Here is a 57,671-nt window from a genome sequence, read left to right as displayed (position 1 = left end):
TGACCGAGCCCCGAGGATCTAAACGGATCCAAGCGGAAGGGCCCCGCACACCTCGTCCAGGTGTGCGGGGCCCTTCCGTGTGCCTTCGCAGTCGTGGCGCTCCTCAGCCGTGGTGCTTCTAGTCGTGCCAGGCTCCGAGGTCCTCCAGGAGGCCCTGGAGCGTCTCGAAGAGGGCGGGCGGGGCGGCGACGGTCAGCTCGCCCGACAGGGCGTCTCCGGGGCGGCCACCGGTCAGCGCGCCCGCTTCCCGTGCGACGAGGTCGCCCGCCGCGTAGTCCCAGGGGTTGAGTCCCCGCTCGTAGTACGCGTCGAGGCGGCCCACCGCGACGTCGCACAGGTCGATGGCCGCCGACCCGCCGCGCCGGATGTCCCGCACCTTGGGGATCAGGTGGCGCGCCACCTCGGCCTGCTGGGCGCGGCGCTCGGCGACGTAGCCGAAGCCGGTGCCGATCAGGGCCTGGTCGAAGGAGGGGGCGGGGCGCACGCGCGCGGGGAGGTCGTTGATGTGGGCGCCCTGTCCGAGGACCGCGCGGTACGTCTCCCCGCGCATCGGGGCGTGCACGACCCCGACGAGCGTCTCGCCGTCCTTGCGGGCGGCGATGGACACGGACCAGTCGGGGCGTCCGTAGAGGTAGTTCACGGTGCCGTCGATGGGGTCGACGACCCACTGGACGCCGCTGCTGCCCTCGGAGCTCGCGCCCTCCTCGCCGAGCACGCCGTCGGCCGGCCTGCGCTCGGCGAGGAAGTCGGTGATCAGCTTCTCGGAGGCGATGTCCATCTCGGTTACGACGTCGACGGCGCTGGACTTGGTGGCGGCGACGCCCAGGTCGTCGGGGCGTCCGTCGCGCAGGAAGGTCCCTGCGCGACGCGCGGCCTCCAGGGCGACGGCGAGGAGTTCTGCCTTGAGGTCGGTCGGGTCGGTCACATCGGTCACGGCGGGTCCTTACGCGTACGGGCTGTCGGCGCCCGCGGCCGCGGGCTTCGGGGCGCGGGCGGGGCAGCAGCCCACCGGGCACAGGTCGTGGCTCGCGCCGAGGGAGCCCAGGGCGCAGGGGGCCACGGGCGTGCCGCTCTCGGCCGCGGCCCGCTCCAGGACCAGTTCCCTGATCGCCGCGGCGAATCGCGGGTCGGCCCCGACGGTCGCCGAGCGGCGCACCGGAAGGCCGAGCTCCGCCGCCTTGGCCTCGGCCTCGGTGTCGAGGTCGTACAGGACCTCCATGTGGTCCGACACGAAGCCGATGGGGACCATGACGACCGCGGGGACCCCGGCGCCGTGCCGCTCCTCCAAGTGGTCGCAGATGTCGGGCTCGAGCCACGGGATGTGCGGGGCGCCGCTGCGGGACTGGTAGACGAGCTGCCAGGGGTGCTCGACGCCGGTCTCGTCGTGGACGACGTCGGCGATGAGGCGGGCCACGTCCAGGTGCTGCTTGACGTACGCACCGCCGTCGCCGTGGTCGTCGACGGGGCCCGAGGTGTCCGCCGCCGCGTCCGGGATCGAGTGCGTGGTGAAGGCGAGGTGCGCGCCCTCCCGCACGTCGTCGGGGAGGTCGGCGAGGGACTTCAGGACGCCGTCGATCATGGGGCGCACGAAGCCGGGGTGGTTGAAGTAGTGCCGGAGCTTGTCGATCTTCGGCGGCTCCAGGCCCTCGGCCTCCAGGGCGGCGAGGGAGTCGGCGAGGTTCTCGCGGTACTGCCGACAGCCCGAGTACGAGGCGTACGCACTGGTGGCGAGGACAAGGATGCGGCGGCGGCCGTCGGTGACCATCTCGCGCAGGGTGTCGGTCAGATAGGGCGCCCAGTTGCGGTTGCCCCAGTAGACCGGCAGGTCGAGGCCGTGCTCCGCGAAGTCCTTGCGCAGGGCGTCGAGCAGAGCGCGGTTCTGGTCGTTGATGGGGCTGACCCCGCCGAACAGGAAGTAGTGCTGCCCCACCTCCTTGAGCCGCTCCTTGGGGATGCCGCGCCCGCGCGTCACGTTCTCCAGGAACGGGACGACGTCGTCCGGGCCTTCTGGGCCGCCGAAGGAGAGCAACAGCAGGGCGTCGTACGGAGTGGGATCCAGCGCATCGGACATGTATCCGATCCTGCCACCCGCCACTGACAGGCGGAAAACGGCCTCCGCCGTACGGAAAAATCCCGGTGCGCCGGGACTCCCCGGAGCCGTAAGCTGTATCGACCATCTTCATGCCTTACCGGGGCCCGTCCTTTCGGGAGCCGCCCCGGCGTTTCAGCGGAGTCCCACGTGCCAAGCCCCTACCGCGCCATATTCGCCGCCCCCGGCACCAAGGCCTTCTCCACCGCCGGGTTCCTCGGCCGCATGCCGCTGTCGATGATGGGCATCGGCATCGTGACCATGGTGTCCCAGCTGACCGGCAGGTACGGCCTCGCGGGCGCGCTGTCGGCGACCGTGGCGCTGTCCGCCGCCGCGATCGGGCCGCAGATCTCCCGGCTCGTCGACCGGTACGGCCAGCGCCGGGTGCTCCGACCCGCGACGCTGGTGTCCCTGACCGCGGTCTCGGGGCTGTTGCTCTGCGCGAAGTTCGAGGCGCCCGACTGGACGCTGTTCGTCTTCGCCGCGCTGGTCGGCTGCGTGCCGAGCGTGGGCTCGATGATCCGGGCGCGCTGGGCCGTGCTCTACCACGGCACCCCGCAGATCCACACCGCGTACTCCTTCGAGTCGGTGGTGGACGAGGTCTGTTTCATCTTCGGTCCGATCGTCTCGATCGGGCTCTCCACGGTGTGGTTCCCCGAGGCCGGACCGCTGCTCGCGGGCGCCTTCCTCGCCGTCGGCGTCTTCTGGCTGACGGCCCAGCAGGCCACCGAGCCGGTGCCGCACCCGCGCGAACACCACACCAGGGAGTCGGCGCTCCGCAGCGGGGGCCTCCAGGTGCTCGTCGCCACCTTCGTCGCGACCGGCGCGATCTTCGGGTCGATCGACGTGGTGACCGTGGCGTACGCGGAGGACCAGGGCCACAAGTCCATGGCGAGCCTGGTCCTCGCCGTCTATGCGCTCGGTTCCTGTCTGGCAGGCGCGGCCTTCGGGCTCGTGCACTTCAAGGGGGCGCCCGCCCCCAGGTGGCTGCTGGGCGTCTGTGCGATGGCCGTGAGTATGATCCCGCTTCAACTGGTCGGGAACCTTCTGTTTCTGGCCGTGGCGTTGTTCGTGGCGGGCCTCTCCATCGCACCGACGATGATCACGACGATGGCCCTCGTCGAGCAGCACGTACCACGCGCGAAACTGACCGAGGGCATGACGTGGGTGAGCACGGGGCTCGCGGTCGGCGTCGCGCTCGGCTCCTCCGCGGCCGGCTGGGTCATCGACGCCGCGGGATCGGGGGCCGGGTACGGGGTACCGGGGATCTCCGGGGCCGTCGCGGCCGCGGTCGGATTCCTGGGGTATCGCCGGCTGAAGCAGCCGGTTCCGCAACGGGGAGGGACCCATGAGCACGGGCACGGGCAGCGGGAAGAACACAGCGACGTGGCGTAACTGGGCGGGCAACGTCACCGCACGACCGGCCCGGGAGGTCACCCCCGCCTCGGTCGACGAACTGGCGGCCGCGCTGCGCCGGGCCAAGGACGACGGCCTCAAGGCGAAGCCCGTCGGCACGGGCCACTCCTTCACGGCGGCCGCCTCGACCGACGGCCTCCTCATCCGCCCCGACCTGCTCACCGGCATCCGCGGGATCGACCGCGCGGCGGGCACGGTCACCGTGGAGGCAGGCACCCCGCTGAAGCGCCTGAACGCGGCGCTCGCCCGTGAGGGCCTGTCGCTCACGAACATGGGCGACATCATGGAGCAGACCGTCTCCGGAGCCGTCAGCACCGGCACGCACGGCACGGGCCGCGATTCGGCCTCGATAGCCGCCCAGATCGCGGGCCTCGAACTGGTCACCGCGGACGGCACGGTCCTGACCTGCTCGGCCGACGAGAACCCGGACGTCTTCGCCGCCGCGCGCGTCGGACTCGGCGCGCTCGGCGTGATCACCGCGATCACCTTCGCCGTGGAGCCGATCTTCTTCCTCACCGCCCGCGAGGAGCCGATGGCCTTCGACAAGGTCACCGCGGACTTCGACGCGCTCGTCACCGAGAACGAGCACTTCGAGTTCTACTGGTTCCCGCACACCGGCAGCTGCAACACCAAGCGCAACAACCGCAGTCCGGGCCCCGCGGCCCCGCCCGGCAGGGTCAGCGCCTTCGTCGAGGACGAGCTGCTCTCCAACGGCCTCTTCCAGGTGGTCAATTCCCTGGGCCGGGCCGTCCCCGCCGCCATCCCCGGCATCGCCAAGATCTCCAGCAAGGCGCTCTCCGCGCGGACGTACACGGACATCCCCTACAAGGTCTTCACCAGCCCGCGCCGGGTGCGCTTCATGGAGATGGAGTACGCCGTTCCGCGCGACGCCCTCGTGGCGACCCTGCGCGAGCTGAAGTCGATGGTGGACCGCTCGCGGCTGCGGATCAGCTTCCCCGTGGAGGTCCGTACGGCGCCCGCCGACGACATCACGCTCTCCACTGCGTCGGGCAGGGAGACCGCGTACATCGCCGTCCACATGTACCGGGGCACGCCGTACCAGGCATACTTCACGGCCGCCGAGCGGATCTTCACCGCGCACGAGGGGCGGCCGCACTGGGGCAAGGTGCACACGCGCGACGCGGAGTACTTCTCCAAGGAGTACCCCCGCTTCGGCGAGTTCACCGCCCTGCGCGACCGCCTCGACCCGGACCGGCTCTTCGGCAACCACTACCTGCGGCGGGTCCTCGGCGCCTGACCTTCCCCGGCGCCGATCCACCTCTACGGAGTGGGCGTTCCACCCTGCTGGGGGTCGGAGCCGGTGCCCGATCCCTTCGACGGCGTGGGCGTGGGGGTCGGGGTGGGCGTGGGCGTCGGGTCCGTCTTGGAACCGTCGTCTCCGGAGTCGGAGCCGTCGCCGTCGTCCTTGTCCTTGTCCTTGTCCGGATCGGTGCCGTTGTCCTTGCCCGTGTCGTCCTTGGAACCGGAGTCGTTGCCGTTGCCCGTGCCGTTGCCCGAGGTGCCGGTCCCGTCCGGGTCCTGCGTAGCGTTGTCGCCACCCTCCTTGGAGCCGTCACCCGAGCCCGACGTGCCGTCGTCCGAAGGCTGTCCGGAGGGCTCGTCGACGGGCGTGGACTCCTTCTTCGGAGAGGAGTTGCGCCCGGAGACTCCGTTGCTGATCGTGGTGCCCTCGCCGCCGCTCAGGTCCTTGCCGGAGACCAGCTCGTACGTGGTGATGCCCGCCATGGAGACACCGAAGACGACGGCCGCGGCGATCAACGGCCGCTTCCAGCTGCGGATCTGCGTGCGGTGTGTGGTGCCCTCGGTGAACTCGTCCGGCGGGAGCGCGGGTTCGAAGGCGGTCGTCGGCGCCGGCACCTGGGCCGGGCCCGTGGTGCGGAGCACGCGCGTGGCGTCGTCGCGCGGCAGCGCCTGGGTGGGGTCGACCGCCCCGAGGAGTTGCGTCCGCTCGGCACCGGCATCGACGCCGGCACCGGCCGCCACGGAGGGCAGCATCGTCGTGGCGTCCGCGTCCCCCGCGGGGTGCGGCACCGTCGTGGGGTCCGTTCCCGCCGCAGGCAACACCGTTGTGGGGTCCGCTGCGGGATCCGCGTCCGCGGCCGTGGGCAACAGCGAGGTCGCCTCGGCGTCGGGGGCGGCCGCCTGTGGCCTCCCCCACGTCGTGGTCACCGGCCCGGTCGCGCCAACGGCTCCCGTGTAGGCGGAGGTTCTGAACGTCTCGGGCACCTGCACCGCGGCCGTCACGGGTACCTGCCGCGCCTTCGGCTTGGCCTGCACCGTGACGTCACGTATCTGCTCGCCCGTGCGCTTGAAGAAGTGCTGGAAAACGGTGCCGCCACAGGTCGCGATCGCGCTCACGACACCGGCGCCGAGGATCGTTCCGTAGACACCGATGTTCGAGGCGAGCTTCGCCGCCACGACCGCGGCGATGGCGCTCCCCGCCACCTGCGGCACGCTCAGATCGAGGCGCCGCTTGCCCTCCGGCTCCTCCTGGTCCTTCGACTCCTTGCCGGAATCCGGCTTTTCACGCATCTCCGACCCTTGCCTGCCTTTCGCGACCGACTACACGAGACAGGGACGTATGGGCGAAGTGATTAGTTCCGTTTCTGCTGTTTCCGTGAAGTGCGCCACCCGGGCGCGGACAGCGCGAGGCAGGGGCGGCCGCCAACTCCCGTCCTCCCCGAGAAGTTCGGCGGCGCGGCGGTCCACCCGCGTGGCCCGAATGGAGTACTGTTGCGAGCCCTGGGTCCGGTCTCCCGCCAGGGTGCCCGGGGCCTTCCAGGACCGCCGGGTGGGGGGCTCGCTGCACAGGGTGACGAACGTCGTCACTTAGCGTTGCGAAAAGGTAACCGTGCCATAACGGCGATCCAGGGCCCCTGCCCGACACGCCGGGCAACTCGGCAAGGTTGTGGCAGGCTGCACCCGGGCAGGCCACACTCGACTAGCGGAAGCAGCGACGCACGTGACGTCGGCAGGCACCACCCGGGAGGTCCCCATGCCCGAACTGCGTGTCGTGGCCGTCAGCAACGACGGCACACGGCTGGTGCTGAAGGCTGCGGACAGCACGGAGTACACGCTTCCGATCGACGAGCGGCTGCGTGCGGCCGTCCGCGGCGACAGGCCCCGACTCGGACAGATCGAAATCGAGGTGGAGAGCCACCTCCGCCCCCGTGACATCCAGGCGCGTATACGTGCCGGTGCAAGCGCGGAAGAAGTGGCCCAGCTCGCGGGCATCCCCGTCGATCGCGTCCGCCGTTTCGAAGGCCCCGTGCTCGCCGAGCGCGCCTTCATGGCGGAGCGTGCCAGGAAGACCCCCGTCCGCCGTCCCGGCGAGAACACCGGACCCCAGCTCGGCGAGGCCGTGCAGGAGCGGCTGCTGCTGCGGGGCGCCGACAAGGAAACCGTCCAGTGGGACTCCTGGCGCCGTGACGACGGCACCTGGGAAGTCCTGCTCGTCTACCGCGTCGCGACCGAGCCGCACTCCGCGTGCTGGACGTACGACCCGCCCCGGCGGCTCGTCCAGGCCGTGGACGAGGAAGCGCGTTCGCTGATCGGCGAGACGGACGACATCGCCGCGCCCGAGCCCAGCTTCCCGTTCGTGCCGCGCATCGCACGGCTCCCCCGGGACCGCCCGGTGGACCGGCCGCTCGACCGCGCCCTGGACCGTCAGCTGGACCGCCCGAGCATCCCCGTGCCTCCCGCCGACCCTCCGGAGGAGGGCATCGGAGCGGGCGCCGCGGTCGCCGAGCAGGAGCGCGACTCCCTGACCAGCCTCCTGGAGGCGGTGCCCAGCTTCCGCGGCGACATGGTGGTGCCCGAGCGCCCATCTGCCGCCACCGCGGAGCTGCCGCCGGCCGTCACGGAGGAGCCCGAGCAGGAGCCGGACGCCGAGGAGTCCCCGGCGGCGGCCGGTGCGGGCGCCGCCTATGCGGATGTGCTCATGCCGCGCTCGGTGGCGAGCCACCGCGACCGCCTCGTCGGCTCCACGGACCGCCAGGCGGAGGCCGACGGCGTACGGCCGGGCCGACGCGCGGCGGTCCCCAGCTGGGACGAGATCGTCTTCGGCACCCGCCGCAAGAAGCAGGAGTAGCAGGCAGTCGCCAGACGGCGGGACCCGCACCCCCTGGGTGCGGGTCCCGTTCGCGTTCTACTGCGGGTCCGCGCCCGTGGCCACGGGACGCGCGGAGTCGGCCGACCACTCCGACCACGAGCCGACGTACAGCGCTGCGGGAATTCCCGCCACGGCGAGGGCGAGCACCTCGTGGGCGCCGGAGACGCCCGAGCCGCAGTAGACGCCGATCTCCGCGGTGTCGGCCGCGCCCAGCCCCTTGAAGCGGTCGGCCAGCTCGGCGGCGGGCCTGAAGCGGCCGTCCGAAGCGACGTTCTCCGTAGTAGGCGCCGAGACCGCGCCCGGGATGTGTCCGGCCACGCTGTCGATCGGCTCGATCTCGCCGCGGTAGCGCTCTGCCGCGCGGGCGTCCAGAAGCAGGCCGGAGCGGGCCAGGGCCGCGGCGGAGTCCGCGTCCAGCAGGTCCTTGCTGTTCGGGGCCGGTGCGAAGGAGCCCTCGACGGGGGCCGTGCCCGCCCCCTGCTCCAGCGGCCCGGCCCACAGTCCGATGCCGCCGTCAAGGACACGAACGGACGCATGCCCCGTCCAGCGGAGCATCCACCACAGACGTGCCGCCGCCCAGTTCTGGCCACCGTCGTACACGACGACGTCCCGGTCCTGCGAGACCCCGGCCGCCCTCATCACGGCACCAAAGCGACCCACGTCGGGCAGGGGATGGCGCCCTCCGGCACCGGCGGGACCGGCCAGGTCAGCGTCCAGATCGACGAAGACGGCCGTCGGAATGTGCCCTTCCTCGTACGCGGAGCGCAGGGAGCCCTCGTGGTGCCAGCGGACGTCGAGCACGACCGGCGGGTTCTCGCCCGCCAGCTCGCTCGCGAGTTCGGATGCGGAGATGATGGCATTCATGGCCCCATCCTTGCGTACGGGGTAGTCGAGCCGCCAAGGTCCGGCTACCCTGCTCCGCCGGAACCGCCCGACCACGGGGCGTACGGAACCATGCACGCCCTGTTCGATGGATCGACACTGCCCAGCAATCGCACGTTCACGGATGAGTAGCCAGAAATCGGGCATCTTCCGCGGGAAGCAGGCCACTGCGGCGCGGCCGGGGCGCGCGGTGCGGCGGGCGGTGCGAGCATCTGCACGGGCCGGAGAGTCCGCGCGGCTATCGCACGCGCATTCGAATGAAAAACCGAGCGGCCGACACGAAGGCCGAGGAGAGGGTGACGATGACCGAGGCGCGGGCGAATGGGGCCTCCCCCGAACAGAGCTCGTCTGGACAGAGCTCGCCGGACCCCTTCGGGAAAGTGCGGCAGGACGGCGGGGAGGTCGGTCGGTACAAGCCCGGTACGCCCTGCTGGGTGAGCCTGATGACGCACGACCTGCCCGCGACCCAGGAGTTCTACGGGTCACTCTTCGGGTGGGAGTTCAGTCCGGGTCCGGAGCAACTCGGCCCGTACGTGCGGGCCCTGCTCGACGGACACGAGGTGGCGGGCATCGGCCGGCTGCCCACCGACCGCCATCTGCCCATCGCCTGGACGACCTACCTGGCGACGGACGACGCGGACGCGACGGCGGAGGCGGTGCGCCACTGCGGCGGCACGGTCGGAGTCGGCCCGCTCGACGCGGGGGAGGCCGGGCGGCTGGCCATCGCGTCGGACCCGATGGGCGCCGTGTTCGGCCTCTGGCAGGCGGCGGCCCATCTGGGCACCGAGGTCGCGGGCAGGCCCGGCACGGCGACCTGGAACGAACTGGTGACACTGGAGACGAGCAGTGTCGTCAAGTTCTACGAAAACGTCTTCGAGTGCACCGTGGAAGCCGTCGTCTCGGCGGACTTCGACTACGTGACGCTGCACGTGGACGGCCGTCCTGTCGCCTCCGTGCACGGTCTGGGGCAGGCGCTGCCGCGCGACCGCGGGCCGCACTGGATGACGCACTTCGAAGTCGCCGACGTGGACGAGGCGGTGGAGCGGGTCGTCGAGCTCGGCGGCCATGTGGTCAAGCCCGCCTGGGAGGGCTCCTACGGGCGGATGGCTACGGTCGCGGACCCGGAGGGCGCGGTCTTCACCGTCGTACGTTCACGGGCGGACGCCTGAGTCAGGCGCGGGCGGCGATCGTGTCGACCGGCAGCACGTCGGGCGACAGGGCACCCGCGCGCGCGGTCGCCGCCGTCGTCCTGCGCCGGTGATGGCGACGGCACAGCACTTCGTAACCCACCTCGTCCGGCGACTGGTTGACGTCCCCGACCACCACCTGAGCACCCTCGACGACCATCTCGCCGCCTATGGTGCGGGCGTTGTGCGTGGCGCGGGCGCCGCACCAGCACAGGGCCTCGACCTGGAGCACCTCGACGCGGTCGGCGAGCTCGACCAGGCGCTGCGAGCCCGGGAAGAGCTTGGAGCGGAAGTCCGTGGTGATGCCGAAGGCGAAGACGTCCAGGCCCAGGTCGTCGACGACCCTGGCGAGCTGGTCGATCTGGTCCGGGGCCAGGAACTGCGCCTCGTCCGCGATCACGTAGTCCGCGCGGCCGCCCTGCGTCAGGTGGTCGACGAGGTGGGCGTAGAAGTCGAAGTCGTCCGCCGCCTCGATCGCGTCGGTCACCAGGCCGAGCCGGGAGGAGAGCTTGCCCTCGCCCGCGCGGTCGTCCCGCGTGAAGATCATCCCCTGGAGTCCGCGGGCGGAGCGGTTGTGCTCGATCTGCAGAGCCAGCGTGCTCTTTCCGCAGTCCATCGTTCCGGAGAAGAACACCAGCTCGGGCATGGGGAGTTGAGAACCTTTCGGGGCGGGTGGGGAGGCGGGCGGGCGGCGCCCGGTCAGGAGCGTACTTCGAGGAGCGGGACGAGCTGCTCGACGGGGGTCATCGAGCCGTGCATGCCGACGAGGGCGGACTCCTTGGGCTCACGCTCCGAGGCGATGATCGCCACGTCGTCGTGGGCCGCGGCGACGACGTCGCCGATGCGCTCGTACACACGTTGATCAATGTGTGGACCGAACCAGCCCGCAGCGATCGCCTCGTCGCGTCCCGCAACCCAGAACTGCTCGCCGAGCACCTCGCGCCACACCGTCAGGACGTCGTTCGCGGCGCCCGGCACCGCGTAGACGTGACGGGCGCGGCCCTCGCCGCCGAGCGTGGCCACACCGGCGCGCAGCTCCCAGTCCTCGTCGAAGTCGATGCGGGACGCGTCGTCGAAGGGGATGTCGATCATGCCGTGGTCCGCGGTGACGTACAGGGCGCTGCGCGGCGGGAGCTGCTCGGCGAGGCGCTGGACGAGCCGGTCCACGTACATCAGCTGGCCCCGCCAGGCGTCGGAGTCGACACCGAACCGGTGCCCCTTGCCGTCCACTTCCGCGTAGTACGTATAGACCAGCGAACGGTCCCCGGCAGCCAGTTGCTTGGCGGCGAGGTCCATGCGGTCCTCTCCGGAGAGCCTGCCCCGGAAGGTGCCGCCGCTCAGGGCGACCTTGGTGAGCGGGGTGTGCTCGAAGGTCGGCGACGAGACCTGTGCGGTGTGCACGCCCGCTTCGTGGGCGCGCTGGAAGACGGTGGGGTACGGCTGCCAGGCGTGCGGGTCGGTCCACGGGTTCCAGCGGAGCTGGTTCATCAGCTCGCCGGTGGCCGGATTGCGGACCGCGTACCCGGGCAGGCCGTGCGAGCCGGGCGGCAGGCCCGTGCCGACCGAGGCGAGCGAGGTCGCGGTGGTGGCGGGGAAGCCCGCGGTGACGGGCCGTCCCGTGCCGCCGCGCGAGCTCTGCAGCAGCGAGGCCATGAAGGGCGCCTCTGCCTGGTGCGCCTTGAGCTGCTCCCAGCCGAGGCCGTCGATCAGGAAGACGCAGTTCCGGTCGGCCGGAGCGAGCTCGGGGATGGCGGGCGCGAAGCCGTCGACGCCCTGGTGGGCGACGAGCGTGGGCAGCAGGTCGGCCAGCGAGCCCGTGCCGTACGCGGGCACGGGAGCGGTGTCGAGGGCGAGCGGTTGTACGTCGTCCCAGGAAGGAAGCGCCATCAGCGGGCGTTGTCCGCGGTCGCCTCGGACAGGGCCTGGGCGAAGGCGAGGGTCTGCCGCACGGTGTCGGGGCCGTCGCCCGCCTCGCTGACGCGCAGGCTCAGGTCGTCGGCGGTCGAGCTGCCCGTGTACCCGTGGTCCGCCTCGCAGTTGGGGTCGCCGCAGGCCGCGGGCTCCAGGTCGATGCGCGACACGGCGCCCCAGCCGATGGTCAGGACGACCTCGCGGGGCGGTGTCCCGGGAACGTACTTCTCGGGGTTGGCGACGACGCGGCTGACCACGACCGAGGAGATGCGGCCGATCTTGACGGACTCCGTGGAGGTCGTCGCGTACGGCGTCGGGGACGTGCTGTCCGCCGCCTGCTCGTCGGTGTGGCTGACGATGAAGCGCGTGCCGGTCAGGACGAGGACGGTGACGTGCCGACGCACTTCGTTGGCGTCGAACGTCGTCTCCTGGTGGACCAGGTACGACCCGATGGCCTCGCCGCCGATCGCGGCCTCCACCGCCTCGGCCACGAGGGCCGGGTAGTAGCCGCTGCGCTCGATCGCCGCGCGCAGCCCCTGGGTCGTCGTACCGGTCTTTGCCATGCCGTCCATCCTACGGCCAGGCGCGGGGCGCACGGTGCCCCGTGGCCGCCTCGGTCGCGGTCGGGGCGCTCCGGGGTCCGCGCCGGGCCTCCGCGCGCCCTGGAAGGCGCCTCAGTAGCCGGGAAGGGTGCGCGGGCCCAGGTCGTCGCGGGCGGGCGGGGGCGCGAGCCGGACGGAGGCGTCGAGCACCGAGAGGCCCCGCTGGGCGACGACGACGGGCTCCAGGGAGACGGCGACCACCTCGGGGTGGTCGTCGACGAGCCGGGAGACCCGCTGGAGGAGCTCTTCGAGGGCCGGGGTGTCCACGGGCGCGGAGCCGCGCCAGCCGAACAGGAGCGGTGCGGTCCGGATGGACCGGATCAGGGAGCCCGCCTCCTGGTCGGTGACCGGGACGAGGCGGTGGGCGGTGTCGCCGAGCAGCTCGGAGGCGGCGCCCGCGAGACCGAAGGAGAGCACCGCTCCGGCCGCCGGGTCGATGACCGCGCGTACCACGGTGTCGACGCCGCGCGGCACCATGCCCTGCACGACGGGCCGCAGCTCGACGGGCTTGCCGAAGGCATCCGTCAGTTCCTGGTACGCCCGGCGCAGTTGCTCCTCGTCGGCCAGGTCCAGGCGCACACCGCCGAGGTCGGCGCGGTGGCGCAGGTGGGGGGCCGTGGTCTTCAGGGCCACGGGGTAGCCGATGGTCCGCGCGGCTGCCGCCGCCGCGTCGGGGTCGGGCGCGGGCAGGGCCTGTCGTACGCGGATGCCGTAGCGCCCGAGCAGTTCGTGGGCGTCGGCCGGGGCGAGGGTGAGACCACGCGGGTCGCCGTCCTCGGCGAGCAGCTCCTCGATGCGCCCCGCGGCACCGCTCTCGTCGATGTCGTCGTACTCGTGCACCCGCCCCGGCTCGGCGGCCTCACGCCGCCACTGCGCGTACTTGACCGCTTCGGAGAGGGCACGTACCGCTCGCTCGGCGGCGGGGTAGGCGGGGATGCGGTACTGCTCGGGGGCGGTGGTCGGGTCGGGGGGTGTGGCGGTCGTCGGCTCGGGGGCGGGCATCGGCTCCGTGGCCGTCGGCGGGAGAGGGGCGTCGGGCCCCGTGCTGGTCGCGGCGGCCAGTGCCTCGGCGAGGCCGCCTAGCTCCACGTGCACCACGGCCACCGGCTTCGCCGGGCACCCCGCCGCCGCGGCCCGCAGCTCCGTGGCCAGCGTCTCGGGGTCGGTCGTGGCGCCGTCCTCCCCCACCCACGGGATCGCGTTGACGATCACCGCGTCGCAGCTGCCGTCCGACAGCGCCTCGGCGAGTGCGGTGCGGAAGTCCGCCGGGGTGGCCCCGGTCGTGAGGTCGCGCGGCCGCTGCGGCCGCAGTCCGTCGGCGACACAAGCGTCGTACGTGAGGAGGCCGAGGGACTCGGAGTTCCCGAGGATGCCCACCCGGGGCCCGGACGGCAGCGGCTGCCCCGCGAGCAGCAGCCCCGCGTCGACCATCTCCGTGACGGTGTCGACGCGGATGACGCCCGCCTGCCGCAGCAGCGCAGAGACCGTCGCGTGCGGCAGCCGGGTCGCCTGCACGGCGTGACCCGTCGGAGTGATGCCGCTGTGCCGGGCGCCCTGGACGACGACCAGCGGCTTGGCGGTGGCCGAACGCCTCGCGAGGCGGGTGAACTTGCGCGGGTTGCCGATCGTCTCCAGGTACATCAGCGTGACGTCGGTGTCCGGGTCCTCGAACCAGTACTGGAGGAGGTCGTTGCCGGACACGTCCGCGCGGTTGCCCGATCCGACGAACGTGGACAGTCCCGCGCCCCGCCGGTGCAGGCCGGACAGCAGGGCGATGCCGATCGCGCCGGACTGGGTGAACAGCCCGATCCGCCCCCGCGCGGGGGACTGCGGGGCGAGCGAGGCGTTGAGCCGCGTCTCCGGAGAGGTGTTGATGACGCCGAAGGCGTTGGGCCCGATGATGCGCATGCCGTAGGACCGGGCCTGGCGCACCAGTTCACGCTGCCGCTCGCGCCCCTCGTCGCCGCTCTCCCCGTACCCGGCGGACAGCACCACGAGGCCGCGCACCCCGCGCTCCCCGCACTCGGCGACAGCCTGTGGGACGCGGTCGGCGGGCACGGCGATCACCGCGAGGTCCACGGGCTCCTCGATGGCCGCGACCGAGCGGTGCGCGGGCACGCCGTCGATGTCGGCGCCCTCGCCCTCTGCGCCGTACTCCTCGAAGGCACTGTTCACCGCGTACAGGCGCCCGGTGAAACCGGACTCCCGGAGGTTGCTCAGAACGCTGCGGCCCACCCCGCCTGGGGCCCGGCCCACCCCGATCACCGCGACCGACCCCGGCATGAGGAGCCGCTGCACGGACCGTCCCTCGGCGCGCTGTTCGCGGGCGCGCTGCACGGCGAGCGAGCGGTCGGTGGGCTCCAGGTCGAACTCCAGGCGGACGACGCCGTCCTCGAAGCTGCGCTTCTGTTGGTAGCCCGCGTCCGTGAAAACCTTGATCATCTTGGTGTTGGCGGGCAGCACCTCGGCGGCGAAGCGGCGGATGCCGCGCTCCCTGGCGACGGCCGCGATGTGTTCGAGGAGCGTGGAGGCGACCCCCCTGCCCTGGTGGGCGTCCTGCACGAGGAAGGCGACCTCGGCCTCGTCGGCGGGCGCACTGGCGGCCATGCCGCGCTCGTCGATGCGGTCGTAGCGCACGGTGGCGATGAACTCGCCGCCCACGGTGGCCGCGAGTCCCACCCGGTCCACCAGGTCGTGGTGGGTGAAGCGGTGCACGTCCTTGGCGGACAGCCGCGGATAGGGCGCGAAGAAGCGGTAGTACTTCGACTCGTCCGAGACCTGTTCGTAGAAGCTGACCAGACGGTCCGCGTCCTCGGCCGTGATGGGCCTGATGCGGGCGGTGCCTCCGTCGCGCAGCACCACGTCGGCTTCCCAGTGCGACGGGTAGTCGTGCCGATCCTGCTGATCCGACGGGAGCTGCATGGGGCCAGGGTACGGGTCGCGCGGCCGCCCGGGCCGGGGCAGGCTAGGACAGGTCGAACGGCGACCGGGGCCGGGACCTCTGTCCGGCAGAGCACCCGCGACGGCATGAGACACTGGTCTAGACAAGTGTGAGACACCTGGAAGGGCAGCAACACATGGCTGAGCGCCGCGTCAACGTCGGCTGGGCCGAGGGCCTTCACGCCCGACCCGCCTCCATCTTCGTCCGCGCGGCCACGGCCGCCGGCGTCCCCGTGACGATCGCCAAGGCCGACGGCAACCCCGTCAACGCCGCTTCGATGCTCGCGGTGCTCGGCCTGGGCGCCCAGGGCGGCGAAGAGATCGTGCTCGCCTCCGACGCCGAGGGTGCCGACGCCGCCCTCGACCGTCTGGCGAAGCTGGTCGCCGAGGGGCTCGAGGAGCTTCCGGAGACGGTCTAGGACACGTTCCTCGCATTACGTCAATGGGGTCACCCGGAATTCCGGGTGACCCCATTGACGTATGCGCTTGATTTTTCATGCACACCGTTTTCATGAACGCCGTGGGGCCGTATGAAATTGCCGCGAATTGATCGCGCGACGACTCTTCTTACGGCTCCTCTTTGTATACGGCGCCTCCGTTAATTCCGGAGACTCACCGTGTTTACGGCATGTTGCGAATCCCTCACGCGGCCGCCCCGGCGCGCGGGCCGCAATCGGTGGGCCGCGCGGGCCCGTTCGACGTGTGCCGCGGTGAGCGCCCTCGCCCGTTCCGCGTCCCGGCGGGCGACCGCGTCGGCGATCGCCGCGTGCTCGGACCAGGACTCGTCCGGCGTCGCCGGGGTATCGACGACGTACATCCAGGCGATCTTGTGCCGGAGCGGGGTGAGCAGCGCCGTGAGGCCGGGGCTGCCGGACGCCTGGGCGAGCGTCTCGTGGAACCAGCCGCCCAGCGAGCGCAGATCCTCCCCGCGGCCGCTCCTGGAGCGCTGCTGGCCCAGCCTGACGAGTCCGCGCAGGACCTTCAGGTGTGCGTCCGTGCGGCGCTGCGCGGCGCGTGCCGCGGCGAGCGGCTCCAGCAGCGTCCGGACCTCCAGGAGGTCCGCGGCCTCCTGTTCCGTCGGCTCGGCGACGCATGCGCCCGCATGCCTGCGGGTGACGACGAAGCCCTCGGCCTCCAGCGTGCGCAGGGCCTCGCGCACGGGGACGCGGGAGACTCCGTAGCGCCGCGCGAGGAGTTCCTCGGTGAGTCTGCCGCCCCTTTCATATACACCGGCGACTATGTCGTCCCGAATGGCCGTGCATACCGAGTGCGCGGGAACGCGCATGACCGGACCTCCGCCTTAATCCCCGCGACACGCGGTCGACCGACGCTCGTTCCGTGACTCTATTGCAGAGCGCCGGAATTTCCGACGGCGGACAGAAATCCATGGATATCTTTTGGCCAAGAACGGGCGGCAGGGGACGATGGCCGGGGAACGCCGAAAGCCCCGGCTCGGGAGGAGCCGGGGCTTTCGGTGAAGTGCTGCGGGGCCGTCCGCGTGGGGCGACCGCGTCGGCCGTCCGCTTCGGATCAGACCTTGACGCCGTGCGAGCGCAGGTACGAGACCGGGTCGATGTCGGAGCCGTACTCCTCGCCGGAGCGGGCCTCGAAGTGGAGGTGCGGGCCACTGGAGTTGCCGGTGGACCCGGAGAGACCGATCTGCTGGCCCGGGGTGACCGTCTGGCCGACGGTGACGCCGAGGGACGACATGTGGCCGTACTGGGTGTACGTGCCGTCGTTCATCTTGATGACCACGTTGTTGCCGTAGGCACCACCCCAGCCCGCCTCGACGACGGTGCCGGAGCCGACCGCGTGGACGGCGGTGCCGGACGCGGCGTGGAAGTCGACACCGGTGTGGCTGCCGGAGGACCACATGGCGCCGCCGGTCTGGTAGCCCGTGGAGACGTACGAGCCGGAGACCGGGGAGACGTAGGTGTTCAGGCGCTTGCGCTCGGCCTCGCGGGCGGCACGCTCCTTGGCCTCGTGCTCCTTCTTGGCCTTCGCCTTGGCCTCCGCCTCGGCCTTGCGCTTCTCCTCGGCGGCCTTCTTCTTGGCGGCCTCTTCGGCCTTCTTGGCGGCAGCGGCGTCGTCGGCGGCCTGGCGCTGCGCGGCGGCCTGCGCGTCGACGCTCTCGGCGAGCGAGTCGCCGACGGATATCGCCTGGGTGAGACCAGTGTGCTCCACGGCCGCTTCGTCGGCGGCGGCGAGCGCGGGGGCGGCAAGGCCTCCGATGACACCGGTGGTGGTGAGCGCCGCGACACCTGCGACGTTCGCGGTGGTCCGCGTGAGGCGACTCGGACGACGGTGCTTCCCGGTGGCACGGGTGAACGCCATGTGGCGGGTGTTCCTTTCCTTCCCTCTCGCCTACCGGGTTAGCTGACGGGTTCGGAGCAGGAAGGTCTCCTACGGGTCCCTCACCTCGCGGCAAGGTGCCCGATTCACCCCAGGGGACATGTGGGTCCCCGGCTCCCCTGGCTCGCGCCGTACGGGGACTCGGCGATGACTGTCCGGTGCCGCGGATGCGGCGTACTGCGCGACGAACAGCCGGGTCGACGCTAAGCGGGGCATCTTTCGATCGACAAACAGAACGCGCCTTTTGTAGCGCACGCCACACGGCAGACAGGCAACCTCCATACCAATCCGGACATATGAGGACCCTGGCGACCGAAAGGGTCACCAGGGTCCCGATACGTCCCAACTTGCGTCCTGACTGTGGCTCAGCGCCGACGCCGACCGTCACTCAGCCGGTGACCACGCTCACTTCGCCGATCCCGAGCGCCCTGACGGGCTCCTCGATCTGCGCGGCGTCCCCGACGAGGACCGTCACCAGGCGGTCCTCCGGGAAGGCGTTCACGACGGCCGCAGTGGCCTCCACGGTGCCGGTGGCGGCCAGCTGTCGGTACAGCTGCGCCTGGAAGTCGTCCGGCAGGTTCTGCTCGACCTGGTCGGCGAGCGTCGCCGCCACGGAGGCGGCCATCTCGTACTTGAGCGGGGCCACGCCCACCAGGTTCTGCACGGCGACGTCGCGCTCGGCGTCGGTGAGCCCCTCCGCGGCGAGGGTGCGCAGCACCTTCCAGAGGTCGTCCAGCGCCGGGCCCGTGTTCGGGGTGTCCACGGAGCCGCTGATGGCGAGCATCGCGGCGCCCGTCCCGTCCGGGGCGGAGCGGAGCACCTGGCCGAACGCCCGTACGCCGTAGGTGTATCCCTTCTCCTCGCGCAGGACACGGTCCAGGCGGGAGGTGAGGGTGCCGCCCAGGCAGTACGTGCCGAGCACCTGGGCGGGCCACACGCGGTCGTGCCGGTCGGCGCCGACGCGGCCGATCAGCAGCTGTGTCTGGACCGCTCCGGGGCGGTCCACGATGACGACGCGGCCGCGGTCGTCGGCGATCACCGGCGGCACGGGGCGCGACTCGCCCGCGGAGCCGGTCCAGGCGCCGACGGTGTCGGCGAGGACGGCGTCCAGGTCGGTGCCCACCAGGTCGCCGACGACGACCAGGGTGGCCGTGGCGGGGCGGACGAACTTCTCGTAGAAGGCACGCACCGCCGCCGAGTCGATGGCGGTGACCGTCTCCTCGGTGCCCTGACGCGGGCGCGACATGCGCGCGGTCGGCGGGAAGAGCTGCCTGGAGAGCTCCTTGGCGGCGCGGCGCGCCGGGTTGGCGGCCTCGTGCGGGATCTCGTCCAGGCGGTTGCGTACGAGCCGTTCGATCTCGCTGTCCGCGAAGGCGGGGGCCCGCAGGGCGTCGGCGAGCAGGCCGAGTGCCTTCGGGAGCCGGGAGACCGGGACCTCGAGCGAGACCCGCACGCCCGGGTGGTCGGCGTGCGCGTCGAGGGTCGCGCCGCAGCGGTCGAGCTCGGCGGCGAACTCCTCCGCGGAGTGCTTGTCGGTGCCCTCGTTGAAGGCCCGCGCCATGATGGTGGCGACGCCGTCCAGGCCTTCCGGCTCGGCGTCCAGGGGCGCTTCGAGGTGGATCTCGACGGCGACGACCTGCTGGCCGGGGCGGTTGCAGCGCAGGACCGTGAGGCCGTTGGGCAGCGTGCCGCGCTCGGGGGCCGGGAAGGCCCAGGGCTTGGCCGTACCGGCCTGGGGCTGGGGGTGGAACTGCATCGTCGCGGCCTCGGTCACTTCGCCGCCTCCTCTTCTTCCTCGGCGCCCTCGGCGGCGTCTGCGGCCTCCTCGGCCCCGTCAACGGGCTCGTACACGAGCACCGCGCGGTTGTCCGGGCGCAGCCGGGCCCCGGCGACCTCCTGGACCTCTTCCGCGGTGATGTCGAGGACGCGCTGGACGGCCGTGAGGGCGAGCTGCGGGTCGCCGAACAGGACCGCGAACCTGCACAGTTCGTCGGCGCGGCCCGCGACTGTGCCGAGCCGGTCGAGCCACTCGCGCTCCAGCTGCGCCTGGGCGCGCTCCATCTCCTCCGGAGTGGGGCCCTCCGCGGCGAAGCGGGCGAGCTCCTCGTCGACGGCGGCCTCGATGACGGGCACCTCGACGTCGCCCGACGTCTTCACGTCGAGCCAGCCGAGCGAGGGCGCCCCCGCGAGGCGCAGCAGGCCGAACCCGGCGGCGACCGCGGTGCGGTCCCTGCGCACGAGCCGGTTGTAGAGCCTGGAGGACTCGCCGCTGCCGAGGACGGTGAGGGCGAGGTCGGCCGCGTCGCACGCGCGCGTGCCGTCCTCCGGGAGGCGGTAGGCGGCCATCAGGGCGCGGGCCGGGACCTCCTCCTCGATGACCTCGCGCAGCTCCTTGCCGATGCGCTCGGGCAGCGAGCCGTCGCGCGGCGGCTGCTTGCCGTCGTGTCCGGGGATCGACCCGAAGTACTTCTCGACCCAGGCCAGCGTCTGCTCCGGGTCGATGTCGCCGACGACCGAGAGGACCGCGTTGTTGGGCGCGTAGTACGTGCGGAAGAACGCTCGCGCGTCCTCCAGGGTGGCCGCGTCCAGGTCGGCCATGGAGCCGATCGGCGTGTGGTGGTAGGGGTGGCCCTCCGGGTACGAGAGGGCGGTCAGCTTTTCGAACGCCGTGCCGTACGGAACGTTGTCGTACCGCTGGCGGCGCTCGTTCTTCACGACGTCGCGCTGGTTCTCCATCGACTCTTCGTCCAGCGCGGAGAGCAGCGAGCCCATCCGGTCGGCCTCGAGCCAGAGGGCCAGCTCCAACTGGTGGGCGGGCATGGTCTCGAAATAGTTGGTGCGCTCGAAGCTCGTCGTGCCGTTGAGCGAACCGCCCGCTCCCTGGACCAGCTCGAAGTGGCCATTGCCGTGCACCTGCTGCGAGCCCTGGAACATCAGGTGCTCGAAGAGGTGAGCAAGGCCTGTACGCCCCTTGACCTCGTGGCGGGAGCCGACGTCGTACCAGAGGCAGACCGCGGCGACCGGGGTCAGGTGGTCCTCGGAGAGCACCACGCGCAGGCCGTTGGCCAGCCGGTGCTCGGTCGCTGTCAGGCCGCCGGAGCCGGCCTCGGCTGTGGCCGTGTGACCCATGGGCATGTACGTCCCTTCGATCGCTGGATCATTGCTGGATCAGAACAATTGCTGCCAGTCCTGCCACTGTATGCAAGCGTGTCAGCACCTGACGAAGTTCCCGCTCCGCCCTCGGCGTAGTCGCGGGTGACACCGCCGGTGCACGGGTCGTGGTCGGCGTTGTCAGTGGGACAGTCCACAATGGTCGGCGTCAGAACCCGCACTTGCTTGGTGAAGGAGCCGCAGCAGCGATGGCCCGCCGCAGCACGAAGACCCCGCCGCCCGACGAGTCGTACGAGGAGAAGATCCTCGACATCGACGTCGTCGACGAGATGCAGGGCTCCTTCCTCGAGTACGCGTATTCGGTCATCTACTCCCGCGCCCTGCCGGACGCCCGCGACGGCATGAAGCCGGTGCACCGCAGGATCGTCTACCAGATGAACGAGATGGGCCTGCGCCCCGACCGCGGCTATGTGAAGTGTGCCCGTGTCGTCGGCGAGGTCATGGGTAAGTTGCACCCGCACGGCGACGCGTCGATCTACGACGCGCTGGTCCGCATGGCCCAGCCCTTCTCGATGCGCCTCCCCCTGGTGGACGGCCACGGCAACTTCGGCTCGCTCGGCAACGACGACCCGCCGGCCGCCATGCGGTACACCGAGTGCAAGATGGCCGACGCCACCTCCCTGATGACGGAGTCGATCGACGAGAACACCGTCGACTTCGAGCCGAACTACGACGGCCAGGAGACGGAGCCGACCGCCCTCCCTGCGGCGTATCCGAACCTCCTGGTCAACGGCGCGTCGGGCATCGCGGTCGGCATGGCGACGAACATGCCGCCGCACAACCTCGGCGAGGTCATCGCCGCCGCCCGCCACCTCATCAAGCACCCGGGGGCCGACCTCGAGACGCTGATGAAGTACGTGCCGGGCCCCGACCTGCCCACGGGCGGCCGGATCGTCGGGCTGAACGGCATCAAGGATGCGTACGAATCGGGCCGCGGCACCTTCAAGACCCGTGCCACGGTCTCCGTGGAGAACGTGACGGCGCGCCGCAAGGGCCTCGTCGTCACCGAACTGCCCTTCACCGTCGGCCCCGAGAAGGTCATCTCCAAGATCAAGGACCTGGTCGGCTCGAAGAAGCTGCAGGGCATCGCCGACGTCAAGGACCTCACCGACCGCGCGCACGGCCTGCGCCTGGTCATCGAGATCAAGAACGGCTTCGTCCCCGAGGCGGTCCTCGAGCAGCTCTACAAGCTGACGCCGATGGAGGAGTCCTTCGGCATCAACAACGTGGCGCTGGTGGACGGCCAGCCCCTCACCCTCGGCCTCAAGGAGCTCCTGGAGGTCTATCTCGACCACCGGTTCAACGTGGTGCGCCGCCGCAGCGAGTTCCGCCGCGGCAAGAAGCGCGACCGCCTGCACCTGGTCGAGGGCCTCCTGGTCGCCCTCCTGGACATCGACGAGGTCATCCGCCTCATCCGCTCCAGCGAGAACTCGGCGCAGGCCAAGGAGCGCCTGATCGAGCGCTTCTCGCTCAGCGACATCCAGACGCAGTACATCCTGGACACGCCGCTGCGCCGCCTGACCAAGTTCGACCGCATCGAGCTGGAGTCCGAGCGCGACCGGCTCAACGGCGAGATCGACGAGCTGACCGGCATCCTCGAGTCGGACGCGGAGCTGCGCAAGCTGGTCTCCACCGAACTGGCCGCCGTCGCCAAGAAGTTCGCCACCGACCGGCGCACGGTGCTCCTGGAGTCCTCCGGAACCCCGGCCGCCGCCCCGGTCTCGCTGCAGGTGGCCGACGACCCGTGCCGGGTCCTCCTGTCGTCGACGGGCCTGCTGGCCCGCACGGCCAACGGCGAGCCCTTCGCCGAGAGCGACACCAAGCGCGTGAAGCACGACGTGATCGTCTCGGCGGTGCCTGCGACCGCGCGCGGCGAGGTGGGTGCGGTCACGTCCGACGGGCGGCTGTTGCGCCTCTCCGTAGTGGACCTCCCCCAGCTGCCGGAGACGGCGAGCGCGCCCAACCTCTCCGGAGGGGCGCCCGTCTCGGAGCTGCTGTCCCTGGAGAAGGACGAGAAGCTGATCTGCCTGATGACGCTCGACGAGTCCTCGCCGGGCCTCGCGCTCGGCACCGAGCAGGGCGTCGTCAAGCGCGTGGTCCCCGACTATCCCTCCCACAAGGAGGAGTTGGAGGTCATCACGCTGAAGGACGGTGACCGGATCGTCGGCGCGGCCGAGCTGCGCACCGGCGAGGAGGACCTGGTCTTCATCACGGACGACGCCCAGCTCCTGCGTTATCCGGCCTCGCAGGTCCGCCCGCAGGGCCGTCCGGCGGGCGGCATGGCGGGCGTCAAGCTCGTCGACGGCGCGAAGGTCATCTCCTTCGCGGCGGTGGACCCGGCGGTGGACGCGGTCGTCTTCACGGTGGCGGGTTCGCGCGGCACCCTCGACGACTCGGTGCAGACGACGGCCAAGCTCACCCCGTTCGACCAGTACCCGCGCAAGGGGCGCGCCACGGGTGGCGTTCGCGTCCAGCGGTTCCTGAAGGGCGAGGACTGTCTGAGCTTCGCCTGGGCGGGCCCGACGCCGCCGCACGCGGCCCAGCGCAACGGCGCACCGGCCGAGCTGCCGGAGGTGGATCCGCGCCGCGACGGTTCGGGCGTCTCGCTCCAGAAGCCGGTGGCGGCGGTGGCGGGACCGGCGTAGTCGCGGCCGCGGCTACCCGCGCCGGGAGCCGGACTCCTCGTCCGGCTCCTGGTCCAACTCCTGATCCATCTCCCCCTCCGGCTCCCTCACGTATCGCAGTACGCCCCACATGCCCTGCTCGTCGGCCTGTGGGGCGTCCTCGCGGCAGGCCTCCAGCTCCTTCTCCAGGGTCGGTACGTCGACGTCCGACCCGATGAGCACCAGCTGGGTGAGGCGCGGCTCGCCCGGAGCCCACGGCTCCGGATAGAAACGCAGGAAGCGCCCCACGGCGTGCACCTCGTACCGGTTCCGCGGGTCGGCGGCGCCGAAATCGACGTACCCCTTGATGCGGTAGAGCCCCTCGGGCCGACTGTCGAGCAGGGCCATCAAGGGGCGCGGCCCCATGGGCACTTCGGAGGTGAAGGCGAGGCTTTCGTAGGCGGCGTGCAGGTGGTCGTGGTGCGCGCATCGACCGTCCGCGCAGGCCTCGGTCTCCGCGTGATCGTCCTCGCGGAGGTCATCCTCGCGCAGGTCGTCCTCGCGCAGGTCGTCGAAGGAGAGCTGTCCGACCCGCTCCCCCACGGGCGCGCGGTCGAAGAACAGCTCCACATCGACGCGGCCGTAGGAGGCGGCCACGACGGCCGCGCGCCCCGCGAGCCCCCGGACGGCCCGGACGACGCGCTCGCGCTCCTCTACGGGCACCCGGTCGGCCTTGTTGACCACGACGAGGTCGGCGATGCCGAGGTGCCGGTCCAGCTCAGGGTGCCGCTCCCTGGTGGCCTCGAACTCGGCAGCGTCCACGACCTCGACGAGCCCTCCGTACACGATGTGCGGGTTCTCGCTGGCCAACAGCATCTTCACGAGCTCCTGCGGCTCGGCGAGCCCGCTCGCCTCGATGACGATGACGTCGATCCCGGCGGCGGGCCGGGCGAGCCGCTCCAGGTATTCGTCGAGCTCACTGGCGTCCACGGCACAGCACAGGCAGCCGTTGCCGAGGGAGACGGTCGAGTCGCCGAGTTGCCCGGCGACCGACATGGCATCGATCTCGATCGAACCGAAATCGTTGACGATCGCCCCGATCCGGCTGCCGCCGCTGCGGTGCAGCAGATGGTTGAGCAGGGTCGTCTTGCCCGAGCCGAGAAATCCGGCGAGGACGACGACCGGGATCTGCTGCTTGTTCAACGCTGACCTCGTGTCGACGCTGGTACGGACCGCTGCGGGTCCCGTACGACGAATGAAGACGGGGCCAGGATAGGCACGCGTAGCCGGGCCGCGGAGTGAACGATTGTTAGCGGCGCTCGCGGGGCACACGTTAGGCACGGCGCAGGGTTGTCAGACCACTGCTTCCTTCCGTGCGCCTCCTCTCCGCCTCCCCGCCGGTCAGAGCCGCTCGGCACCCTGGGAGACGGCAAGCGCACCGCCCACCGCTCGCCGGTCCGCTCCCTGTCGACCCGCAACCGACGACCGGCGGACGGTCGCCCGAATCGGGGGTTGACATGTTCACAAAGATGCACGCAGCAGAAATGCTGCGCTGCGTTGTCACAGCAGGGCTTGGCATCGCCGCGGGAGCCGTCGCCACCTCGGCCGCGCAGCGACGCACCGTCGACGCGCTCGATGCGCGGCTCAAGTGCCTGGAGCGCACGGCACAGGCCCAGCGGCACACGAATCTGACCTACCAGCAGCGCCTGCACTGGGAGTTGCTGAGCAAGGCCATGGACGACGCCGACCTCGCCGAGGTCCTCGACGCCTACGGAGAGGGCGTCTCCACCAAGCGGCAACGGCAGTACCTCTACGCCAACGCCATGTACACCAACATGGTGCTCAACTACCGCATCGGCAACTTCACCCGGGACCAGTTCTACGGCTACGCCCGTGGCATGCTCCAGAATCCGATCGTCCGGGAGTACTGGCACGCGACCCAACCTCACAGGGCGACTCTCGACAGCACCACCGAGGAGGCCCAACTGGGTCTGATGGTCGACGACCTCCTGCATCAACTGGAGGAGGCGGACATCGACGAATGGTGGGTGGTGGGCGAGCCACCGCCCGCATGAGCCGACCTCCGGGGCTCACGTGACCCGCGCGTCGACGGGTACTAGACCCGCACGTCGGCGAGCGTTTGATCCGCACTTGGGGGCACTTGATCCACATGAGGGACATCGGGTTCGTCCCGGACGCGAAGCCCGTAACCAAATTTGGCACCGTGGCGTTTTGCAGTGCCATACGGTGAACGCCAGCCTTCACGCGCGCGAGATTTCACCACCACAAGAGCGCCGGCGTTCACCGTGGCTGTCCGCGAGCCCCTCCCCTTCCGGGTCTCTCGACGCGGCCCCAGGTCCGTCGGCCGCGAGATCAAAGGGAACACGACAGTGAGCCGAATCATCCGTCGTATCGGGGCTTCTCCTCGCGCTCGAGGCTGTGCGACAGGCCAGAACTGTCCCGACATCTTCGAGCTGTCCGACGGAAGTTTCGCTGTCATCGGTACCGACGTCACGGCCACGCTGGACGCGGACCTCCCTGCGGACGCCTCGCGTGCCGACTACGAGCGCATCGTCACGATCTCCCGCGAGACCCTGATCCGGGCCAAGGCGGATATCCCGGACGCCTGACGGGCTGCGTAGTACTCGTAGCACTCGCATCACTCGCACTCGTCCACTTCAGGGCGCCGACATGCACAGAGCGTCGGCGCCCTGAAGCCGTCCGGATCAGCCGAGTGCGGACGTCGGCACCGGCACCGGAGGCGCCACCCCCACATACCGTGCGGCCGGGCGGATGATCTTTGAGTCGCGGGCCTGTTCCAGGATGTTGGCGCTCCAGCCGATCACCCGTGCCGATGCGAACGTCGGCGTGAACATGTCCCGGGGCAGGCCGCACAGTTCCATGACCACGCCTGCGTAGAACTCCACGTTCGTGTGCAGTTCGCGGCCCGGCTTCAGCTCCGCCAGGATCTCCTCGACCTGTCGCTCCACCTCGACCGCGAACTCCACCATGTCGCCGCCGAACTCCTGGGCGATGCCGCGCAGCATGCGTGAGCGCGGGTCCTCGGTGCGGTAGACGGGGTGACCGAAGCCCATGATGCGGTCTCCCGCGAGGACCCGCTCGCGGATCCAGCCGTCGATCCGGTCGCGGGTGCCGATCGCGTCGAGCGTGTCGAGGGCCCGGCTCGGAGCGCCACCGTGCAGCGGACCCGACAGCGCGCCGACCGCGCCGACCAGACAGGCCGCCACATCCGCACCCGTCGAGGTGATGACGCGGGCGGTGAACGTTGACGCGTTGAACCCGTGGTCAATGGTTGAGATCAAGTACTGCTCGATCGCCCGCGTGCGGGCGGCGTCCGGCTCCGAACCGGTCAGCATGTAGAGGTAGTTGGCGGCGTACGACAGGTCGTCGCGCGGCTCGACGGGGTCGAGGCCCTGACCGAGCCGGTACAGCGCGGTGAGCAGCGTCGGCACCACGGCGGACGCGGCCAGGGCGTCCGCGCGGCGCCGGTCCTCGTCGATGTCGTACACCGGTCGGAAGCCCTCCGACGCCCCGAAGAGCGAGAGGGCGGTGCGCAGCCCGGAGAGCGGGCCCGACAGCACACTGGCGCGAGCTATGGCGGGCAGCGCCTCACGCACCTCCGCGGGCAACTGGCGCAGTGACGCGGTGTGCGCGGCGAAGGCGGCGCTCTGCTCAGAGTCGGGCAGCTCGCCGTGGAACATCAGGTGCCACACGTCCTCGAAGCCGCGGTTCTGCGCGAGCTCGACGGCCGAGTACTGGCGGTAGTGGTAGAAGCCCTCATATCCCCTGACGTCTCCGATTTCAGTCTCAGTGACGACGACGCCCGCGAGTCCTCGTGGGACCTCCACGGGTTCGGTGGGGACGGCAGCGGAGCCATTGATCGGCATGTTCTTCCTCGACTTCCTCCCTGGACTTGATTCGACTGTCCATGCTTGACTGTTGTGCTGTCAATATTGATTGAATCAATACACATGTACAGGCATCGGGATGCAGATACGGTGACGCCCATGACGGATCAAGGAGCCACGCACGAAAGTCGGCGGCTCAGCACCAAGGAAGCAGCCGAACTGCTCGGCGTGAAGCCCGAGACCGTGTACGCGTACGTGAGCCGCGGCCAGCTCAGCAGCCGCCGTGGTCCTGGCTCGCGGGGCAGCACGTTCGACGCCAAGGAGGTCGAGGCGCTGGCCCGCAGGAACAGGCGGGAACCCGCGGCACCGACCACGGCCAACGAGCTCTCCGTGCGCACCCGGATCACGCTCATCGACAAGGATCACTACTACTTCCGCGGTGTCGACGCCACGGAGCTCGCGCTGCACCACTCCTACGAAGAGGTCGCCGAGTGGCTGTGGACGGGAGTGCTGCGCCCCGGCATCGGCTTCACCGCCCCCGAGGAGACCACCGCCGCCGCCCGCCGCGCCGTCGACGCGCTGCCCGAGCACAGCGGCCACACCGACCGTCTTCGCGTCGCCGCCATCTCCGCCGCGGCCGCCGACCCGCTCCGCTTCGACCTCTCCGAAGAGGCGGTCATCGGCACCGCACGCACGCTCATCCCCACCCTCGTCACCGCGCTTCCGCCGGTCCTGCCAGGCCACCGCGACGAAGGCCCGCTGGCCCGCCGCCTGTGGGCCCGGCTGACCGGCAGCAAGCCGGACGAGGCCGAGCTGCGCGCCCTGGACACGGCACTCGCGCTGCTCGTCGACCACGACCTCGCCGCGTCGACGCTCGCCGTCCGCGTCGCGGCCTCGGCGCGCGCTCACCCCTACGCCGCGGTGTCGGCGGGGCTCGGCGTCCTGGAGGGTCCCCTGCACGGCGCGGCGAGCGGACTCGCCCACCGCATGCTGCTCGATGTGCTCGACAGGGGCAGCGCGGCTCCCGTGGTCGCCGACGAACTCCGGGCAGGCCGCCGGGTTCCCGGGCTCGGCCACCGGCTCTACCCCGGCGAGGACCCGCGCGCGCAGACGCTGTTCGGCCTCCTGGAGGTGATGCCGAAGGCAGGTCCCGCCCTCGCGGCGGCCCGCGACATAGTGGCCACCACCGCCCGCCACACCGACCTGCGGGCCAACGTCGACCTCGCCCTGGCCGTCCTCACGGCGTCCACGGGGATGCCTGCGGAGGCGGGCGAGACGATCTTCGCGGTGGCCCGCACGGCAGGCTGGATCGCACATGCTCTGGAGGAGTACGAGGAGCGGCCCCTACGCATGCGCCCCAGCGGCCAGTACGTCGGTCTGCGTCCGCCGCAGCCGATGCCCGCCCCGCCGGACGTGTGAACCGCCCGAGATGAGGGGCGGGTTAGGCTCACCTGCGTGAGTACGTGCGCGACCGCCTCGCGGGACCTGACCGAGCCTCTCGCGGGGACCGCGGCCACCGCCAGGACATGGCTCCTGCTGGAACAGTCGGGCCCCTGGGGCGCCAAGGCCCTGACGTCCAGCCATCTCGACCCGGAGCTCGGCCGCGCCCTGGAGAAGGCCGCCGAGGGAACCGGCGTGCGCGTCGCCCTCATCCGCCGCCCAGGGCGCCACGCGGACTGTCACGCCCCGGCCCGGCACCAGGTGTACGTGGGACACACCGTCCCCGGCCGCACCTGGCTGCGCGGCGCGGTGCTCGACGATCCCCGCGACCTGCTGGACCTCGACTTCAGCGCCCTCGGCGCGGGCGACCACGGCGGTTTCGGCACCCCGCACACCGGCGCCCCGCTCGCGCTCGTCTGCACGAACGGCAAGCGCGACCGCTGCTGTGCGCTGCTCGGCAGGCCGCTCGCCGCCGCACTCACCGCCTCGGAGGAACAGGGCGCCTGGGAGATCACTCATCTGGGTGGTCATCGCTTCTCCCCCACGCTGCTCGTGCTGCCCTACGGATACGCGTACGGCCGAGCGGAGACGACTGCCGTCAAGGAGATCCTCGACGCGGCACGCGCGGGCCGGGTCCGCACCGACGGCTGCCGGGGCAATTCGGCCTGGGAGCGGCCCGGGCAGGCCGCCGAGCTCGCCGTGCGCACGGCGACCGGCGAGGACGCGGCCGACGCCCTGCGGGTCGTCGCGACGGACGGCACCGACGGAGCGGCCCCGCACTGGGAGGTGACCGTCGCGCACGCCGACGGACGCCGGTGGCACGTCACCGTCGCGCAGGGGGTGTCGCAGCCGCCCCGCCCGGAGAGCTGCGGCGCGGCCCTGGCCTCACCGGCGCGAATGGACGTGGTGGCGGTGCGGGCGATCCCGGACGGCGCCGACGGGCCCACGTACGAGATCCCCGCCACAGTCACTTCGGAGTAGCCCGCTCGCGGCCGTACCGTTCGTACACATGAGCCCGACCTCCCCTGCGCGACGCCTCCGCCTCGGCCTGCCGCGGCGCGTGTTCTCGCAGGTGCTGCTGATGCAGCTGGCCATCGCCGCCGGGGTCGCGGTGCTCGCCACCGGCCTCTTCCTCGCGCCGCTGAGCGATCAGCTCGACGACCAGGCGATGCGTCGCGCGCTCGCCATCGCGCAGACGACGGCCGCCCAGCCGCGCATCGCCGAGGACCTGTCGTCCTCCGGGCCCACGGCCGAAGGCCCCGTCCAGAAGGCGGCCGAGCGGATCCGGCGGGCCAGCGGCGCCGAGTACGTAGTGATCATGAACAAGGAAGGCGTGCGCTGGTCCCACACCGACCGCGGCCAGATCGGCAAGGTCGTCTCGACGGACCCCAGCGACGCCCTCGCGGGCCGTGACGTCATGGAGATCGACAACGGCACACTGGGCCGTTCCGCGCGCGGCAAGGTGGCGCTGCGGGACACGAGCGGGGACATCGTGGGCGCTGTCTCCGTAGGCATCGAGTACGACAGTGTGCGGGCCCGCCTCGTCCACTCGATCCCGGGGCTGCTCGCCTACGCGGGCGGCGCCCTGGCCGTCGGCGCGCTCGCCGCGTATCTGATCTCCCGCAGGGTGCAGCGGCAGACCCGCGACCTGGCCTTCTCCGACATCTCCGCCCTGCTCGCGGAGCGCGAGGCGATGCTGCACGGCATCCGCGAGGGAGTCGTCGCCCTGGACAGGACCGGTCGGGTCCGGCTGCTCAACGACGAGGCTCAGCGCCTCCTCGGCCTCGGCACGGAGGTGATCGGGCAGCCGCTCGACGATGCGCTCGGCCCGGGGCGTACCACCGACGTGCTCGCGGGCCGGGTCACCGGCACCGATCTGCTGACCGTGCGCGGGCAACGCGTCCTGGTCGCCAACCGCATGCCCACCGACGACGGCGGCGCCGTCGCCACCCTGCGCGACCGCACGGAGCTGGAACAGCTCGGCCGGGAGCTCGACTCCACCCGTGGCCTCATCGACGCCCTGCGCGCGCAGGACCACGAGCACGCCAACCGGATGCACACGCTCCTCGGGCTGCTCGAACTGGAGATGTACGAGGAGGCGGCGGAGTTCGTCGGCGAGGTGGCGGGCGCCCACCGGGTGACCGCCGAGCAGATCACCGAGAAGATCCACGACCCGCTGCTCGCGGCCCTGCTGGTCGGCAAGGCCACGGTCGCGGCGGAGCGGGGCGTCGCGCTCTCGGTGCCGCGCGACACCGCTCTGCCGGACCGGCTCGTCGATCCGGGCGGGCTCGTCACGATCGTCGGGAACCTCGTCGACAACGCTCTCGACGCCGCCGCGGGCACCCTCCACGCGCGCGTGGAGGTCGATGTGCGCACCGAAGGACGAACCGTGGTCCTACAGGTACGCGATTCCGGCCCCGGAGTTCCGGCCGGACAGCGCGAGACGATCTTTACCGAGGGCTGGTCCACCAAGGAGCCCCCCGCCCACGGCAAGCGCGGCATCGGCCTGGCCTTGGTCCGTAGGCTCGCCGAGCGGCAGGGCGGCAGCGCGCGGGTCGGCGAAGCACCGGACGGTGGTGCGGAGTTCAGCGTCGTCCTGCCCGAAGGCCTGACGGAGCCCACGCTCGCCGCGGCGGAGGAGCACGATGACCCAAGGCGCGAAGGAGCGACGATGACCCGGGTCCCGAAGGAGCCACGATGATCGACGTTCTTGTCGTGGACGACGACACCCGCGTCGCGGACGTCAATGCCGCCTACGTGGAGAAGATCCCCGGCTTCCGGGTGGCCGCGAAGGCACACAACGCCGCCGAGGCCCTGCGCCTCGTCCAGGACGTCCCCGTCGATCTGGTGCTGCTGGATCACTACCTGCCGGACGAGACGGGTCTCTCCGTCGTACGCAGCCTGCGGGAGCGGGGCCACCAGACCGACGTGATCATGGTGACCGCGGCGCGCGACGTCGCGACGGTCCAGGCGGCGATGCGGCACGGCGCGCTCCAGTACCTGGTGAAGCCGTTCTCCTATGCGGGCCTGCGCGCCAAGCTCGACGCGTACGCCACGCTGCGCCGCACGCTGGACGGCGGGGGCGAGGCCGAGCAGGCCGAGGTCGACCGCATCTTCGGCGCCCTGTCGTCGACTCCCGCCCCCGAGCTGCCCAAGGGGCACTCCCCCACCACGGCTGAGCTGGTGCGCCGGGCACTGATGGCCGCGGAGGGGCCGCTCTCGGCCCAGGAGCTGGCGGACCGCACACGACTGAGCCGACAGACGGCGCAGCGCTATCTGAAGCTCCTGGAGCGCACGGGCCGGGTCAGGCTGAGTCTCAAGTACGGGGACACGGGCCGCCCCGAGCACCGCTACGAGTGGGCGGCCAGCGTCTGAGGCACCCCGGAGTCCGGGCCGCCGCAAGGGAATCGTTACGCCGCACCGGCGCCGGTGAGCGACCGCACCTCCGTCTCCGCGTGCTTGGCCTCGTCCGCCTCCTCATGCGAAGTCACGGTGCCGATCCATCCCGCGAGGAAGCCCAGCGGGATGGAGACGAGGCCGGGGTTCTCCAGGGGGAAGTACTGGAAGTCGACCCCGGGGAAGAGGGAGTGGGGCCCTCCGGAGACCACCGGGGACAGGACCACCAGCGCGAGCGCGGGCAGCAGCCCCCCGTACACCGACCACACCGCACCCCGTGTCGTGAAGTTCCGCCAGAACAGGGAGTAGAGCAGCACCGGCAGATTGGCGGATGCCGCGACCGCGAAGGCGAGACCCACCAGGAACGCGACGTTGAGGTCGCGGGCCAGCAGGCCGAGGCCGATCGCGAGCACGCCGATCCCGGCCGCGGAGAGCCGGGCGACCGCCACCTCGCTGCGCGGCTTCGCGTCGCGCCGCCGCAAGGAGGCGTACAGGTCATGGGCCACGGACGCCGACGAGGCCAGCGTGATGCCCGCGACCACCGCGAGGATCGTGGCAAAGGCGATGGCGGCGACCATCGCAAACAGAACCGTTCCGCCTGTGGAGTGCGCGCCGCCTCCCAGATCGAGCGCGAGAAGCGGAACTGCCGTGTTGCCCGAGGCATTCGACCCGCGCACCGCGTCCGGGCCCACCAAGGCGGCCGCGCCGAATCCGAGCACGATCGTCATCAGGTAGAAGCTGCCGATGAGGCCGATGGACCAGACGACGGAGCGGCGGGCGGCCCGCGCGGTCGGCACGGTGTAGAAGCGGGACAGGATGTGCGGCAGACCGGCGGTACCCAGCACGAGCGCGAGCCCGAGGCTGATGAAGTCGAGGCGCGCGGTCCAGTCCCCGCCGTACTTCAACCCGGGTGCGAGGAACCGGTCGCCGTGGCCACTGCGGTCCGCCGCGGTCCACAACAGTTGGTTGACGTCACCGTGGAAGCGCACCAGGACGAGGACGGTCAGCGCGATCGCCCCGCCCATCAGCAGGACCGCCTTGACGATCTGAATCCAGGTGGTGGCCCGCATCCCTCCCAACGACACATAGATCACCATGAGCGCGCCGACGCCGATCACCGTCCAGACCTGCGCCGCCCCGCTCGTCCCGCCGAGCAGCAGCGCCACCAGTGAGCCCGCCCCCACCATCTGCGCCACCAGATAGAGAACGGACACGGTGACCGAGGAGGTTCCCGCCGCGACCCTCACCGGCCGTTCCCTCATCCGCGCCGCGACGACATCGCCGAGGGTGAACCGCCCGCAGTTGCGGACCAGTTCGGCCACGAGGAACAGGACGACCAGCCAGGCGACGAGGAAGCCCACCGAATAGAGCAGCCCGTCGTAGCCGAAGAGGGTGATCAGTCCGGAGATGCCGAGAAATGAGGCGGCCGACATGTAGTCACCGGCGATGGCGAAACCGTTCTCCATCGGGGAGAAGAGCCGCCCGCCCGCGTAGAACTCCTCCGCCGAGCCGTGCCGGTTGCGACTCGCCCAAGTGGTGATCGCGAGGGTGACGGCCACGAACACCCCGAACAACAGGAGGGCCAGGGTCTGGTGATCGCCCCTCATCGCTCCGCCCCCTGACCCCGCGACTGTCCCGGTGACACTTCCGGCCGCAGCTCCGCGGCCTGCTCCTGCCCCTGCTCCTGCCGCCGCTCGCGCTCCCGCTCCTGATCCCGCTTCTGCTCGAAGACGGCCCAGCGCAGATCGAGCGCGGCCCTGTCCCGACGCAACCGGGCATGGCGCGCATACGCCCACGTCAGCAGGAACGTCGTGAGGAACTGCCCGAGTCCCGCCACCATCGCCACGTTCACGGCACCGGTGACGGGGCGTGCCATCAGCCCCGGCGCCGTCGTCGCAGCCACGACGTATGCGAAGTACCAGGTGAAGAAGGCTGCCGTGGTCGGGACGACGAACCTCCGGTACCGGCCGCGCACTTCCTGGAAGGCAGCGCTGCGCTGCACCTCCAAGTAGATGCCGGCCGGGCTCGTGTCCCCCTGTCGGGCCGCGGTCCGGGGCGACACCACGGAAGCCGGAGCCCCTGTGCCGTCGAGCTCTCCCCAGCCGGAGGCGAACGCGTCGTACCAGGGGTCTCTCAGGTCGCCGGACCGGTCCTGGCCGGTATCGGCCCGGCCCGGCCCCACATCGGGCCCGTCGTGCTTCTCCACCGAACTCTCCTTAGTCCGCGGCCCTGTTCGGCCACGTGCCCAAGGATGGACAGAACGGGAAGATCCCTGACTCTCCTCTCAATGCTCTTCACCCCATCAGGTGAAGCCTCGTCAGGTGCCGGATCCTCTGTCCAGCTTGATGAGTCCATGTCTGTACGCGTAACGCACGGCCTGCGCACGGTCCTTGAGGCCTGCCTTCGCGAAGAGGTTGTTGATGTGGGTCTTCACCGTCGCGGTGGAGACGTGCAAGGACCTCGCGATCTCGTGGTTCGACATCCCCTCCGCGATCAGGACGAGCACTTCGGTCTCCCGCGTGGTGAGCCCGTCCGGGGGCTCCGCCGCCGAGGCCGACTCCGACTCCGGCTCCGACAACCGCTCGAGGAGCCTGCGCTGGATCCGCGGGGAGAGCCCCGCATCACCCGAGAGCACGTCCTCGACGGCCCGCACGATCTCGTCCCCGCCCGCGTCCTTGGTCAGATAGCCGCGTGCCCCCGCCTTGAGCGCAGGGAACAGCGAATCGTCGTCGGCGTAGGTCGTGAGCACGACGACCTGCGTCCCCGGATACTCGGCGCGGATACGCCGCGTCGCCTCCGCGCCGTCGCAGCGGGGCATGCGCAGGTCCATCAGGACGACGTCCGGAGCGAGTTCGGCGACGAGGCGGACGGCCTCCAGGCCGTCCGCACCGGCACCCACCACCTCGATGCCGGGCAGCAGCCCCAGCAGCATCACGATCCCCTCGCGCACCACGGTCTGGTCGTCGACCACGATCACCCGCGCGGGTGGCCTGCCACCGCCCTCCGCAGGAACTGCCGGACTGACCTCTGCGGCCCCCGCGGCGCCCTCGTCCCCCGTCATCCCGGCACCCTCAGCGTCACCACGAAGCCCTCCTCACCAGGTCCCGCCTCCAGGGACCCGCCCAGCAACTCGGCCCGCTCACGCATCCCCAGCAGACCGTACCCGGCGCCGGAGGTGGCGAGCTCACCCGGCGTTTCCCCTCCCGAATCCCTGACGTCGAGCCGCACTTCACCTTCCCCGTACCGCAGGCACACCTGGACCTTCGCGCCCGGCGCATGCTTGCGGACGTTCGTCAGGGCCTCCTGCGCCACTCTGCGCACCGCCTGGGACGCCTCGGCGGGCAGGGGGCGCCGGTCCCCCGCCACGGTGACCGACGCACGGTCGGCCGTGACGAGCTCACGCAGGAAGTCCTCGACCGGCGTCATCTCCCCGCGCAGCGCGGACAGCGCCTGTCTCGTCTCGGCGAGTCCTTCCCTCGCCATGGACCGCGCCGCCACCACCCGGTCCAGAACCTGCTCCTTGGACGCGTCCCGCTCGATCAGCAGCCGGGCGGCCTCTAGGTGGACGAGCTGTGCGGAGAGGCTGTGAGCGAGCACGTCGTGGATCTCGCGGGCGATGCGGGACCGCTCTGCGAGGGCGGCCGACTCCGTCTCCGCGGCCCGCGCGGCGCGCTCCTGTGCCAGCAGCCGGAGGGCGCTGCCCCGGGCCTCGGCATCCAGCCGCAGGGTGTACCCGGCCAGCACGAGGCCGATGACGGTGAGCGCGGTGACGAGCGGGCTGTCGCTGATGTACACGGCATATCCGGTCATGGCCACGATGACGACGGGTGCTGCCGCGGCGAGTGGCAGTCGCTCCAGAGCGGAGATCGCCGAGCCGCACCACAGCACCATGGCGAGCACCCGCCAGTCACCGGACTCCGCGGCGAGCGCGGCAGCCAGGAGCAGCGCCATCAGCGCCAGGGAGGGCCAGAGGCGGTGGGCGAACGAGACGCGGAAGAACGCCCATCCCGCCGTGGTGACGGCCAGGACCACGGCCACTCCGGCGACCAGCCGCCAGCCGCGGTCCGCATGGAACGCATGCCACAGCAGGCTGCTGACGATCACCACGCGCAGGACTCTGACGAACCACAGCCGGGCGATGCTCATCCCTGCCCAGGTGAGCGCCTCCCGGGAGGGCCACCTCGTCCACCAGTCGCCACTCACACGGGTTCCTTCCGCGTCGGCTCGGGCGCCGCGTGGGCCATACCGTACGCCGAGCGTCCTGTTCCTGCGCGCAGCACGAGGAGACCGCTGCGGACCAGCAGCGTGGCCGCGAGGGCCAGCATCAGGCCGGAACTGCCCTGCCGCACGTCCAGCAGCGCGCCGATTCCGAATAGGCCCGCCCGCAGCCCGATCCCGACGGCCCAGACCACGGCGGTGGCCTTGGTGCCCTTGCTCCACGCGGTGCCGTCCGGCTCCGTCCACACATGGGAGGTCCGCGCCCAGCCGGCCCCCATCGCCAGGCCGACGCCCACTTCGACGGCCAGCAGCGCCACAGACTCGACACGGTGCTGGGGATCGAGCAGGTCGGGATCGCGCACGGCCATGAAGATCAGCACTGCTGGTATCAGCCACCAGCGCCTGTCCGTGCCGATCTCCTGCGCCTTGAACTGGCGGACGACCACCAGCACCACGACGGCGCAGATCACCAGTGCGTTGGTGAGCCCGGACATGTCAGCCTCCGTACGGCGAGCGGGGACGAGGCCGATCCGCGGAGGATCGACGCCTTCGACGCTACGGAAACCGCCTGGTCACGGCATCGGCGCAGGGGTTGAACACGGGTGGAGCCGTGCTCTCCACCCGCAGGTGGAGAGCACGGCTCCTGTCGTGCCTGACGAGCCTCTGTGGCGTACGCGACGGAGTTACGCGTCGATCCGCGAGCGGTCCAGCGTCGCCGCGGAGCTGGTGATGAATTCCTTGCGCGGCGCGACGTCGTTGCCCATCAGCAGATCGAAGACCTGTTCTGCGGAGTCCAGGTCGGAGATGTTGATGCGGCGCAGGGTCCGGAAGCGCGGGTCCATCGTCGTCTCGGCCAGCTGGTCGGCGTCCATCTCGCCCAGGCCCTTGTAGCGCTGGATGGAGTCCTTGTAGCGGACGTTCTTGCGCTGCAGTTCGAGCAGCGTCTCGCGCAGCTCGCGGTCCGAGTACGTGTAGATGTACTTGTCCTGGCCCTTCTTCGGCTGGCTGAGCTCGATGCGGTGCAGCGGCGGGACCGCCGCGAACACGCGCCCCGCCTCGACCATCGGCCGCATGTACCGCTGGAAGAGCGTCAGCAGCAGGATCCGGATGTGCGCGCCGTCGACATCGGCGTCCACGAGCAGGATGATCTTCCCGTAACGCGCCGCGTCGATGTCGAAGGTCCGGCCCGACCCGGCTCCTATGACCTGGATGATCGCGCCGCACTCCACGTTCTTCAGCATGTCCGTCACGGACGCCTTCTGAACGTTGAGGATCTTGCCGCGGATGGGCAGGAGCGCCTGGAACTCGGAGTTCCGGGCGAGCTTGGCGGTGCCGAGCGCGGAGTCTCCCTCGACGATGAAGAGCTCACTGCGCTCCACGTCGTCGCTGCGGCAGTCGGCGAGCTTCGCAGGCAGCGACGAGGACTCCAGGGCCGTCTTCCGCCGCTGGGCGTCCTTGTGCTGGCGGGCCGCGATGCGCGTGCGGGCGGCGGCGACGGCCTTGTCCATGACGGCGCGGGCCTGGGCCTTCGCGTCCCGCTTGGTCGACGTCAGGAACGCCTTGAGTTCCTTGGCGATGACGGTCGCGACGATGCGGTTGGCCGCGGAGGTGCCGAGCACCTCCTTGGTCTGGCCCTCGAACTGCGGCTCCGCGAGGCGGACCGTGACGACCGCCGTGAGGCCCTCCAGGGCGTCGTCCTTGACGATGTCGTCCTCGGCGACGCGGAGCACCTTCTGGGTGCGCATCGCCTCGTTCATCGTCTTGGTGAGGGAGCGCTCGAAGCCGGTGACATGGGTGCCGCCCTTGGGGGTGGCGATGATGTTGACGAAGGACTTGATCGCCGTGTCGTACCCGGTGCCCCAGCGCATCGCGACGTCTACGGCGAGCTCGCGGGTGACCTCGGTGGGCGTCATCTGGCCGTGCTCGTCCAGGACGGGAACGGTCTCCTTGAAGCTGCCCTGGCCGGAGAACCGGAGGACGTCGCAGACCGCCTTGTCCTGCGCCAGGTACTCGCAGAACTCGCTGATTCCGCCGTCGAAGCGGAAGGATTCCTCGCCCTTCGAGCCGCCATCGCCGAGGCCGAGCTCGTCCCGCACGACGATGGTCAGCCCGGGGACCAGGAAGGCGGTCTGGCGGGCACGCTGGTGCAGGTTCTCCAGCGAGAGCTTGGCGTCCTTGAGGAAGATCTGGCGATCAGCCCAGTAGCGCACGCGCGTGCCGCTGCGGGCCTTGGGGATCTTCTTGACCTTGCTCAGCGTGGCCGAGGAGTCGAAGGGCGCATCGGGGCCCGGCTTGGCGAAGGCGCCGGGGACGCCGCGGCGGAAGCTGATCGCGTGGGTGTGCCCGGCGCGGTCCACCTCGACGTCGAGGCGCGCGGAGAGCGCGTTCACCACGGAGGCGCCCACGCCGTGCAGGCCGCCGGAAGCGGCGTAGGAGCCGCCGCCGAACTTGCCGCCCGCGTGCAGCTTGGTCATGACGACCTCGACCCCGGAGAGGCCGGTCTTGGGCTCGACGTCGACAGGGATGCCTCGGCCGTTGTCGCGGACCTCTACTGAGGCGTCGTCGTGGAGGATGACCTCGATGTTGTCGCAGTACCCGCCCAGGGCCTCGTCGACGGAGTTGTCGATGATCTCCCAGAGGCAGTGCATCAGGCCGCGGCTGTCCGTCGACCCGATGTACATGCCCGGACGCTTGCGGACGGCCTCGAGCCCCTCCAGGACGAGCAGGTGCCGCGCGGTGTAGTTGGAACCGTCCCGGTCTGCTCCTGTCAGCAACGCTGTGGACGGCACGGACGTCTCGGCGGTCACGCGGTTCGCTCCTCGCTGAATTTCAAGGGGAGTCCTTTGGGGTAAGGACGCGGCTTCGGTTACCGGTCAGAGGGTACCGAGGCCTGGTAGAGCCGTTGTAACGCCACCCTCGTCTCAACTCAGACTAGTCCAGACTCGTATACATGTTCGATCCCTCGATTGAGTGAAGCGCACGTCACGTTCCCTTCGAGGCATGAACCATTTAGGCTCCGGGCACGTCCTCATCAACAACCGGCAAGCCAGCCGGGGACGACTTGACCTGACAGACAGCGCGAAACCGTAAGACACGTAAGAGACGCAATACGGCACATTCGCCGCCAACCGGCAACGGACAGCCACCTCGAAAGAAAAGTTCGAGGAAAAGCCACGAGCGGGAACGTTTTCGGCCTGGTTGGATGTTGACCCTGGTACGACAGCTCGTCGAGCTAGAGAAGAGGCGACGTGACTACTGTTCTGACCCCCGCGAGCCCCCTGACGGCCGCTGATCGCTGCGACCGCTGCGGCGCCCAGGCATACCTGCGCGTCGTCCTGTTGAGCGGCGGTGAACTGCTCTTCTGCGCCCACCACGGTCGCAAGTTCGAGCCGGAACTCAAGAAGATCGCCGCTGAGATACAGGATGAGACGGAGCGCCTGACCGCCGTTCCGGAAAGCGCCACCGAAGAGGAACGCTGACACCTCGCATAAACGACGAGCCAGCTCCGGCGCACCAGGCCGGCGAACGGGCGGCCGCCTCTGCCAACAGCAGGGGCGGCCGCCCGCTCTCGTTACAGAGGCGCCCAGGGCCCTTCCCGGCCGCCCTGGGTCGTCCGCCGACCCGCCACCGGGCGGACGATCGGCTCAGCCGTGGGCACCCAGCACCCTGGTGACGTCCGAGACCCTCGTATAGACGCCAGGACTCCCCGGACGGCCGCAGCCGCTCCCCCAGGACACGAGCCCGATCAGCCGCCCGCGTGCGACCAGCGGCCCGCCGCTGTCCCCCTGACAGGCGTCCCGCCCACCACGCATCTCCCCGGCGCAGAGCATCGTCCGGGCCATGTACCGCCCGTCGGCACTGCCCGGGTAGGCCTCCTCGCACACGGAGTCGGCCAGCACCCCGACGCGCGCCGAACGCAGCGTACGGGCGTAATCACCCGCCCCCGTGGTGTCCCCCCAGCCGTACACGGCAGCGCCCGTACCCGGCTCGTACGCCGGGTCACCGGGCCCCGCCATCCGGATCGTGCGCCCTTCGGGGAGCGGCTCGGCCAGGGTCAGGGCCGCCACGTCGCCGGAGTTCGTGTGCGGGTCGTACTCCGGGTTGATCCGGACCCGGCGTACGGAAACCTCCTCACCCTCCGACGACCGCAGATCTCCGCGGCCGACGATGACCTTCAGGTCCGTCACCTCACTCAGCGGCACCCCCAGCACGTCCTTGGTCATGCAGTGGGCCGCGGTCAGGACCGTCGAGCGCCCGGTGACCACACCGCCGCAGAACTGTCCGGCGCGCGCGCCTCCGAACCGGTCACGGCTGGAGAGAGCGACCGCCCACGGGCTCTCGGACACATCCACCGGACCACCCCCGATGACCACGCTGTCAGCCGCCGCAGGGGCCGGAGAGGCCAGTGGCAGGACAGCGGTGGTGGCCGCCAGAGCCAGTGCCCCCGTCCACGCTCGGGCGAAGGGACGACGCATGCGATCTCCTCACTCTGGGTTGACAGTTCGTATCCCAGAGTCATGCAGTATTCCTCACCCCGCACCCGCGCATACGGAAGGCCCGAAGCCGCTTGTCGCGGACTTCGGGCCTTCCGTGGAGCGCTCCGGGGAGTGCTTGTGCCTAGTCGAGGTAGTCGCGCAGGACCTGCGAGCGCGACGGGTGACGCAGCTTCGACATCGTCTTCGACTCGATCTGACGGATGCGCTCACGCGTCACGCCGTAGACCTTGCCGATCTCGTCGAGGGTCTTGGGCTGGCCGTCCGTGAGGCCGAAGCGCATGGAGACCACGCCCGCCTCACGCTCGGACAGGGTGTCCAGGACGGAGTGCAGCTGCTCCTGGAGGAGCGTGAAGCTGACCGCGTCAGCGGGCACGACCGCTTCGGAGTCCTCGATGAGGTCACCGAACTCGCTGTCGCCGTCCTCACCCAGGGGGGTGTGGAGGGAGATCGGCTCACGGCCGTACTTCTGGACCTCGATGACCTTCTCCGGGGTCATGTCGAGTTCCTTGGCCAGCTCCTCCGGGGTGGGCTCGCGGCCCAGGTCCTGGAGCATCTGGCGCTGGACACGGGCCAGCTTGTTGATGACCTCGACCATGTGCACCGGGATACGGATGGTGCGGGCCTGGTCGGCCATGGCGCGGGTGATCGCCTGACGGATCCACCAGGTGGCGTACGTGGAGAACTTGTAGCCCTTGGTGTAGTCGAACTTCTCGACCGCGCGGATCAGACCGAGGTTGCCCTCCTGGATGAGGTCCAGGAAGAGCATGCCGCGGCCGGTGTAGCGCTTGGCCAGGGAGACCACCAGACGGAGGTTGGCCTCCAGGAGGTGGTTCTTGGCGCGGCGCCCGTCCTCGGCGATGATCTCCAGCTCGCGCTTGAGCTTCGGGGCGAGCTTGTCGGCGTTGGCCAGCTTGTCCTCGGCGAACAGGCCGGCCTCGATGCGCTTGGCGAGCTCGACCTCCTGCTCGGCGTTGAGCAGCGGGACCTTGCCGATCTGCTTCAGGTAGTCCTTGACGGGGTCGGCGGTGGCGCCGGCCGCGGCGACCTGCTGGGCAGGCGCGTCGTCCTCGTCCTCGTCGGAGAGGACGAAGCCCTGGGCGCCTTCCTCGGCCGGCTCGCCCTCGCCGGACTTGCCGGCGGCGGGCGTCTCCTCGGTGGCCTCTTCGTCCAGGAGCTCGTCGGCATCCTTCTTGGACGTGGTCTTCTTGGCCGCCGTCTTCTTGGCGGTGGTCTTCTTGGCGACGGCCTTCTTGGCCGTCGTCTTCTTGGCTGCGACCTTCTTCGCGGGCGCGTCCTCGGCGGTGCCGTCCGCGATCGGCGCCTCAGTGGCGGCGGTGGCGGTGGGCTTCGCCGTGGTGGCCTTGGCCGCGACCGTCCTGGTCGCGGTGCGCTTGGCCGGGCTCTTCGCTGCGACGCTCTTGCGGGGGCGCTTCGGCTCCGCGGCACTGACCATCAGCGTCACACCCTCTTCCTCGAGGATCTGGTTGAGGCTGCGCAGAACGTTCTTCCACTGAGTGGCCGGGATCTGGTCAGCTTCGAAGGCCCGACGCACGTCATCGCCGGCGATCTGCCCATCAGCCTTTCCCCGCTCGATGAGCGCCATGACAGAGACGGATTCGGCGATCTCCGGCGGGAGCGTACGGGATGTGCTGGCCGACACGAACAACCTCTCGGAACGTTGGAAAACGGCTTCCGGCCCCGTCCATTGTGGACCGGAGCCGACGACCGGCGGCTGGGGATTGGGCCGACGGCGCGGGCGGGGCCGGGGAGCTGCACAGCGTCGCGAACGACCGCTGTATTCCCTCCTCGGCTATCACCTCTTAGGTCATCGCGCTGTTCCTTGGAGCGTTACGCCCAATCTACGTGGCCCGAGTCACACCCCGTAAGCGCTCAAAAGCATCCAGATGCGGTCAGAAGCGGCCTATACGCATGCACGAATGATCCCCCGATGCCCCACGAAGAAACCCCCCACATTCGTGTCGCCGGACACCGCCCCGCTCTCGAGGAGCTCGGCAGGTCCGGCGACACAGGGAGCGGCGGCGGAGTCGCCGACGGGTACGGAGTGACGTACGCGACGACTTCAGCGCTGCCGCGGGGCACGCGCACGACCGCGGCGCCGGCGTGGACGCGCGGTCAGTGCTCGCGCGGGGCGGGCACGACGCGCTCCACCTCCGGGTGGACCGTGAGCAGCTGCCGCATGGCGGCCTCCGCGCCGGACCCGTCGCCCGCCGCGAGGGCGTCGACGACGCGGGAGTGGTGCACGAGAGAGGCCTCGCTGGGACGGTCACAGCCGGTGATCGGCCCGCCGGAGACCTGCAGCGCGGCGGAGACGATGCCGGAGAGGTGCTCCAGCATGCGGTTGCCCGCGACCTGGATGAGCAGCGAGTGGAATTCGGCGTCCGCGCGGGAGAAGGTGATCATGTCGCCCTGGCCCAGCGCGTGCCCCATGATCTCGACCATGTCGGCGAGGCGCTGCTGCACCTCCTCGCGGCCGTGCCCGGCGGCGAGGCGCGCGGCGAGGGGCTCGATCATCCAGCGCAGCTCGCCGAGCTCGCGTCGCTGGTCGTCACGCTGCGGCCCGAAGGCCCGCCACTCGATGATGTCGGGGTCGAGCAGGTTCCAGTCGCTGACGGGACGCACGCGCGTGCCGACGTTGGGCCGGGCGCTGACCAGGCCCTTGGCCTCGAGCACGCGCAGGGACTCGCGCACGACGGTGCGGGAGACCTCGAAGCGCTGGCCGATCTCCTCGGGAACGAGCGGCCGGTCGGCGCCGAGGTCACCAGAAACGATCATCTGACCGAGCTGCTGGACGAGTTGGCCGTGCAGCCCTCGGCCGCGGCTTCCGGCGGCGCGCCGGCCCACGCGCCCCAGGTCCTGGTCGGGGCCGTCCCACACGGGGGAGGCGACGCGGTCGCCGCCCGGAGAGTCCCCGTACGGGTATCGGTCGAGGCCGCCCGAGCCGGCGAGGCCGGAGTCGGCGGAGCGGGCGGCGGTCATCATGGTGTGCGCAAGGGTATTCACGGATCAGTTGTCGGCGCTGCCTCCAACTCCCTTGAGGTCTTTGGTGAAAAGCACACGAAAGGGTGATCGCTTACCTCGCCGCAATTGACGCCTTATCGGAAAGAAATGGACGTCCTCCGGGGAGTTGTGCACAGCCCCGCTCCCGAAGGCGACGGACGGTCGTCAACGGACTCTGGTGCGCATCGCCGTGAGCAGATATGCGCAGAGCAGAGCGGTCAGCGACAACATCAGCGCGGTGCCCACGGGTTGGGCGATCATGCGCACTCCCGCCGCCAGATACCGCTCGACGCCGAACGGCCACTGCACCAGAGCGAGGTCCCGAAGCCGCGCGGGAAGCCCGGCCGCCGATCGCACAGACGGTCCCTCGACGGCCTTCTGTACGAGGGGTACGACGATGATCGGCACGGCGAGCACCGCGGCGAGCCCGGCGGTCGTGGACCGGAAGACGCCCGCGGCCAGCACACCGGCCCAGGCGCACCCCGTCACCAGGGCGAACCAACTGGCGCTCAGGGAAAGCCAGTCCGAGGGAACTTTCGTGAGCTCGTCTCCGTATACAAGGTGGAGCAGCGCGGCATCGGAGACCACCGCCAGAGTGCTCAGCAGCAGCGCCGCGACGGCGGCGACGAGGAGTTTGGCGCCGAGCATCCCGAGGCGGCGCGGGACGGTGCCCCGGTCCGTGGCGAGGGCGGGGTGGCGGAACTCGTCACCGAAGGCGAGAGCGCCCAGCAGTCCGGCGCCGAGGGCGGCGGGCGGCAGAGGAAGTTCGTGGGGCCAGGCGGCGAGGAGGTGCGGCTGCGGCGTGTGCCCGGTCCGCGCCAGGAAGGCGGAGAACAAGGCGGAGACGGCGAGGACGGCGGCCAGGGTGAAGTAGCCCGTGCCGACGCCCAGCAGGCGACGCAACTCGTAGCGCAGGGGCCGAAGCGGGCTTCTGCCGGGACGGACGGTGATGGGGGGCGGTAGCGCGGAGGCGGAAGCCGAGGCCGTGTTCTGAGGGGCGGGCCGGGGCGCCGTGGGTGCGTCGGCGCGGTGGACGCCGCTTTCGAGCGGGATGGTGTCGTCGCATTCGAGCGGAAGCAGGGTGACCAACGGGCCCTGTGGGGTCTTGGTCTCCTGTGGGGTCTTGGTCTCCCGTGGGGACTGCGGGGGCCCTTGCGGGGGCTGTGGGGTCCCTTGGGGGGACTGTGGGGTCCCTCGCGGCGCTTCGCCCCTGTCTGCCGCCGAGACCTCGGCGGAGGCTCCGTCGAGGGCGTCTGTGGGAGCTGCGGCCACCTCTGCGGCGTCGGCGGAGTCGTCGGCCGGGCAGGAGTCGGTGTGCGCCTCGGGGACGGGTGTGGAGTCCGGCGGGATCGCGAGCTCCGATCGCCCCGGCCTGCTCGTGCGACTCCGCTGCTCCGACTGTCCTCGCTGCCCTGGCTGCCCTGGCTGCCCGGACTGCCCCGGCTGCCCGGACCGCCCGGACCGCCCGGACTGACTCGACGGCCCCGCATCGCCGATCTCGTCGGCGAGTTGGTGGACGAGGATGCCGTGCCGGTACGCGGCGTCCCCCACCGCGGCGCACGTGCTTCCGTACACGGAGAGCCGGTTGCCGTCCTCCTTGACCACCTCGATCGAGCGCTGTCCCGCGCGCGCCTCCTTGGCGAGGAGCGTGCCCAGGCGGGCGGCGTGCGGGCTCCGGACGGCGACGCGGGGGCGGAGTCTGGTCCGTGCGAAGTCCGCGGCCTCCTGGTCGGCGATGAGACGTCCCGACTCCAGTGTGACGACGTGATCAGCGCTCCGGGCGGCCTCCTTGGGGTCGTTCGTCGCGAACAGGACCGTGCCGCCCTGGGCGGCGTGCGCGCGCAGAATGCCGTGCAGCCAGGCGCTCTCCTTGACCGAGAGGCCGTCGCCCGGCCCGTCCAGGACGAGCGTGTGGGGGTCGGCGAGCAGCGCGCACGCCAGCCCCAGTCGGCGGTCCATGCCGCGCGAGAGGGTGCCGAGTCGCTGGTCGCGGAGGCTGACGAGTCCGACGGCCTCAAGGACGTCGTCGGCACGCAGGACGGGCACGCCCACGGCCGCGCACAGCATGCGCAAATGGCCGCGGACCGAACGCGCGGGGTGCCCTGGGACATCGCCCATGAGGACGCCGACCTCGCGCGACGGATGGGCGATGCGGTGCAGGGGGCGGCCTCTGAAGTACGTGATGCCACGGCCCTGTTGGAGTTCGAGCATCAACCGCAGCGCCGTGGTCGTGCCGATGGACTCGGCATCGAGCAGCGCCGTGACACGGCCGGTGCGTGCCTCGAACGACACGTCTTCCACGGCGGGCGGGAGCTCCTGGCGGGGATTGCTGGTCAGTCCGATGGCCTGGATCATCGCTTCTCTCGCAGGATGTGCGACCGCTCGGCGGCCGGGGCCCGTCCGCCGGATCGGGGACGGACGAACCCCGTGGGTACTGCAGCAAGATAACGCGACATTTGCGGCTTTTCGGTCAGGGCATGGGCCACTGGTGTCCACCGAGCGGCCCGACCCCCGAGGATCAGCAGGTGACGCCGAGCGCGGCCGTCAGACTTCGGGGCGCAGCATCGGCGGGTTGAGGAGCGTCGCACCGCCCGCGCGGAAGAGCTGGGCGGGGCGTCCGCCCTGCCGGGTGGTGGTCCCGCCGGTGGGCACGAGGAAGCCCGGGGTGCCCGTGACCTTGCGGTGGAAGTTGCGCGGGTCGAGGACGACGCCCCAGACGGCCTCGTACACCCGCCGCAGCTCGCCGACGGTGAACTCCGGTGGACAGAAGGCCGTGGCCAGCGAGGAGTACTCGATCTTGGAGCGGGCGCGCTCCACTCCGTCGGCGAGGATCTGGGCGTGGTCGAAGGCGAGGGGTGCGGCCTGTTCGTCCTCGCGGCCGTAGCCCCCCTGCTTGAGCAGGGCCTCCACCGGGGCCCAGCGGGCGCTGTTCGCGTCGCCGCCGGCTCGTGGCGCGGGCAGGTCAGGAGCGAGCGCGAGATGGGCGACGCTGACCACGCGCATGCGCGGATCGCGCTTGGGGTCGCCGTACGTGGCGAGCTGTTCGAGGTGCGCTCCGTTGGCCTGGGCCGGGGCGTCGGGCGCGTGCGCGCACAGGCCCGTCTCCTCGCTCAGTTCGCGCGCGGCCGCCGACGACAGGTCCTCATCGGCACGTACGAACCCTCCGGGCAGCGCCCAACGTCCCTGGAACGGCTGCTCACCGCGCCGTACGGCCAGCGCACAGAGCGCATGGCGGCGCACGGTCAGCACGACCAGGTCGACGGTGACTGCGAAGGGCGGGAAGGCCGACGGGTCGTAGGGCGACATGCCGCGATCATAGTCGTCTGCTTGACGATAAACACCTCCTTCACCCATTGCTGTCCGGTTGCTTCCCGTCGCTCCTCCACCCGGGTCGCCAGGTCCGCGGGTCCGTTCGTCCGTGCGCCGTCGCGGCGCGTGGGGCAGGGTCACACCCCCAACTGCAGCCCGTCGGCCGCCTCCTCAACCATGGCGAGGCCGAGCCTGCTCACGCGCACGGAGAACGGGGCTCCCGCGACGCTCAGCGCGCTCAGCCCCAGCTCCCCCAGCGGGGCGCTGCGGATCGGATTGAGCTTCACCGTGCCCGCGGGCGCGTCGGGCCGGATCCCGGCGAGCGCCGCAAGGACGTGCACCCCGGCGGCCGCGGCGGTTGCCGCCGGGCGGCAGGCCGCCGGGTGCGGCAGCGGAGCTCCGCCTTCCGTGCGCTGCTCCCCCGCGTACATCTCGGGCAGCCGGTGGCCGAAGCACTCGGCCGCGGACAGCAGGCCGCGCAGGAGGGAGCTCGCCTCCTTCTCGTACCCCGCCGCCGCGAGGCCCGTGACGGCGACAGCCGTCTCCTGCACGCGGACCGCTCCGCCCCGGTGCCCGAACGGGTTGTACGCGGCCTCCTTCGCCCCCAGGCTGCGCAGCCCCCAGCCGGAGTCCATGACGGGGCCGCCGAACAGCCGGGCGAGCTGCTCGGTCCTGATCTTGTCGAGCAGTCCGGGGGCGAGCGTGCCCGACCCGAGCAGGCCGGTGTCCAGGAGGTGGGCCGCTGCCGAGGTGAGGTGCGGCACGGGCCTGCCGTCGGCCAGGCGGGCGGCGGCCGGTCTGCCACCGGCCCGGTCGTCCACCCAGAACTGCTCCTGGAAGGCGGACCGCAACCGGGCCGCCCACTGGCGCAGGCCCATGGGATCCGCGCGGCCGTGCGCGTCGAGCAGGTCGGCGCCCAGCAGTGCGGCTCGATGCGCGTGCGCCTGGACTTCGCTGCGCGCGATTCCTGCCGAGCGGACGTCGGACAGGAAGACGCCGTCGCCGACCGAGGTGCGCAGCCACCGCAGGCAACGCTCCGCCGCGGGCAGCAGCTCCTCGACCTCCTGCCCCGGCAGGCCCCAGCGCCAGGCTTCCGCGAGGAGCACAGGGAAGAGCAGGGTCGCCTCGGTGGCCGTACAGCCGGGTGGCAGGTGCGGGCCCGCATCCCGCAGCGGTCCCGGGATCAGGCCCGACCGGGGCCCGGGGCCCTCGACCTGGGTGCGGGCGAGCGTGCGCAGCGTCCCCGCGGCGATGCGCGTGCCCAGCGGCAGTGCCATGCGGGCGGCGGCCAGCGCCTCGGCCGGTGCGAGTCCGCAGCGCCACGGCGCTCCGGCGGCCGGATACACGTCGGCCGGGTGCGCGGCGTCGCGGAGCAGCAGCGCCTGCAGGTCCTCGACGGACCGGGCGAGCAGCGACTGGACCCTCGGGTCGTCACCGACCGCCCGCGCCCCGGCGGCCGAGCGCATCGCACCGTGCCCCGCCGCACGGACCGGTCCCGTGCCGTCGGGCCGCACCCTCAGCTCCACGCTCCGGGAGGCGCCCGGCGGCAGCTCCACCTCCCAGCGCAGCAGCCCCGCGGAGGCCAGGGCATCCGCGGGTGCGGGGTCGGCCGTGACGACGCAGTGCGCGGCGGCGGAGGACCACCGCATACCGGAGTCGTGCACGCTGGCAGGCAGTTCGGGTCCTGCCCGGCCCGAGGCGACCGCGCCCACCTCCGCGAGGTCGGTGCCCAGCGAGACCTCCAGGGGCAGCCGCAGGGGGCGCCCCGAAGCGCTGTGCAGGGTGATCCGCTCGGTGCCGTCCGCGTGCCGGATCCGCTCGACGACGACCTCCGGATCGGGGCCGCCGTCCGTCGACAGACGGAGCGTCGCGACGAACCGGGCGCGGTCCGCGGAGAGCATGCGGGCCTGCACGGCGACCGGATCGCGCCCCGCCACCCGCACGTGACAGCGGGACAGGGTCCGGCGCCCCGCGCGGTAGAACCCCTCCAGCCCGCGGCCGGTCAGCTGTCCCTCGTCCGTCGAGATCGCGAGGGCGGGCAGGGCGACGCAGATCAGCGCGGTGTGTGCGGGCGGGAGTTCACGGACGCGGCGCGGCTCGGGGGCCGGTGAGGGTGACGGGCGCGAGCGCGGGGGCACGGGCGTGGGCACGTACGGGAACGGGGGCGGGGATGACGTGGGTGAGGACGGTGAGGGCGAGAACGAGGTCGACGGGGGCCGTCCGGTCGGCGGGACCGTGCGGGCCTGCATGGCTCGCTGCGGTTCCGCTGCGTCGAACCTGTCGGGCCTGTCGGGCCTGTCGGATCCATCAGATCCGTTGAGGCCGTTGAGCCTTGCGGGTCTCTCAGGTCGTTCGGATCTGCCGGATCTATCGGCTCTGCCGAAGCTGCCGAAGCTGTCGAAGTCGGAAGACGGAGCGGGAAGAGACATGGGCAGCTTCTTTTGCGTTGTCTGCAGTGTCTGCGGTGTCTGAGGTCTGCGGCGGCACGACCCGGCTGGGGGTACCGCCACTCAGGTGAACGGGCGGAACCTGTGCCAAGTCACGCCCCTGCGCGGGAAGCCGACCATGTGGCCCAGAGCTCGAGCGCGGTCATCAGCTGTCCCTCGCCGCTCGCCGGGTGATGCGGCGGCGGTTCTGCGGACCCTTGCCCGGGCCGCCGGAAGCCGGGGAGGCTCCCGGCGCGGAGCGCGACGAGCGTCGTCGGCGGCGTCGCCGGGGAGGAGCGCCGTCGTGGGCCTCACGCTTCCGTCGCAGGCAGCGGCGGATCGACTCCGGGTCCATGTCGTCGTTGCAGGCGCGGTTGATGAGCAGGGCAAAGGCATACCTGGAGTCGGCGCTCAGGGCCATGGCCAGGGCCTCCTGGCCTTCCGCGAGGTCCCCGAGGGACCAGGCGACCCAGCCCGCGAGGGCCAGTGGCGCGGCCGCATACTCCGCGTACGCCCCGACGCAGCGTCGGGACAGGGCCCTCCACAGCCGCAGCGCGGGCGGCCCCTCGTCACCCTCCATCCACTCCGCCGCACGATCGCGGGTCGTGGGGATCTGAAGGCCGATGATGAGCGCGGCCGCCTCGTCGTGCGCGATCAGCTCGTCGTCCCTGTTGTCCGCTTCGAGGGGGCCGGATGCCGGGGGCGCCGCGTCCAGGCGTGCCATGATCCGGCGCGCCAGATCGAGCGTCTCCGCGGCAACGCTCTCTCCTTCCGCGCAGATCTCACCCGGGTCCGCGCTGTGGTCCGTGCCCTGGTCCGCATCTCGATCCGCGTCCCGGTCCGCATCTCGATCCGCTTCGCGCAGCATCCTGGGGAGGAGTTCGAGACCCGCCGCGTCGAGTGCCCGCTCCTGGTCCGTCGCCGCCGCGGTCTGCCATGGGGTGAGCCGTCCCCTGATCTCGCTCTGTGTGGCGCCCGCCTGCACCCCCATGTACGTCGCGGCGGCGGCCAGGACCGAGGTGCCCGGGCTGAGCAGCGGGATGCCCTCCGGAGGGCAGCACCGAATGTCCGGGCAGCAGTACGTCCAGAAGCGGCCCTGCGAGATGCACACGACTTCGAAGACCGGCACGTCCAGGCGGCCGCACGCCGTGCGCAGCACCTGGGCCAGCGGGCGCAGGCGCTCCACGACCTGCTGTCCGGTCTCCGCGCCGACGGGGTCCTGGCAGAGGAAGGCGACGACGCCGTCAGGACGCGCTCCCCTCCGCTCGCAACCGCCCACCAGGCACTGGGCCAGCTGCTCCGCGACGCACGGCCAGTCCTCGGCGCGCTCGGGGACGCCGAGGCGCACACGGCCGCCGAACCGTCCCCGCTCGCCGTGCAGAGCGATGAGCACGATGCTCTCCTCGGGCGTGAACCCGAGCAAATACGGCAAGGCGTCCGCCAGTTCGGCCGGTGTGCGCAGTGTGACCACCGGTTCGTCGAACGAGTCGCCGGGGTGGGGTGCCGGACCGTCGGCGCGGTGGACCGGCTCGCTGGGGTGATGTGCCGGGCCATCAGGTCGGACAGATTCGTGGGGATCGAGCGGACCCGCCGCTTCGCTGTGGTTCGTCATGCGCCGACTCTCCCGCGAAGCGCAGGATTCCGGTTGACCCTGTGGATAACCCCGCCCAGAGGCGCGACCAGGTCAGGAGCACGCCAACACTTATCCACAGCTTCACGCGCCCGCCCCGACCAACTTCCTCTCCCGCGTACACAATTGCGCCACACACAGCCGCCCCGCGGACCGACGCCCTTCACCTCAGACCTAGCGCTAATTAGGTTAGGCTAAGCTAAGGTCAATTCGCAGTTCGGACCCAGCGGTGCGCGCGTCATCAGGGGAGGGAAAACACCCATGGGCCTACCCGCCATCGGCTCCTACCCGATGCCGGACCGCACCGCCCTCCCCCGGTCGCACGTCTCCTGGCGAATCGATCCGGTGCGTGCCGCGCTGCTGGTCCACGACATGCAGAACCACTTCGTGAGCGCGTTCCCCAAGGGGCTGTCCCCTGTCGTGGAACTCGTCGACAACATAGCGACGCTCCGAGAGCTGGCGTCGACCCTGGGCATGCCCATCATCTTCAGTGCGGAGCCCGCCGGTCAGGCGCCGGGGCAGCGCGGGCTCGTCGCCGACATGTGGGGGCCCGGCATCGGGGACGAGCCGGGCGCCGCCGCGATCATCTCGGCCCTCACGCCCCGCCCCGGCGAGCACCTGCTCTCGAACGTGCGGCACAACGCCTTCCTGCGCAGCCATCTCGGCAGGCTGCTGCGGGCGAAGGGCCGTGACCAGCTGATCGTCTGCGGTGTGTACGCGCACCTGGGCGTTCTCCTGACCGCGGCGGACGCCTTCATGAACGACATCCAGCCGTTCGTCGTCGCCGACGCGGTGGCCGACCTCTCCGCCGAGGAACACGCCCTGGCGCTTCGCTGGGCCGCGCGCAGCGGCATGGTCTGCACGACGGACGGCCTGCTGCGCGGTCTCCTCCTGCACAGGGAACCGAACAACGCGTGACCGCCCAAGAAACCCCTACGAGAGACGGAGACCATGACAGTACGGGCCGCGGTGGCCGGAGCCAGTGGCTATGCGGGCGGGGAGATCCTCCGTCTGCTGTTGTCGCATCCGGAGGTCGAGATCGGCGCGGTGACCGCGCACAGCAGCGCGGGACGGCGCCTCGGGGAGGTGCAACCGCACCTGCCCGCCGTCGCGGACCGGGTCCTCGCGGAGACGTCTGCGGAGTCCCTGCGGGGCCATGACGTGGTGTTCCTGGCGCTGCCGCACGGCCAGTCCGCCGCGCTGGCAAGGCAGTTGGAGCCCGGCACCCTCGTCGTGGACTGCGGGGCCGACTTCCGGCTGCGCGACCCGGCGGACTGGCAGCGGTTCTACGGCTCCCCGCACGCCGGTACGTGGCCCTACGGACTGCCCGAACTGCCGGGTGCCCGGGACGAGCTGAAGGGAACCGACCGCATCGCCGTGCCGGGCTGCTACCCGACGGCGGTGACCCTTGCGCTGTTCCCCGCCTTCCTGGCGGGGCTGGTGGAGCCGGAGGCCGTCGTCGTCGCCGCGAGCGGCACGTCGGGGGCGGGCCGGGTCGCCAAGCCCCATCTGGTCGGTTCCGAGGTGATGGGTTCGATGACGCCGTACGGAGTCGGCGGCGGCCACCGGCACACACCCGAGTTGACGCAGAACCTCTCCCGGGTCGCGGGCGAGCACGTGACCGTGTCCTTCACGCCGACCCTGGCACCGATGCCGCGCGGCATCCTGGCGACCTGTTCGGCGCGCCTGCGCCCTGACTTGCTGCCGGAGACCGCGAACAACGCCGACGTCGGCGCCACGGCGGACGACATACGCGCCGTGGAGAAGACAGTGCGCACCGCGTACGAAACCGCCTACGAAGACGAGCCCTTCGTACGCCTGCTGCCGCCCGGCACCTGGCCCTCGACCGCCGCCGTCCTCGGATCCAACACCGCCCAGGTGCAGGTGACCGTGGACCCGGCCGCCCGCCGGCTCGTCTGCGTCAGCGCGATCGACAACCTGACCAAGGGCACCGCCGGTGGCGCGGTGCAGAGCATGAACGTCGCCCTCGGACTCCCCGAAGGGACGGGCCTGCCCATGAATGGAGTGGCTCCGTGAGCGTGACCGCTGCCCGGGGATTCACCGCGAGCGGGATATCCGCCGGGATCAAGGATTCCGGCGCCCCGGACCTGGCGCTGGTGGTGAACCGCGGACCGTCGGACGCGGCGGCCGCGGTGTTCACCTCGAATCGCGTCCAGGCCGCGCCCGTGCGCTGGTCACGGCGCGTGATCAGCGACGGCACACTCGCCGCGGTCGTCCTCAACTCCGGCGGCGCCAACGCCTGCACGGGCCCCGCGGGCGAGGACGACGCGCGCGTGATGGCCGAGCGCACGGCTCGGGCGATCGACGTCGAGGCGGGCCGGGTCGCGGTCTGCTCCACCGGCCTCATCGGCGTCCGGCTGCCCATGGACCGGGTGACCGCGGGCATCGACACCGCCGCCGCGGAGCTGTCGGAGGACGGCGGTGAGCCCGCGGCGGTCGCGATCAAGACGACCGACTCGGTGCACAAGACGGCGGTCGTGTCCGGCCCCGGCTGGACCGTGGGCGGCATGGCGAAGGGCGCGGGCATGCTGGCCCCCGGCCTCGCGACGATGCTGGTGGTCCTCACGACGGACGCCGACGTCAGCGCCCCGTCGCTCGACTCGGCGCTCAGGGAGGCCGTGCGCACCACCTTCGACCGGGTGGACTCGGACGGCTGCATGTCCACCAACGACACCGTGCTGCTGCTCGCTTCGGGCGCCTCAGGGGTGCGGCCGGATCCGGCCGAGTTCACTCGGGCCGTGCACGGCGTCTGCCTCGACCTGGCGCTCCGGCTCATCGCGGACGCGGAGGGCGCGTCGAAGGAGATCGAGGTACGGGTCGTCGGCGCGGCCTCGGAGCAGGACGCCGTGACGGTGGGCCGTTCGGTGGCCCGGAACAACCTCCTCAAGTGCGCCCTGCACGGCGAGGATCCGAACTGGGGGCGGGTGCTTTCGGCGATCGGCACGACCTCCGCGGTCTTCGATCCCGACCGTCTCGACGTATCGATCAACGGTGTCCGGGTGTGCCGGGACGGTGCGGCCGGGGGGCCGCGGGACAAGGTGGACCTCTCGGGGCGTGAGGTGACGATCACCGTCGACCTGCGCTCCGGGGATGCGTCGGCGACGATCTGGACGAACGATCTGACCGCTGCGTACGTCCACGAGAACAGCGCGTACAGCTCGTGAACGGAGTAGGGGCAGAGATGCGAACGGCTGTCAGGGAGCAGGAGTCCGAGACCTCCAAGGCCTCCGAGATCTCCGAGACCTCCGAGGCCGTCCTTCGCGCGGAGGGCATGCAAGGCAGCGTGGTCGTCGTCAAGTTCGGCGGGCACGCCATGGTCGACGCGGACCTGCAGCGGGCGTTCGCCCGGGAGGTCGTCGAGTTGTGGCAGGCGGGCCTGCGCCCCGTCGTCGTCCACGGAGGCGGGCCGCAGATCAACGCGATGCTCGACCGCCTCGGCCTGGAGACCCGGTTCGCGGCGGGCCTGCGGGTGACCACACCGGAGACCATGGAGGTGGTCCGCATGGTGCTGACCGGCCGGGTCCAGCGGGAACTGGTCGGCCACATCAACGCCCACGGACCCTTCGCCGTCGGCATGACGGGCGAGGACGCGCACACGATGACGGCCGTACGGCGGGCCGCCTGGGTGGACGACCGGCCGGTGGACATCGGCCTCGTCGGAGACATCGTGAAGGTGAATCCGGGGACGGTACGCGCGCTCCTGGAGCAGGGTCACATCCCAGTCGTCTCCCCCGTGGCACGCGGCGAGGACGGGCAGGTCTACAACGTCAACGCCGACCTCGCCGCGTCGGCCCTGGCCGTGGCGCTCGACGCCGAACGCCTCGTGATGCTCACCGATGTCGAGGGCCTGTACGCGAACTGGCCGCACAGCACCGAGGTGATCAAGCGCCTGACGGCCGACGAGCTGGACGAGCTGCTTCCGGGGCTCGCGAGCGGGATGCTGCCGAAGATGGAGGGCTGTCTGCGGGCCGTCCGCGGCGGTGTGCGCAAGGCGCACGTGCTCGACGGCCGGGAGCCGCATGCGGTGCTGCGCGGCGTACTCGGCGAGACCAGCCCCGGCACCACGGTGGCCCCCGACGCGCGTGCCGATCGCGAAGGGAGCCCTGAGCGCGACGAGTGCGCTGTCTGACAGTCGCTGGCGGGCACTGGCGGGCGCTGGCGGGCGCTGGCGGGCGCTGGCGCACTGACCGGCGCAAACGAGAACTCCCGCCCCGGGAGGTGAACCGGGGCGGGAGCGGCATGTGTGACGCCGATGCGGCGTCGTGTCACGGACGTCGTGCCATCACGGACTCGGCGGCGTCACAAACTCCTCGCGAGAATCAGCGCGTTGCGCCGCGGATCGAGGGAGTTCGCCCACGCCGGGGGCGCCATGCGCGCGGCGGTCGGCGCGAACCCGTACCGGAGGAACAGGTCTCCCCCGCCCGTCGTCGCCGTGAACAGGGCACTGAGCGACTTGGCGCGGGCCACGGCCAGTGCGGCGCGCATGAGCCCGGCCCCGACTCCGCGGCCCTGCTTGTGCCCGGCCACGCAGAAGTTGTAGAGAACGCCCGCTGGCCCGCGGCCCGTCGCCGGGTCGGCCGGGTGCACCCGCAGGCCCACACAGCCCTCCAGGGGGCCTCCAAGCACGCCCGCGTCCGCGCCCGCGTCCGCGACGAGGAAGTCGGTGGCGTGGGCGGCGTACAGCGAGGCGGGTCGCTCGCGCAGCGCCCCGGAGCGTACGAAGGGCTGGGAGAGGGCGACGAGTGCGGCGGCGTCCTCCTCACGGGCGGAGCGCACCGCGGGCGGCCCGTCGGGCGCCCCTGCGGGGAATGCGTGCAGCGGGACAGGGCGCGGCGTAGCCGTGATCAAGGCTGTACCTTCCTCGGTTCCACGATGGTTCCACGATCGAAGACAAGCTAGATAAGGCTAGCCTTACCTAAGTTTTGAGTCCAACCGAGGGCGGTCCGAGGCACGCCAAAGCTCGCAGCACGCCAAAGCCCGCAGGAGGAGCCGAGGAGAGGAGCGGAAGAAGGGCGAAGCCCGTGCACAGCCCCGTGCTAAGCCCCGCGCACAGCAAGGCAAGCCCGCGCACAACAAAGGCAAGAGGGGAATCCCACCTCTTGCCACTTTCAACTTATAGCGCACAGGGGGGCTTGCGGCAAGGCCCCCGTCGTACCGCAAAATCACGCCCTAAGCCTGACCCTGCGGACAACGGAGACCCCCCTGACCAGCAGCGCGTTCAACCTGCCCGCCAACCTCTCGGCCAAGGCCGATGCGGCACTGATCGCTCGCGACGAGCGGCACTTCGCAGCGATCGCGGAGAGCCTCGACCAGACCATCGCCGAACTCTCCGGCCGTCTCGACACCCTCCGCAAGGCACCCGGCGGCATCGGCCGGGAGGCGATGGACCGGGACTCGGAGATCCACCGGCTGAGCGGCCGCCTGCGCGCCCTGCGCCGCTTCGGGCTCGACCTCTGCCTGGGGCACGTCGTCGTCGCGGACGACGGCGCCGAGCCCCTGTACATCGGGCGCCTCGGGCTCACCGACAGCGAGGGCCGTCGGCTGCTCGTCGACTGGCGTTCGCCCGCCGCCGAGCCGTTCTTCGCGGCGACCCACGCCAACCCGATGGGGCTGGCGAGCCGTCGCAGGTACCGCTGGACCGGCGGCCGGATCAGCGACTACTGGGACGAGGTGTTCACCGCCGACGGCCTGGCACACCACGCAGCGCTCGACGACCAGTCCGCCTTCATCGCCAGCCTGGGCGGCAACCGGTCGGCCCGGATGCGCGACGTGCTCGGCACCATCCAGTCCGACCAGGACGCCATCATCCGCGCGGGCTCCCGCGGCGCCCTCGTCGTCGACGGCGGGCCCGGCACGGGCAAGACCGTCGTCGCCCTGCACCGCTCCGCCTACCTCCTCTACTCCGACCCCAGGCTCGGCCACAACCGCCGCGGCGGCGGCGTGCTCTTCGTCGGTCCGCACGAGCCCTACCTGGGTTACGTCGCCGACGTCCTGCCCAGCCTCGGCGAGGAGGGCGTGCAGACCTGCACCTTGCGGGACCTCGTCGCCGAGGGCGCCGCGGCGGGCCCCGAGAGCGACCCCGAGGTGGCCCGCCTTAAGTCGACCGCGGACATGGTGAAGGCGATCGAGAAGGCCGTCAGGTTCTACGAGGAGCCGCCCTCCGAGGCGTGCACGGTCTCGACGCCCTGGGCCGACGTGCGGGTGAGCGCCGACGACTGGGCCGAGGCGTTCCGGGCGCCCGGCCCCGGCACCGCGCACAACGAGGCGCGCGAGCTGATCTGGGAGGAGCTGGCCACGATCCTCATGGACAAGCAGGCCATCGGCAGGGAGGACGAAGAGGAGGACGGCGTCTCGCCCGGGATGTTCCTGCGGGCGCTGCGGCAGGACAGGGACCTGGTGACGACGCTCAACCGCGCTTGGCCGCTGATCGAGGCCGCCGACCTCGTGTCCGACCTGTGGACGGTCCCCGCCTACCTGCGGATGTGCGCGCCCTGGCTCGACCGCGACGACGTCACGAAGCTGCAGCGCAAGCACGCCCCCCAGGCCTGGACGGTGTCCGACCT

The 57,671-nt window shown here is 71.3% G+C and carries 47 protein-coding genes and 1 riboswitch (2 of these 48 cut by a window edge); of the genes, 19 read left to right on the top strand and 28 right to left on the bottom strand.

The genetic code is table 11. The features are described 5' to 3' along the window. On the top strand, positions 1–3 hold the end of the coding sequence (locus AC068B_RS10405) for a hypothetical protein (protein WP_361731879.1). 171 nt of this gene lie to the left of the window's left edge; only the last 3 of its 174 coding nucleotides appear in the window; its start codon lies off the left edge, out of view; its stop codon occupies positions 1–3. 115 nt (positions 4–118) lie between these two features. Here the strand turns inward: AC068B_RS10405 and AC068B_RS10400 are convergent, their stop codons facing one another. Both AC068B_RS10400 and AC068B_RS10395 read right to left on the bottom strand, forming a co-directional pair. Further along, complete coding sequence (locus AC068B_RS10400) at positions 119–925, bottom strand: inositol monophosphatase family protein (protein WP_478671253.1); 807 nt, start codon at positions 923–925, stop codon at positions 119–121. 18 nt (positions 926–943) lie between these two features. Continuing rightward, positions 944–2,071 carry a ferrochelatase gene (locus tag AC068B_RS10395; protein ID WP_478670498.1) on the bottom strand — a complete coding sequence of 376 codons (1,128 nt, stop codon included), beginning with the start codon at positions 2,069–2,071 and terminating at the stop codon, positions 944–946. A gap of 168 nt (positions 2,072–2,239) precedes the next feature. Here AC068B_RS10395 and AC068B_RS10390 point away from each other — a divergent pair, with 168 nt between their 5' ends. Both AC068B_RS10390 and AC068B_RS10385 read left to right on the top strand, forming a co-directional pair. Further along, positions 2,240–3,484, top strand: a complete 1,245-nt coding sequence (locus AC068B_RS10390; RefSeq protein ID WP_478670497.1) for an MFS transporter — start codon at positions 2,240–2,242, stop codon at positions 3,482–3,484. Continuing rightward, positions 3,438–4,763, top strand: a complete 1,326-nt coding sequence (locus AC068B_RS10385) for a D-arabinono-1,4-lactone oxidase (protein WP_478670494.1) — start codon at positions 3,438–3,440, stop codon at positions 4,761–4,763. The genes AC068B_RS10390 and AC068B_RS10385 overlap by 47 nt, the downstream gene beginning before the upstream one ends. 23 nt (positions 4,764–4,786) lie before the next feature. On the opposite strand, the gene AC068B_RS10380 is transcribed toward AC068B_RS10385, so the two are convergent. Then, on the bottom strand, positions 4,787–6,058 hold the full coding sequence (locus AC068B_RS10380; RefSeq protein ID WP_478670493.1) for a hypothetical protein: 1,272 nt from the start codon (positions 6,056–6,058) through the stop codon (positions 4,787–4,789). A gap of 463 nt (positions 6,059–6,521) precedes the next feature. Between AC068B_RS10380 and sepH the strand changes: the two genes are divergently transcribed. Then, positions 6,522–7,616, top strand: a complete 1,095-nt coding sequence (gene sepH, locus AC068B_RS10375) for a septation protein SepH (protein WP_478670491.1) — start codon at positions 6,522–6,524, stop codon at positions 7,614–7,616. A gap of 57 nt (positions 7,617–7,673) precedes the next feature. Here the strand turns inward: sepH and AC068B_RS10370 are convergent, their stop codons facing one another. Continuing rightward, the gene (locus AC068B_RS10370) at positions 7,674–8,501 is read right to left on the bottom strand and encodes a sulfurtransferase (RefSeq protein WP_478670489.1); all 828 of its coding nucleotides are present in this window, start codon (positions 8,499–8,501) and stop codon (positions 7,674–7,676) included. Between the two features lie 461 nt (positions 8,502–8,962). Here AC068B_RS10370 and AC068B_RS10365 point away from each other — a divergent pair, with 461 nt between their 5' ends. Next, positions 8,963–9,688 (top strand): VOC family protein, encoded by a 726-nt coding sequence (locus AC068B_RS10365; protein ID WP_478670488.1) that lies wholly within the window; start codon positions 8,963–8,965, stop codon positions 9,686–9,688. A 1-nt stretch (position 9,689) separates the two neighbouring features. On the opposite strand, the gene AC068B_RS10360 is transcribed toward AC068B_RS10365, so the two are convergent. From AC068B_RS10360 to AC068B_RS10345, 4 genes are all read right to left on the bottom strand, one after another. Beyond that, positions 9,690–10,352 carry a thymidine kinase gene (locus AC068B_RS10360; protein ID WP_478670486.1) on the bottom strand — a complete coding sequence of 221 codons (663 nt, stop codon included), beginning with the start codon at positions 10,350–10,352 and terminating at the stop codon, positions 9,690–9,692. Positions 10,353–10,405: 53 nt separating this feature from the next. After that, on the bottom strand, positions 10,406–11,593 hold the full coding sequence (locus AC068B_RS10355; RefSeq protein ID WP_478670484.1) for an alkaline phosphatase family protein: 1,188 nt from the start codon (positions 11,591–11,593) through the stop codon (positions 10,406–10,408). Next, complete coding sequence (locus AC068B_RS10350) at positions 11,593–12,180, bottom strand: DUF5998 family protein (protein ID WP_055569569.1); 588 nt, start codon at positions 12,178–12,180, stop codon at positions 11,593–11,595. Before AC068B_RS10350 ends, AC068B_RS10355 begins: the two co-directional genes overlap by 1 nt. A 111-nt stretch (positions 12,181–12,291) precedes the next feature. Further along, positions 12,292–15,141, bottom strand: coding sequence for a bifunctional acetate--CoA ligase family protein/GNAT family N-acetyltransferase (locus tag AC068B_RS10345; RefSeq protein WP_478670482.1), 2,850 nt, complete (start codon positions 15,139–15,141; stop codon positions 12,292–12,294). 155 nt (positions 15,142–15,296) lie between these two features. Between AC068B_RS10345 and AC068B_RS10340 the strand changes: the two genes are divergently transcribed. Beyond that, on the top strand, positions 15,297–15,578 hold the full coding sequence (locus AC068B_RS10340; RefSeq protein WP_030021209.1) for an HPr family phosphocarrier protein: 282 nt from the start codon (positions 15,297–15,299) through the stop codon (positions 15,576–15,578). Positions 15,579–15,757: 179 nt separating this feature from the next. Here the strand turns inward: AC068B_RS10340 and AC068B_RS10335 are convergent, their stop codons facing one another. The 4 genes from AC068B_RS10335 to AC068B_RS10320 form a co-directional block, all read right to left on the bottom strand. Then, complete coding sequence (locus AC068B_RS10335) at positions 15,758–16,444, bottom strand: GntR family transcriptional regulator (RefSeq protein WP_478670481.1); 687 nt, start codon at positions 16,442–16,444, stop codon at positions 15,758–15,760. A gap of 245 nt (positions 16,445–16,689) precedes the next feature. Beyond that, the gene (locus tag AC068B_RS10330) at positions 16,690–17,493 is read right to left on the bottom strand and encodes a M23 family metallopeptidase (RefSeq protein ID WP_478670479.1); all 804 of its coding nucleotides are present in this window, start codon (positions 17,491–17,493) and stop codon (positions 16,690–16,692) included. Between the two features lie 12 nt (positions 17,494–17,505). Beyond that, positions 17,506–17,668, bottom strand: a riboswitch (cyclic di-AMP (ydaO/yuaA leader). A 231-nt stretch (positions 17,669–17,899) separates the two neighbouring features. Continuing rightward, a complete protein-coding gene (locus tag AC068B_RS10325) occupies positions 17,900–19,285 on the bottom strand; it encodes a M16 family metallopeptidase (RefSeq protein WP_356249878.1) in 1,386 nt (461 codons plus the stop codon). Beyond that, positions 19,282–20,646: a M16 family metallopeptidase gene (locus tag AC068B_RS10320; RefSeq protein ID WP_356249880.1), complete on the bottom strand. Its 1,365-nt coding sequence runs from the start codon at positions 20,644–20,646 to the stop codon at positions 19,282–19,284. Before AC068B_RS10320 ends, AC068B_RS10325 begins: the two co-directional genes overlap by 4 nt. A 224-nt stretch (positions 20,647–20,870) precedes the next feature. On the opposite strand from AC068B_RS10320, the gene AC068B_RS10315 reads away from it, so the two are divergent. Beyond that, complete coding sequence (locus tag AC068B_RS10315; RefSeq protein WP_478670477.1) at positions 20,871–23,327, top strand: DNA gyrase/topoisomerase IV subunit A; 2,457 nt, start codon at positions 20,871–20,873, stop codon at positions 23,325–23,327. A 12-nt stretch (positions 23,328–23,339) separates the two neighbouring features. Here AC068B_RS10315 and AC068B_RS10310 read toward each other — a convergent pair whose 3' ends face one another. Continuing rightward, positions 23,340–24,488 carry a CobW family GTP-binding protein gene (locus tag AC068B_RS10310; RefSeq protein WP_478670475.1) on the bottom strand — a complete coding sequence of 383 codons (1,149 nt, stop codon included), beginning with the start codon at positions 24,486–24,488 and terminating at the stop codon, positions 23,340–23,342. Positions 24,489–24,814: 326 nt separating this feature from the next. Here AC068B_RS10310 and AC068B_RS10305 point away from each other — a divergent pair, with 326 nt between their 5' ends. Then, positions 24,815–25,360 carry a DUF6082 family protein gene (locus AC068B_RS10305; protein ID WP_468567558.1) on the top strand — a complete coding sequence of 182 codons (546 nt, stop codon included), beginning with the start codon at positions 24,815–24,817 and terminating at the stop codon, positions 25,358–25,360. A 315-nt stretch (positions 25,361–25,675) separates the two neighbouring features. Next, complete coding sequence (locus tag AC068B_RS10300; RefSeq protein ID WP_468567560.1) at positions 25,676–25,915, top strand: hypothetical protein; 240 nt, start codon at positions 25,676–25,678, stop codon at positions 25,913–25,915. A 96-nt stretch (positions 25,916–26,011) separates the two neighbouring features. Here the strand turns inward: AC068B_RS10300 and AC068B_RS10295 are convergent, their stop codons facing one another. Then, positions 26,012–27,193 (bottom strand): citrate synthase/methylcitrate synthase, encoded by a 1,182-nt coding sequence (locus AC068B_RS10295; protein WP_478670472.1) that lies wholly within the window; start codon positions 27,191–27,193, stop codon positions 26,012–26,014. 120 nt (positions 27,194–27,313) lie between these two features. Here AC068B_RS10295 and AC068B_RS10290 point away from each other — a divergent pair, with 120 nt between their 5' ends. The 4 genes from AC068B_RS10290 to AC068B_RS10275 are packed head-to-tail and all read left to right on the top strand — an operon-like array spanning position 27,314 to position 31,969. Next, on the top strand, positions 27,314–28,573 hold the full coding sequence (locus AC068B_RS10290) for a citrate synthase family protein (RefSeq protein ID WP_478670471.1): 1,260 nt from the start codon (positions 27,314–27,316) through the stop codon (positions 28,571–28,573). Between the two features lie 36 nt (positions 28,574–28,609). Next, positions 28,610–29,575 carry a sucrase ferredoxin gene (locus AC068B_RS10285; RefSeq protein ID WP_478670470.1) on the top strand — a complete coding sequence of 322 codons (966 nt, stop codon included), beginning with the start codon at positions 28,610–28,612 and terminating at the stop codon, positions 29,573–29,575. 28 nt (positions 29,576–29,603) lie between these two features. Then, positions 29,604–31,295 carry a sensor histidine kinase gene (locus AC068B_RS10280; protein ID WP_478670467.1) on the top strand — a complete coding sequence of 564 codons (1,692 nt, stop codon included), beginning with the start codon at positions 29,604–29,606 and terminating at the stop codon, positions 31,293–31,295. Further along, positions 31,292–31,969, top strand: coding sequence for a response regulator (locus AC068B_RS10275; RefSeq protein WP_478670466.1), 678 nt, complete (start codon positions 31,292–31,294; stop codon positions 31,967–31,969). The genes AC068B_RS10280 and AC068B_RS10275 overlap by 4 nt, the downstream gene beginning before the upstream one ends. A 35-nt stretch (positions 31,970–32,004) precedes the next feature. Here the strand turns inward: AC068B_RS10275 and AC068B_RS10270 are convergent, their stop codons facing one another. The 6 genes from AC068B_RS10270 to AC068B_RS10245 form a co-directional block, all read right to left on the bottom strand. Beyond that, entirely contained in the window at positions 32,005–33,597 is a 1,593-nt protein-coding gene (locus AC068B_RS10270; RefSeq protein ID WP_478670464.1) for a solute symporter family protein, read from the bottom strand. After that, the gene (locus tag AC068B_RS10265; protein WP_478670463.1) at positions 33,594–34,196 is read right to left on the bottom strand and encodes a DUF485 domain-containing protein; all 603 of its coding nucleotides are present in this window, start codon (positions 34,194–34,196) and stop codon (positions 33,594–33,596) included. Before AC068B_RS10265 ends, AC068B_RS10270 begins: the two co-directional genes overlap by 4 nt. Before the next feature lie 111 nt (positions 34,197–34,307). Further along, a complete protein-coding gene (locus AC068B_RS10260; RefSeq protein ID WP_478670460.1) occupies positions 34,308–35,051 on the bottom strand; it encodes a response regulator transcription factor in 744 nt (247 codons plus the stop codon). Next, on the bottom strand, positions 35,048–36,193 hold the full coding sequence (locus tag AC068B_RS10255; RefSeq protein WP_478670459.1) for a sensor histidine kinase: 1,146 nt from the start codon (positions 36,191–36,193) through the stop codon (positions 35,048–35,050). Before AC068B_RS10255 ends, AC068B_RS10260 begins: the two co-directional genes overlap by 4 nt. Continuing rightward, positions 36,190–36,702, bottom strand: coding sequence for a DUF1453 domain-containing protein (locus tag AC068B_RS10250; RefSeq protein ID WP_478670457.1), 513 nt, complete (start codon positions 36,700–36,702; stop codon positions 36,190–36,192). Before AC068B_RS10250 ends, AC068B_RS10255 begins: the two co-directional genes overlap by 4 nt. Before the next feature lie 189 nt (positions 36,703–36,891). Further along, positions 36,892–39,015, bottom strand: coding sequence for a DNA gyrase/topoisomerase IV subunit B (locus AC068B_RS10245; RefSeq protein WP_478670455.1), 2,124 nt, complete (start codon positions 39,013–39,015; stop codon positions 36,892–36,894). Positions 39,016–39,456: 441 nt separating this feature from the next. Between AC068B_RS10245 and AC068B_RS10240 the strand changes: the two genes are divergently transcribed. Further along, the gene (locus tag AC068B_RS10240) at positions 39,457–39,687 is read left to right on the top strand and encodes a DUF7455 domain-containing protein (RefSeq protein ID WP_055544920.1); all 231 of its coding nucleotides are present in this window, start codon (positions 39,457–39,459) and stop codon (positions 39,685–39,687) included. Positions 39,688–39,852: 165 nt separating this feature from the next. On the opposite strand, the gene AC068B_RS10235 is transcribed toward AC068B_RS10240, so the two are convergent. The 7 genes from AC068B_RS10235 to AC068B_RS10205 all read right to left on the bottom strand — a co-directional run bounded on the left by AC068B_RS10235 (position 39,853) and on the right by AC068B_RS10205 (position 51,069). Continuing rightward, positions 39,853–40,683 carry a serine protease gene (locus AC068B_RS10235; protein WP_478670454.1) on the bottom strand — a complete coding sequence of 277 codons (831 nt, stop codon included), beginning with the start codon at positions 40,681–40,683 and terminating at the stop codon, positions 39,853–39,855. Positions 40,684–40,825: 142 nt separating this feature from the next. Beyond that, a complete protein-coding gene (locus tag AC068B_RS10230; protein ID WP_478670451.1) occupies positions 40,826–42,370 on the bottom strand; it encodes an RNA polymerase sigma factor in 1,545 nt (514 codons plus the stop codon). Positions 42,371–42,837: 467 nt separating this feature from the next. Next, positions 42,838–43,725, bottom strand: a complete 888-nt coding sequence (locus AC068B_RS10225; protein ID WP_478670450.1) for a FadR/GntR family transcriptional regulator — start codon at positions 43,723–43,725, stop codon at positions 42,838–42,840. Between the two features lie 162 nt (positions 43,726–43,887). Continuing rightward, complete coding sequence (locus AC068B_RS10220) at positions 43,888–46,077, bottom strand: ATP-binding cassette domain-containing protein (RefSeq protein WP_478670449.1); 2,190 nt, start codon at positions 46,075–46,077, stop codon at positions 43,888–43,890. A 189-nt stretch (positions 46,078–46,266) separates the two neighbouring features. Next, on the bottom strand, positions 46,267–47,028 hold the full coding sequence (locus tag AC068B_RS10215) for an NUDIX hydrolase (protein ID WP_055563452.1): 762 nt from the start codon (positions 47,026–47,028) through the stop codon (positions 46,267–46,269). Between the two features lie 140 nt (positions 47,029–47,168). After that, positions 47,169–49,280, bottom strand: coding sequence for a glycogen debranching N-terminal domain-containing protein (locus tag AC068B_RS10210; protein ID WP_478670446.1), 2,112 nt, complete (start codon positions 49,278–49,280; stop codon positions 47,169–47,171). 343 nt (positions 49,281–49,623) lie between these two features. Further along, positions 49,624–51,069: a DUF4192 domain-containing protein gene (locus AC068B_RS10205; protein WP_478670445.1), complete on the bottom strand. Its 1,446-nt coding sequence runs from the start codon at positions 51,067–51,069 to the stop codon at positions 49,624–49,626. Positions 51,070–51,348: 279 nt separating this feature from the next. Here AC068B_RS10205 and AC068B_RS10200 point away from each other — a divergent pair, with 279 nt between their 5' ends. From AC068B_RS10200 to argB, 4 genes are all read left to right on the top strand, one after another. After that, complete coding sequence (locus AC068B_RS10200) at positions 51,349–52,005, top strand: isochorismatase family protein (RefSeq protein ID WP_478670442.1); 657 nt, start codon at positions 51,349–51,351, stop codon at positions 52,003–52,005. A 33-nt stretch (positions 52,006–52,038) separates the two neighbouring features. Next, positions 52,039–53,124, top strand: coding sequence for an N-acetyl-gamma-glutamyl-phosphate reductase (gene argC / locus AC068B_RS10195; protein ID WP_478670441.1), 1,086 nt, complete (start codon positions 52,039–52,041; stop codon positions 53,122–53,124). Beyond that, positions 53,121–54,272 (top strand): bifunctional glutamate N-acetyltransferase/amino-acid acetyltransferase ArgJ, encoded by a 1,152-nt coding sequence (gene argJ / locus AC068B_RS10190; RefSeq protein ID WP_478670440.1) that lies wholly within the window; start codon positions 53,121–53,123, stop codon positions 54,270–54,272. Before argC ends, argJ begins: the two co-directional genes overlap by 4 nt. 107 nt (positions 54,273–54,379) lie before the next feature. Continuing rightward, positions 54,380–55,237, top strand: coding sequence for an acetylglutamate kinase (gene argB / locus AC068B_RS10185; RefSeq protein WP_478671252.1), 858 nt, complete (start codon positions 54,380–54,382; stop codon positions 55,235–55,237). A gap of 170 nt (positions 55,238–55,407) precedes the next feature. On the opposite strand, the gene AC068B_RS10180 is transcribed toward argB, so the two are convergent. After that, complete coding sequence (locus AC068B_RS10180; protein ID WP_478670438.1) at positions 55,408–55,956, bottom strand: GNAT family N-acetyltransferase; 549 nt, start codon at positions 55,954–55,956, stop codon at positions 55,408–55,410. A gap of 333 nt (positions 55,957–56,289) precedes the next feature. Here AC068B_RS10180 and helR point away from each other — a divergent pair, with 333 nt between their 5' ends. Next, positions 56,290–57,671: the 5' portion of an RNA polymerase recycling motor ATPase HelR gene (gene helR, locus AC068B_RS10175; RefSeq protein WP_478671250.1), read on the top strand. Its footprint extends 880 nt past the window's final position; only the first 1,382 of its 2,262 coding nucleotides appear in the window; its start codon is at positions 56,290–56,292; its stop codon lies beyond the right edge, outside the window.

This window comes from Streptomyces sp. NPDC042371 (genome assembly GCF_056437465.1).
This window is presented reverse-complemented; position numbering and strand designations above follow the sequence as displayed.

What these genes read in the sequence shown, in the direction of transcription:
- AC068B_RS10295 (WP_478670472.1), bottom strand. Translation starts at nt 27,193, where the DNA reads ATGCCGATCAATGGCTCCGCTGCCGTCCCCACCGAACCCGTGGAGGTC.
- AC068B_RS10320 (WP_356249880.1), bottom strand. Translation starts at nt 20,646, where the DNA reads ATGCCCATGGGTCACACGGCCACAGCCGAGGCCGGCTCCGGCGGCCTG.
- AC068B_RS10380 (WP_478670493.1), bottom strand. Translation starts at nt 6,058, where the DNA reads ATGCGTGAAAAGCCGGATTCCGGCAAGGAGTCGAAGGACCAGGAGGAG.
- AC068B_RS10280 (WP_478670467.1), top strand. Translation starts at nt 29,604, where the DNA reads ATGAGCCCGACCTCCCCTGCGCGACGCCTCCGCCTCGGCCTGCCGCGG.
- AC068B_RS10215 (WP_055563452.1), bottom strand. Translation starts at nt 47,028, where the DNA reads ATGTCGCCCTACGACCCGTCGGCCTTCCCGCCCTTCGCAGTCACCGTC.
- AC068B_RS10340 (WP_030021209.1), top strand. Translation starts at nt 15,297, where the DNA reads ATGGCTGAGCGCCGCGTCAACGTCGGCTGGGCCGAGGGCCTTCACGCC.
- AC068B_RS10360 (WP_478670486.1), bottom strand. Translation starts at nt 10,352, where the DNA reads ATGCCCGAGCTGGTGTTCTTCTCCGGAACGATGGACTGCGGAAAGAGC.
- AC068B_RS10260 (WP_478670460.1), bottom strand. Translation starts at nt 35,051, where the DNA reads ATGACGGGGGACGAGGGCGCCGCGGGGGCCGCAGAGGTCAGTCCGGCA.
- AC068B_RS10235 (WP_478670454.1), bottom strand. Translation starts at nt 40,683, where the DNA reads ATGCGTCGTCCCTTCGCCCGAGCGTGGACGGGGGCACTGGCTCTGGCG.
- AC068B_RS10335 (WP_478670481.1), bottom strand. Translation starts at nt 16,444, where the DNA reads ATGCGCGTTCCCGCGCACTCGGTATGCACGGCCATTCGGGACGACATA.
- AC068B_RS10345 (WP_478670482.1), bottom strand. Translation starts at nt 15,141, where the DNA reads ATGCAGCTCCCGTCGGATCAGCAGGATCGGCACGACTACCCGTCGCAC.
- AC068B_RS10370 (WP_478670489.1), bottom strand. Translation starts at nt 8,501, where the DNA reads ATGAATGCCATCATCTCCGCATCCGAACTCGCGAGCGAGCTGGCGGGC.
- AC068B_RS10350 (WP_055569569.1), bottom strand. Translation starts at nt 12,180, where the DNA reads ATGGCAAAGACCGGTACGACGACCCAGGGGCTGCGCGCGGCGATCGAG.
- sepH (WP_478670491.1), top strand. Translation starts at nt 6,522, where the DNA reads ATGCCCGAACTGCGTGTCGTGGCCGTCAGCAACGACGGCACACGGCTG.
- AC068B_RS10250 (WP_478670457.1), bottom strand. Translation starts at nt 36,702, where the DNA reads ATGTCCGGGCTCACCAACGCACTGGTGATCTGCGCCGTCGTGGTGCTG.
- AC068B_RS10385 (WP_478670494.1), top strand. Translation starts at nt 3,438, where the DNA reads ATGAGCACGGGCACGGGCAGCGGGAAGAACACAGCGACGTGGCGTAAC.
- AC068B_RS10200 (WP_478670442.1), top strand. Translation starts at nt 51,349, where the DNA reads ATGGGCCTACCCGCCATCGGCTCCTACCCGATGCCGGACCGCACCGCC.
- AC068B_RS10210 (WP_478670446.1), bottom strand. Translation starts at nt 49,280, where the DNA reads ATGCAGGCCCGCACGGTCCCGCCGACCGGACGGCCCCCGTCGACCTCG.
- AC068B_RS10305 (WP_468567558.1), top strand. Translation starts at nt 24,815, where the DNA reads ATGCACGCAGCAGAAATGCTGCGCTGCGTTGTCACAGCAGGGCTTGGC.
- AC068B_RS10330 (WP_478670479.1), bottom strand. Translation starts at nt 17,493, where the DNA reads ATGGCGTTCACCCGTGCCACCGGGAAGCACCGTCGTCCGAGTCGCCTC.
- argB (WP_478671252.1), top strand. Translation starts at nt 54,380, where the DNA reads ATGCAAGGCAGCGTGGTCGTCGTCAAGTTCGGCGGGCACGCCATGGTC.
- AC068B_RS10355 (WP_478670484.1), bottom strand. Translation starts at nt 11,593, where the DNA reads ATGGCGCTTCCTTCCTGGGACGACGTACAACCGCTCGCCCTCGACACC.
- AC068B_RS10275 (WP_478670466.1), top strand. Translation starts at nt 31,292, where the DNA reads ATGATCGACGTTCTTGTCGTGGACGACGACACCCGCGTCGCGGACGTC.
- AC068B_RS10365 (WP_478670488.1), top strand. Translation starts at nt 8,963, where the DNA reads ATGACGCACGACCTGCCCGCGACCCAGGAGTTCTACGGGTCACTCTTC.
- AC068B_RS10290 (WP_478670471.1), top strand. Translation starts at nt 27,314, where the DNA reads ATGACGGATCAAGGAGCCACGCACGAAAGTCGGCGGCTCAGCACCAAG.
- AC068B_RS10270 (WP_478670464.1), bottom strand. Translation starts at nt 33,597, where the DNA reads ATGAGGGGCGATCACCAGACCCTGGCCCTCCTGTTGTTCGGGGTGTTC.
- AC068B_RS10220 (WP_478670449.1), bottom strand. Translation starts at nt 46,077, where the DNA reads ATGATCCAGGCCATCGGACTGACCAGCAATCCCCGCCAGGAGCTCCCG.
- AC068B_RS10395 (WP_478670498.1), bottom strand. Translation starts at nt 2,071, where the DNA reads ATGTCCGATGCGCTGGATCCCACTCCGTACGACGCCCTGCTGTTGCTC.
- AC068B_RS10205 (WP_478670445.1), bottom strand. Translation starts at nt 51,069, where the DNA reads ATGACGAACCACAGCGAAGCGGCGGGTCCGCTCGATCCCCACGAATCT.
- argC (WP_478670441.1), top strand. Translation starts at nt 52,039, where the DNA reads ATGACAGTACGGGCCGCGGTGGCCGGAGCCAGTGGCTATGCGGGCGGG.
- AC068B_RS10315 (WP_478670477.1), top strand. Translation starts at nt 20,871, where the DNA reads ATGGCCCGCCGCAGCACGAAGACCCCGCCGCCCGACGAGTCGTACGAG.